The 56345-nt window shown below is 73.9% G+C and carries 50 protein-coding genes (1 of these 50 running past the window's edge); 17 read left to right on the top strand and 33 right to left on the bottom strand.

Going from position 1 to position 56345, the window contains the following annotated elements; all coding sequences use genetic code 11:
* From FH609_RS29445 to FH609_RS29425, 5 genes are all read right to left on the bottom strand, one after another.
* Positions 1–373 carry the 5' portion of a 3-oxoacid CoA-transferase subunit B gene (locus FH609_RS29445; protein ID WP_139674765.1) on the bottom strand. 278 nt of this gene lie to the left of the window's left edge, so the window shows 373 of its 651 coding nt (coding positions 1–373); it begins with the start codon at positions 371–373; its stop codon lies beyond the left edge, outside the window.
* A complete protein-coding gene (locus tag FH609_RS29440; RefSeq protein WP_139674768.1) occupies positions 373–1128 on the bottom strand; it encodes a CoA transferase subunit A in 756 nt (251 codons plus the stop codon). Before FH609_RS29440 ends, FH609_RS29445 begins: the two co-directional genes overlap by 1 nt.
* Positions 1129–1356: 228 nt before the next feature.
* Positions 1357–3000, bottom strand: a complete 1644-nt coding sequence (locus FH609_RS29435) for a bifunctional 3-(3-hydroxy-phenyl)propionate/3-hydroxycinnamic acid hydroxylase (protein WP_139674771.1) — start codon at positions 2998–3000, stop codon at positions 1357–1359.
* A 4-nt stretch (positions 3001–3004) separates the two neighbouring features.
* Positions 3005–3931, bottom strand: coding sequence for a VOC family protein (locus FH609_RS29430; protein WP_139674774.1), 927 nt, complete (start codon positions 3929–3931; stop codon positions 3005–3007).
* Positions 3932–3963: 32 nt separating this feature from the next.
* Positions 3964–4806: a fumarylacetoacetate hydrolase family protein gene (locus FH609_RS29425; RefSeq protein WP_139674778.1), complete on the bottom strand. Its 843-nt coding sequence runs from the start codon at positions 4804–4806 to the stop codon at positions 3964–3966.
* A 231-nt stretch (positions 4807–5037) separates the two neighbouring features.
* On the opposite strand from FH609_RS29425, the gene FH609_RS29420 reads away from it, so the two are divergent.
* Positions 5038–5772 carry a FadR/GntR family transcriptional regulator gene (locus FH609_RS29420; RefSeq protein WP_139674781.1) on the top strand — a complete coding sequence of 245 codons (735 nt, stop codon included), beginning with the start codon at positions 5038–5040 and terminating at the stop codon, positions 5770–5772.
* 91 nt (positions 5773–5863) lie between these two features.
* On the opposite strand, the gene FH609_RS29415 is transcribed toward FH609_RS29420, so the two are convergent.
* Complete coding sequence (locus tag FH609_RS29415) at positions 5864–8116, bottom strand: glycoside hydrolase family 97 protein (RefSeq protein WP_139674784.1); 2253 nt, start codon at positions 8114–8116, stop codon at positions 5864–5866.
* 139 nt (positions 8117–8255) lie between these two features.
* Positions 8256–8777: a GNAT family N-acetyltransferase gene (locus tag FH609_RS29410; RefSeq protein ID WP_139674787.1), complete on the bottom strand. Its 522-nt coding sequence runs from the start codon at positions 8775–8777 to the stop codon at positions 8256–8258.
* Positions 8778–9076: 299 nt separating this feature from the next.
* On the opposite strand from FH609_RS29410, the gene FH609_RS29405 reads away from it, so the two are divergent.
* Positions 9077–9475: a hypothetical protein gene (locus FH609_RS29405; protein WP_139674791.1), complete on the top strand. Its 399-nt coding sequence runs from the start codon at positions 9077–9079 to the stop codon at positions 9473–9475.
* A 293-nt stretch (positions 9476–9768) separates the two neighbouring features.
* On the opposite strand, the gene FH609_RS29400 is transcribed toward FH609_RS29405, so the two are convergent.
* Positions 9769–9987: a hypothetical protein gene (locus tag FH609_RS29400; RefSeq protein ID WP_139674794.1), complete on the bottom strand. Its 219-nt coding sequence runs from the start codon at positions 9985–9987 to the stop codon at positions 9769–9771.
* A 155-nt stretch (positions 9988–10142) separates the two neighbouring features.
* Between FH609_RS29400 and FH609_RS29395 the strand changes: the two genes are divergently transcribed.
* Entirely contained in the window at positions 10143–10997 is an 855-nt protein-coding gene (locus FH609_RS29395) for an aldo/keto reductase (RefSeq protein ID WP_139674797.1), read from the top strand.
* Positions 10998–11103: 106 nt separating this feature from the next.
* Positions 11104–11514 (top strand): cupin domain-containing protein, encoded by a 411-nt coding sequence (locus FH609_RS29390; protein ID WP_139674800.1) that lies wholly within the window; start codon positions 11104–11106, stop codon positions 11512–11514.
* A 152-nt stretch (positions 11515–11666) separates the two neighbouring features.
* On the opposite strand, the gene FH609_RS29385 is transcribed toward FH609_RS29390, so the two are convergent.
* Positions 11667–12689 carry a zinc-dependent alcohol dehydrogenase family protein gene (locus FH609_RS29385; protein ID WP_139674803.1) on the bottom strand — a complete coding sequence of 341 codons (1023 nt, stop codon included), beginning with the start codon at positions 12687–12689 and terminating at the stop codon, positions 11667–11669.
* A gap of 132 nt (positions 12690–12821) precedes the next feature.
* Between FH609_RS29385 and FH609_RS29380 the strand changes: the two genes are divergently transcribed.
* Positions 12822–13715, top strand: a complete 894-nt coding sequence (locus tag FH609_RS29380; protein WP_139674806.1) for a helix-turn-helix transcriptional regulator — start codon at positions 12822–12824, stop codon at positions 13713–13715.
* A 27-nt stretch (positions 13716–13742) separates the two neighbouring features.
* Here FH609_RS29380 and FH609_RS29375 read toward each other — a convergent pair whose 3' ends face one another.
* Positions 13743–14762: a zinc-dependent alcohol dehydrogenase family protein gene (locus FH609_RS29375; RefSeq protein WP_139674809.1), complete on the bottom strand. Its 1020-nt coding sequence runs from the start codon at positions 14760–14762 to the stop codon at positions 13743–13745.
* Positions 14763–15111: 349 nt separating this feature from the next.
* Between FH609_RS29375 and FH609_RS29370 the strand changes: the two genes are divergently transcribed.
* Entirely contained in the window at positions 15112–16881 is a 1770-nt protein-coding gene (locus FH609_RS29370) for a glycoside hydrolase family 13 protein (RefSeq protein WP_139674812.1), read from the top strand.
* Positions 16882–17118: 237 nt separating this feature from the next.
* Here FH609_RS29370 and FH609_RS29365 read toward each other — a convergent pair whose 3' ends face one another.
* The 4 genes from FH609_RS29365 to FH609_RS32015 form a co-directional block, all read right to left on the bottom strand.
* Positions 17119–17883 (bottom strand): SDR family NAD(P)-dependent oxidoreductase, encoded by a 765-nt coding sequence (locus FH609_RS29365; RefSeq protein WP_139674815.1) that lies wholly within the window; start codon positions 17881–17883, stop codon positions 17119–17121.
* Positions 17884–17965: 82 nt separating this feature from the next.
* Positions 17966–18622 carry an SDR family NAD(P)-dependent oxidoreductase gene (locus FH609_RS29360; protein ID WP_139674818.1) on the bottom strand — a complete coding sequence of 219 codons (657 nt, stop codon included), beginning with the start codon at positions 18620–18622 and terminating at the stop codon, positions 17966–17968.
* A 262-nt stretch (positions 18623–18884) separates the two neighbouring features.
* Positions 18885–19853, bottom strand: coding sequence for a pirin family protein (locus FH609_RS29355; protein WP_139674821.1), 969 nt, complete (start codon positions 19851–19853; stop codon positions 18885–18887).
* A 37-nt stretch (positions 19854–19890) separates the two neighbouring features.
* Positions 19891–21075, bottom strand: coding sequence for a helix-turn-helix domain-containing protein (locus tag FH609_RS32015; RefSeq protein WP_226962039.1), 1185 nt, complete (start codon positions 21073–21075; stop codon positions 19891–19893).
* Positions 21076–21363: 288 nt separating this feature from the next.
* Here FH609_RS32015 and FH609_RS29345 point away from each other — a divergent pair, with 288 nt between their 5' ends.
* The 4 genes from FH609_RS29345 to FH609_RS29330 all read left to right on the top strand — a co-directional run bounded on the left by FH609_RS29345 (position 21364) and on the right by FH609_RS29330 (position 27260).
* Positions 21364–22071 (top strand): hypothetical protein, encoded by a 708-nt coding sequence (locus FH609_RS29345; RefSeq protein ID WP_139674824.1) that lies wholly within the window; start codon positions 21364–21366, stop codon positions 22069–22071.
* A 208-nt stretch (positions 22072–22279) separates the two neighbouring features.
* Positions 22280–23356 (top strand): LacI family DNA-binding transcriptional regulator, encoded by a 1077-nt coding sequence (locus FH609_RS29340; protein WP_122181870.1) that lies wholly within the window; start codon positions 22280–22282, stop codon positions 23354–23356.
* Positions 23357–23411: 55 nt separating this feature from the next.
* Positions 23412–25094, top strand: a complete 1683-nt coding sequence (locus FH609_RS29335; protein WP_139674827.1) for a glycoside hydrolase family 13 protein — start codon at positions 23412–23414, stop codon at positions 25092–25094.
* A gap of 1410 nt (positions 25095–26504) precedes the next feature.
* The gene (locus FH609_RS29330) at positions 26505–27260 is read left to right on the top strand and encodes an N-acetyltransferase (protein ID WP_139674830.1); all 756 of its coding nucleotides are present in this window, start codon (positions 26505–26507) and stop codon (positions 27258–27260) included.
* A gap of 120 nt (positions 27261–27380) precedes the next feature.
* Here the strand turns inward: FH609_RS29330 and FH609_RS29325 are convergent, their stop codons facing one another.
* The 3 genes from FH609_RS29325 to FH609_RS29315 form a co-directional block, all read right to left on the bottom strand.
* Positions 27381–27749 carry a GntR family transcriptional regulator gene (locus tag FH609_RS29325; RefSeq protein ID WP_139674905.1) on the bottom strand — a complete coding sequence of 123 codons (369 nt, stop codon included), beginning with the start codon at positions 27747–27749 and terminating at the stop codon, positions 27381–27383.
* Positions 27750–27826: 77 nt separating this feature from the next.
* Entirely contained in the window at positions 27827–29278 is a 1452-nt protein-coding gene (locus FH609_RS29320; RefSeq protein ID WP_139674833.1) for a lysine N(6)-hydroxylase/L-ornithine N(5)-oxygenase family protein, read from the bottom strand.
* Positions 29275–30831 (bottom strand): pyridoxal phosphate-dependent decarboxylase family protein, encoded by a 1557-nt coding sequence (locus FH609_RS29315; protein WP_139674836.1) that lies wholly within the window; start codon positions 30829–30831, stop codon positions 29275–29277. The genes FH609_RS29320 and FH609_RS29315 overlap by 4 nt, the downstream gene beginning before the upstream one ends.
* A gap of 330 nt (positions 30832–31161) precedes the next feature.
* On the opposite strand from FH609_RS29315, the gene FH609_RS29310 reads away from it, so the two are divergent.
* A complete protein-coding gene (locus FH609_RS29310; protein WP_139674839.1) occupies positions 31162–31824 on the top strand; it encodes a pyridoxamine 5'-phosphate oxidase family protein in 663 nt (220 codons plus the stop codon).
* 7 nt (positions 31825–31831) lie between these two features.
* On the opposite strand, the gene FH609_RS29305 is transcribed toward FH609_RS29310, so the two are convergent.
* The 3 genes from FH609_RS29305 to FH609_RS29295 all read right to left on the bottom strand — a co-directional run bounded on the left by FH609_RS29305 (position 31832) and on the right by FH609_RS29295 (position 37481).
* Positions 31832–32761, bottom strand: a complete 930-nt coding sequence (locus tag FH609_RS29305; RefSeq protein ID WP_139674842.1) for an esterase/lipase family protein — start codon at positions 32759–32761, stop codon at positions 31832–31834.
* Positions 32762–32943: 182 nt separating this feature from the next.
* Positions 32944–33990, bottom strand: coding sequence for a hypothetical protein (locus FH609_RS29300; protein ID WP_226962038.1), 1047 nt, complete (start codon positions 33988–33990; stop codon positions 32944–32946).
* A complete protein-coding gene (locus tag FH609_RS29295; RefSeq protein ID WP_139674845.1) occupies positions 33987–37481 on the bottom strand; it encodes a DNA polymerase III subunit alpha in 3495 nt (1164 codons plus the stop codon). The genes FH609_RS29300 and FH609_RS29295 overlap by 4 nt, the downstream gene beginning before the upstream one ends.
* A gap of 326 nt (positions 37482–37807) precedes the next feature.
* Here FH609_RS29295 and FH609_RS29290 point away from each other — a divergent pair, with 326 nt between their 5' ends.
* Both FH609_RS29290 and FH609_RS29285 read left to right on the top strand, forming a co-directional pair.
* Complete coding sequence (locus tag FH609_RS29290; protein WP_226962037.1) at positions 37808–38482, top strand: HAD family hydrolase; 675 nt, start codon at positions 37808–37810, stop codon at positions 38480–38482.
* Between the two features lie 535 nt (positions 38483–39017).
* Positions 39018–39770, top strand: a complete 753-nt coding sequence (locus tag FH609_RS29285; RefSeq protein ID WP_139674848.1) for a metallophosphoesterase family protein — start codon at positions 39018–39020, stop codon at positions 39768–39770.
* A 45-nt stretch (positions 39771–39815) separates the two neighbouring features.
* Here the strand turns inward: FH609_RS29285 and FH609_RS29280 are convergent, their stop codons facing one another.
* Positions 39816–40742 carry a pentapeptide repeat-containing protein gene (locus tag FH609_RS29280; protein WP_226962036.1) on the bottom strand — a complete coding sequence of 309 codons (927 nt, stop codon included), beginning with the start codon at positions 40740–40742 and terminating at the stop codon, positions 39816–39818.
* Between the two features lie 106 nt (positions 40743–40848).
* Complete coding sequence (locus tag FH609_RS29275) at positions 40849–41697, bottom strand: phytanoyl-CoA dioxygenase family protein (protein ID WP_139674854.1); 849 nt, start codon at positions 41695–41697, stop codon at positions 40849–40851.
* 167 nt (positions 41698–41864) lie between these two features.
* Between FH609_RS29275 and FH609_RS29270 the strand changes: the two genes are divergently transcribed.
* Complete coding sequence (locus tag FH609_RS29270; RefSeq protein ID WP_139674857.1) at positions 41865–42815, top strand: helix-turn-helix domain-containing protein; 951 nt, start codon at positions 41865–41867, stop codon at positions 42813–42815.
* A gap of 740 nt (positions 42816–43555) precedes the next feature.
* Here the strand turns inward: FH609_RS29270 and FH609_RS29265 are convergent.
* Entirely contained in the window at positions 43556–44032 is a 477-nt protein-coding gene (locus FH609_RS29265) for an SRPBCC domain-containing protein (protein ID WP_139674860.1), read from the bottom strand.
* Between the two features lie 16 nt (positions 44033–44048).
* Here FH609_RS29265 and FH609_RS29260 point away from each other — a divergent pair, with 16 nt between their 5' ends.
* Positions 44049–44426 (top strand): ArsR/SmtB family transcription factor, encoded by a 378-nt coding sequence (locus tag FH609_RS29260; protein ID WP_139674863.1) that lies wholly within the window; start codon positions 44049–44051, stop codon positions 44424–44426.
* Here the strand turns inward: FH609_RS29260 and FH609_RS29255 are convergent.
* The 6 genes from FH609_RS29255 to FH609_RS29230 all read right to left on the bottom strand — a co-directional run bounded on the left by FH609_RS29255 (position 44414) and on the right by FH609_RS29230 (position 49288).
* Positions 44414–45178, bottom strand: coding sequence for an urease accessory protein UreD (locus FH609_RS29255; RefSeq protein ID WP_139674866.1), 765 nt, complete (start codon positions 45176–45178; stop codon positions 44414–44416). The genes FH609_RS29260 and FH609_RS29255 overlap by 13 nt on opposite strands.
* The gene (ureG, locus tag FH609_RS29250; protein WP_139674869.1) at positions 45175–45912 is read right to left on the bottom strand and encodes an urease accessory protein UreG; all 738 of its coding nucleotides are present in this window, start codon (positions 45910–45912) and stop codon (positions 45175–45177) included. The genes FH609_RS29255 and ureG overlap by 4 nt, the downstream gene beginning before the upstream one ends.
* Positions 45913–46062: 150 nt before the next feature.
* Positions 46063–46764: an urease accessory protein UreF gene (locus tag FH609_RS29245; RefSeq protein WP_226962043.1), complete on the bottom strand. Its 702-nt coding sequence runs from the start codon at positions 46762–46764 to the stop codon at positions 46063–46065.
* Between the two features lie 78 nt (positions 46765–46842).
* A complete protein-coding gene (locus FH609_RS29240) occupies positions 46843–48576 on the bottom strand; it encodes an urease subunit alpha (protein ID WP_139674872.1) in 1734 nt (577 codons plus the stop codon).
* Complete coding sequence (locus tag FH609_RS29235; RefSeq protein ID WP_139674875.1) at positions 48573–48929, bottom strand: urease subunit beta; 357 nt, start codon at positions 48927–48929, stop codon at positions 48573–48575. Before FH609_RS29235 ends, FH609_RS29240 begins: the two co-directional genes overlap by 4 nt.
* 56 nt (positions 48930–48985) lie before the next feature.
* On the bottom strand, positions 48986–49288 hold the full coding sequence (locus FH609_RS29230; protein WP_139674878.1) for an urease subunit gamma: 303 nt from the start codon (positions 49286–49288) through the stop codon (positions 48986–48988).
* Between the two features lie 294 nt (positions 49289–49582).
* Here FH609_RS29230 and FH609_RS29225 point away from each other — a divergent pair, with 294 nt between their 5' ends.
* On the top strand, positions 49583–50611 hold the full coding sequence (locus FH609_RS29225; protein WP_139674881.1) for an aspartate-semialdehyde dehydrogenase: 1029 nt from the start codon (positions 49583–49585) through the stop codon (positions 50609–50611).
* A gap of 96 nt (positions 50612–50707) precedes the next feature.
* Here FH609_RS29225 and FH609_RS32345 read toward each other — a convergent pair whose 3' ends face one another.
* From FH609_RS32345 to FH609_RS29205, 4 genes are all read right to left on the bottom strand, one after another.
* Entirely contained in the window at positions 50708–51049 is a 342-nt protein-coding gene (locus FH609_RS32345) for a chaplin (RefSeq protein WP_139674883.1), read from the bottom strand.
* 113 nt (positions 51050–51162) lie between these two features.
* Entirely contained in the window at positions 51163–52347 is a 1185-nt protein-coding gene (locus FH609_RS29215) for a DUF5685 family protein (protein WP_139674886.1), read from the bottom strand.
* 130 nt (positions 52348–52477) lie between these two features.
* Complete coding sequence (locus tag FH609_RS29210; RefSeq protein WP_139674889.1) at positions 52478–53551, bottom strand: S1 family peptidase; 1074 nt, start codon at positions 53549–53551, stop codon at positions 52478–52480.
* Between the two features lie 476 nt (positions 53552–54027).
* Positions 54028–54945 carry a S1 family peptidase gene (locus FH609_RS29205; RefSeq protein WP_139674892.1) on the bottom strand — a complete coding sequence of 306 codons (918 nt, stop codon included), beginning with the start codon at positions 54943–54945 and terminating at the stop codon, positions 54028–54030.
* 359 nt (positions 54946–55304) lie between these two features.
* On the opposite strand from FH609_RS29205, the gene FH609_RS29200 reads away from it, so the two are divergent.
* Entirely contained in the window at positions 55305–55748 is a 444-nt protein-coding gene (locus FH609_RS29200; protein WP_122399494.1) for a cell division protein SepF, read from the top strand.
* The last annotated feature ends 597 nt before the right edge of the window (positions 55749–56345 follow it).

Raw genomic sequence — 56345 nt, 5'->3', positions numbered from 1 at the left:
CCTTGACCATCTTGCCGGGGATCATCCAGTTGGCGAGGTCGCCGGCCGCCGAGACCTGCATGGCGCCGAGGATCGCGGTGTCGATGTGGCCGCCCCGGATCATGCCGAAGGAGAGCGCGGAGTCGAAGAACGCGGCGCCCGGCAGCACGGTGACCGTTTCCTTACCGGCATTGATGAGGTCGGGATCGACCGCGTCCTCGGACGGATAGGGGCCGGTGCCGAGGATGCCGTTCTCCGACTGGAGGATGACCTGGGTGCCCTCGGGCACGAAGGCGGGCACCAGCGTCGGCAGCCCGATGCCGAGGTTGACGTAGTCGCCGTCGGCGAGTTCGGCGGCCGCGCGGGCGGCCATCTCGTTCCTGGTCCAGGGCATCAGCCGGACACCGTCCTCTTCTCTATGTGCTTGTCGGCCGCCTGGGCCGGGTCGAGGGCCACGACGCGCTGGACGAAGACGCCCGGCAGGTGCACCGCGTCCGGGTCCAGGTCGCCGGGCTCGACGAGTTCCTCGACCTCGGCGATGGTCACGCGACCGGCCATGGCGGCCAGGGGGTTGAAGTTGCGGGCGGTCCTCTCGAAGACGAGGTTGCCGTGCCGGTCCCCGCGCGCGGCCCTGACCAGGGCGTAGTCGCAGGTGATGGACTCCTCCAGGACGAACTCGCGGTCGCCGAAGGAGCGGGTCTCCTTGGGCGGCGAGGCGAGGGCCACGCCGCCGTCGGGGCGGTGGCGCCAGGGGATGCCGCCGTCGGCGTGCGGGGTGCCGACGCCCGCCGGGGTGTAGAACGCGGGGATGCCGCAGCCGCCGGCGCGGAGGCGTTCGGAGAGGGTGCCCTGGGGGACGAGTTCGACGTCCAACTCGCCGGCGAGGTACTGGCGGGCGAACTCCTTGTTCTCGCCGACGTAGGAGGCGGTGACGCGGGCGATGCGGCCGGCGCCGAGCAGGATGCCCAGGCCGTGTTCGTCGGTTCCGCAGTTGTTGCTGACCACCCGCAGGGAGCGCGTGCCGTGCGCGTGCAGGGCCGCGATCAGGGTGCTCGGGATGCCGCACAGGCCGAAGCCGCCTACGGCCAGCGAGGCGCCGTCGGCGATGTCGGCCGTCGCGGCGGCGGCTGAGGGAAAGGTCTTGTCCATGCGCGTCCTTGAGGGTGCTCGGGGTGCTCGGGGGTCCTCGCGCTACCGCGCGCCGGCGCTCGCTGCCGCGCGCGGGCGCGCCGAGGGGCGTCCGGGCCGCGCGACGGCGGGTGCGCGGCCCGGACGCCGGGCGGTGCCCCGGCGGGTGGCGCCGGGGCACGACGGCGAACGGGCGAGGGGTCGCGCCCGGGCGCCGTGCTGCGGTGGCTGTGCGGTCGGCCGCGCCGCCTAGGGCGCGGCCGTGGCGGCCGGCTCGGCGGCCGGCGCCGGGTCGTCGGCCGGGGGCCGCAGCGACGCGCGCAACTGGCCGACCAGCGTGCGCAGTTCGGCCGCGTCGGCGGCGGCGCCGAAGAGGTAGAAGTCGGGGCGGACCACGGCGGCGACATGCCCGTGTGCGCGGAGGTGGGACAGGTAGCCGTCGGGCGCGTCGAGGTAGCCGTCGGGCGGCGCCTCGCCCGCGTACAGCGGCACCACCGTGGCGCCGATGGCGGCGAGGAAGGCGCGGTCGGCGGCGTCCAGCGCGTCCAGCGGCGCGGCCCCGTCCGTCAGCAGGGTGAACCCGCCGCCGGTCAGGTCGTCCAGCAGTGCGGTGCGGCCCCGATGGGTCACCTCGAACTGCGGGGTGAGGTGACCGACTTCGGGCGCCCGGCCGCCGTCGGGCGCCCGTTGGAGCACGCCGTCGCCCAGCACCGGCGGCGGGGTGGGCGGCAGCGCGTGGCGCGGGTCGGCGCCGGCGGCGATCATGCGGGCGTCGCGGGCGGCGGCCTCCTCCTCGTCGAGGACGCAGATGACCTGGCCCAGGGCCATGGACATGCCGATGGCGTGCTGCACGTGGTCGCGGCGCTCGGAGGTGTAGGTGTCCAACAGCGCGTCGTCGGCCCGTCCTTCGAGCACCAGGTCCAGCTTCCACGCCAGGTTGGCGGCGTCGCGCAGCCCGGAGCACATGCCCTGCCCGGCGAACGGCGGCATCAGGTGGGCCGCGTCGCCGGCGAGGAGCAGCCGGCCCTCGCGCCAGCGCTCCACCCAGCGGGCCTGGAACGTGTAGACCGCGTGCCGTTCGATCGTGGTGTTCTCCGGGGTGCGGCCCCAGGGCTCCAGCAGCCGCCAGGCCGCCTCCGGGGTCGCCAGCTCCTCGACGTCCTCGTGCGGCAGCCGCATGAACTCCCAGCGGCGCCGCCCAGGGCCGCCGGAGACGAGGGTGGTGGGCCGCTTCGGGTCGCACAGCTGCCAGTTCATCGGGGACCACTCGGTCCGCTCGTGGGGCCGGGTGTCCACGATCAGCCAGTCGTAGAAGAAGCCGAGGTCGGTGACGGGGGTGTCCATCCGGGAGCGGACGAAGCTGTTGGCCCCGTCGGCGCCGACCACATAGCGGGCGGTGACCTCGTCGGTTTCGCCGGTGGGGCGTTCGCCGTCGGTGCCGACGGTGGTCAGCCGCACCCGGTCGGCCTCGACGCGCAGGTCGGTGACCTCGCGGCCCCGGCGCACGGTGACCCCCGGCTGGCGTCCGACGGCCGCGATGAGCACGTCCTCCACCTCGGGCTGGCTGAAGAAGTTGGCGATGGGCCAGCCGGAGGGGCCGAGGCCCGCCCAGTCGATCCGCACCAGCGGCTGGCCGGCGGCGTTGCGCCACTCGTAGTGGTCGGGCACCGGGTCGGTGACCGCGCGCACCGCGTCGCCGACACCGGCGGACTGGAAGATCCGGCCGATCTCGTGGTCGAAGTGCGCGGCGCGGGGCAGCGGATAGGGGTCGGGCCACCGCTCCAGGGCGATCACGTCGTGCCCGGCCCGGCCCAGCAGCAGGGCCAGCGTCTGGCCGACGGGCCCGAAGCCGACGATCGCGACGTCGTGGGTGCGCGCGGAATCGTTGCTCACGGCGCTACCTCGACTCACTGTGGGTGCCGGTCATCAGGGCGGCCAGGTCCTCGGGCGCGAGGAACGAGGGCGGGGGCGGCGGGCCCCAGTTGAACAGGCCCTTGGCGCCCTCCAGGACCTCCGGGGTCCACAGCTGGTCGTCGACGACGCAGTCCATGTCGGAGTAGTACTCGCTGAAGTTGCCCGCCGGGTCCTTGAGGTACCAGAAGAAGTTGGAGCCGGCGTGGTGCCGGCCCAGGCCCCAGACGTGCCGCTCGGGGTGGTCCTCCAGCATCGCGAAGGCGCCCCTGCCGACCTCGTCGATGTCGTCGACCTGCCAGGACGAGTGGTGCAGGAACGTGACCGGCGCCGCCAGGACCAGGATGTTGTGGTGGTCGGTCGAGCAGCGCAGGAACGCCCCGTGGTCCTTGATGTAGTCGGACGCCCTGAAGCCGAGGCCGTCGCGGAAGAACGCGGTGGTGCCGTCCAGGTCGGTGGTGCCGACGACGGCGTGGCCCAGCTTGCGGGGGCGCACCCGGTCGGTGCGCAGCACGCCGGGCGCCCGCCCGCCGGTGCGGTCGTTCCGCCCCGGGCCGTTGTACTCGGTGGCGGGGACGGGCGGTTGGGTCAGCCGGGGGACGACCTCCAGGACGGCGCGCACGGCGGTGGCCCGGTCGTAGGCGGTCAGCGAGCGGACGTCGCCGGTGGCCTCGATGCCGAGCCGCTTGAGGCGGGAGGCGGCGGCGGCCAGGTCGTCGGGGGTGTCGACGCCGACGCGGACCTCGACCAGGCGGCGGGTCGGCGCGTGCACGATGCGCAGCTGCCGGCCGCCGTCCTGGGTGGCGAACCAGCCGTCGTCCTCGGGGGTGAGGCCGAAGTCGGTGTAGTAGGCGGCGGTCTCGGCGACCTGGGGGACCCCCATGGTGATGGAGGTCAGTCGGTGCAGTGCCATGGGGACTCCTTTGTCCGTCGAGGCCGGTGGCTTCAGGCGACGAAGGTCTGTCGCAGTTCGCCGATGCCCTCGACGGAGCTGACGAGTTCGTCGCCGGCCGCGAGGAAGCGCTGCGGGTCCCGGCCCAGGCCGACGCCGGCCGGGGTGCCGGTGAAGACGACGTCGCCCGGCAGCAGCGGCAGCACGGCGGAGAGGCGGGCGACCAGGGCGGGCACGGAGTGGATCAGGTCGCTCGTGCGGCCCTTCTGGACCTCCTCGCCGTTGATCGAGCAGGTCAGTTCGAGGTCGTCGGGGTTGGCGAACTCGTCGGGCGTGACCAGCCAGGGCCCGATCGGGGCGAAGCCGGGGAAGGACTTGCCGAGGCTGAACTGGGGGGCAGGGCCGGCGAGTTGGGTGATGCGCTCGGAGATGTCCTGGCCGACGGCGAGGCCGGCGACATGGTCCCAGGCGTCGGCCTCGGCGACGTTCTCGGCGTGGCGTCCGACGACGGCGACCAGCTCGATCTCCCAGTCGGTGTGGCCGTCCGCCGGCAGCCGCACCTCGGTGACGGGGCCGGTGATGCTGGTGGCGAACTTGGTGAAGACGGGCGGCAGTCCCTCGGGCACGGCGAAGCCGGACTCGGCGGCGTGGTCACGGTAGTTGAGGCCGACGGCCAGCACCTGACGCGGCGCGGGGGCCGGCGAGCCCAGGTCGGCCGGGTCGAACGCGGCGCCCTCCGGCAGTTCGGCGGCGTCGGCCCAGGCGCGGAACTCCTCCCATCGTGCGTAGACGGCCTGCGGGTCCGCGGAGAAGCGGCCGTCGCTTGCCTGAGCGACGTCCACGGCGCGGCCGTCGACGACGAGGGCCAGGCGGCCGGAGAGGTTGGCGATGCGCATAGGTGTCTCCCGGACGGGGAACGGGAGCGGAACGCCCGGGCCGGGGAACGGACCGGGTGGCCGCTCGACTGCCGAGGGAGTCGCGCGACGCGCCGCCAGCGACAACGGAGGTCTTGCTCCCCCATCGGCAATTCAGCATGATGATTACCTTGATGTTGCACGTGGTGCACTACAGCGTCAAGGGATGCGAGCATAATCACCATGATGAATATGACGGCTTGAGGAGACGATGTGAGTGTCACCCCCGACCGTGCCGCACGGCCGACGGCGTCGGGGCGCGCCGAGCGCGCCGCCGAGAAGGTCGCCGAGCTGGTCGAGAGCGTCCCACCTGGCTCCCGGCTGGGCACCAAGGAGGAGCTGAGGACGCTGTGCGGGGTCTCCGTCGGCACCTTCAACGAGGCGCTGCGCCTCCTCCAGGCGCGCGGCCTGGTCACCGTGAAGCCGGGCCCGGGCGGCGGGCTGTTCAGCGCCGAGCAGTCCCCGATGGTCCGGCTCGGCAACTCCGTGCTCGCGCTCGACACCCAGGCCAACGACGTCGCCGACGCGGTGCGCATCCGCGACGCCCTCGACCCGCTGCTGATCGAGGACGCCCTCTGGCACGCCTCCCCGGCCGACATCGCCGGGCTGCGCCGGCACATCGCCGCCATGGCCGAGGCCAAGGACGCGGCCGACCCCGTCGCGTTCGTGCACGCCAACTGGCGCCTGCACGCCGCCATCGCCGCGACCAGCCCCAACGCGCTGCTCAGCTCGCTCTACACGCATCTGCTCGACCTGATCGAGCGCCACACCCTGACGGTGCTGCCGGCCAGCGACCAGCCGCTGGGCGAGTACATCGCGCACCGGCACGAACTCCACCGCGACCTGGTGGACGCCCTCGACCGCAGGGACCGGGACGCGGCGCTGCGGCTGATCCACGAGCACAACACCACGCTCCAGGCCGCCGAAGCCCCCGCCGCCCACGGCTGACCCGCGCTCGCCGGGTGACGCCGCCGCGCCCGGGCGAACGGAAACGGCCCGGGGCGCTCCCCGGGCCGCTCCGTTCACCCGTTCCGTTGGCTCAGCCCAGGGACCAGCTCTGGTTGCCGGCGCCGTTGCAGGGCCAGATCACCAGCGGGGTGCCGTTCTCCGTGCCGGTGTCATAGGCGTCGAGGCAGGTGCCGGACGCCGCGTTGACCACCGGTCCCGACCCGTCGAGCGACCAGCGCTGGGTCGCCGCGCCGTCGCAGTCCTCGATCACCACGGCCGTCCCGTTCTCCGTGGCGCCGCCGGCGAGGTCCAGGCAGCTGTCGCCGTAGACCGTCAACTCGCCGTCCCCGGTGGGGGTCCAGACCTGGTTGGCGCCGCCGTTGCAGTCCCAGAGCGCGACCGGCGTCCCGGCGGCCTGCTCGCCGCCCGGCACGTCCGCGCACCGCCCGGAGGCCGCGCCGCGCAGCAGGCCGCCGGCGCTGCCGGCGCCGCAGGTCGAGGCGCCCTCGGTGGCGGGGCAGACGACGGTCGCGAACCCGCCGTTCTCCGCCACCGGGACGGACAGCGTGTCCGCGCTCGTGACCACGCTGGTCTCGGCGACCAGCCCGCCGTCGCCGTCCCGCACGGTCTCGACCAGCCACTCGCCGTCGCCAAGGAAGCCCAGCGGCGTCTCGAAGGTGGTCGCCGAGCCCGAACGGATGCCGCCCACATACCAGGTGTCGCCGCCACGCCGGGCGAGATAGGCGTCCTGTCCCGGCTGGCCGCCCAGCAGCCGGGTCTCGTCCCAGGCGGTGGGCAGCTGGTTGAGGATGCGCAGCGCCTCGGGACGCAGCTGGTAGGACTCGGGGTTGTCGGCCAGGTGCTGCCAGCCGGACTCGAAGACCAGCGCGGTGGCCAGCTCGTGGGCGTCGGTGGTGTCCCGGTTGGCGATGCTGAACGTGACCGGGGTGAAGTCCATGCTGGAGACCACGTTGCGGGTGAAGGGGAGGATGGTGTTGAGCGCGGCCCGGTTCTGCTGCTGCTCCGCCCCGAAGACCGCCTCCGAGGTCATCACGTGCGGCCAGGTGCGCTGCGTGCCGCGCAGGGTGCCGCTGCCGTGGAAGTTGATCATCAGCTCGTGCTCGGCGGTCTCGGCGAGGATGGCGTCGTACCACTGGAGCGTCGGCTGGACGAACTCGAAGGCGAAGTCCACCTTCAGGCCGGCGACGCCCCAACTCTTCACCAGCGGCAGCCACTCGGCGCGCTCCTCGGCGGTGTCGAGGTCGTCGGAGTGGAACCAGAGGATCACCTCCACGCCCCGCTCCCGCGCGTACTCCACCACCTCCGGGGTCCAACTCGCGTCCCAGCCCTCGTCGATGAGGACGTAGTCCCAGCCGTTGCGCTGGGCGAAGTCGACGTACTCGCGCTGCCGGTCGGGGTCGCTCGGGCTGGAGTGCTCGGTCAGCCAGGACCAGGCGACCGTGCCGGGCTCGATCCAGGAGGTGTCCTCGATCCGGGACGGCGGCGCCAGGTCGTCCACGAGGGTGGACGCGGTGACGGTCGCCAGGTCCCCGACGGCGGCGGTGCGCCAGGGGGTGGCCAGCGGCAGTTCGGCGGTGACCGGGGCGCCCTCCAGGGTGGTGGTGTAGGTGGCCGAGCCCTCCTCGTGGGTGAGGCGGGCGCCGGCGTACCGGCCGTCGAGGTCGGTCTCGGCGAGCAGCGCGTAGGTGCCGTCCACCTCGAAGAGCGCCGGCACCGCGTAGTCGCCGCTCGGCGCGGCGCCGGCCGTGGTGGGCAGCCATCTGCCCTGGTCCTCGGAGTGTTCGGGCACCAGCCAGGCGTCGGCCTCGGCCGGGGGGCTCCAGGTGGACGCCTCCCCGTTGACGGTCACCTGCCCCGAGCCCGGCAGCACATAGCGGTAGGCGGCCCCGGTGTCGGAGGCCCGCACGACGACGTCGAGCGCGGCCCCGTTCTCGCCGGTGAACGACAGCGTGGTCTCGGTGTAGGTGGTCTCCGGCCGCGCGTTCTTGCCGGTCGTCATGGCGTAGGACTCGGTGACGGTCCGGTCCTCGCGCTCGGCGAACGCCAGGTTCTGGGTCAGGTCGGCGTCGCCGGTCTCGATCCCGATGGGGGCCGGGGACAGGACGGTGGTGTCCCCGCTGGCGACCGAGAAGGTCAACGCACCCTCGTCCAGGGTGACTTCGGCGGAGACGCCGGACGGGCCGGCCGGCCCGCTGACGGTCCAGGTCTCCGGGGCAGCTCCGTGCGCGGGACTCAGCTGAAGGGCCCCGGCGGCCACGGCGATCACCAGTGCGGAACGCACCGTGAGCGCTCGGGCGGTGTGGGGGTTCTGCCTCTTCCTCATGGGCAACTCCCGTGTTGCGCAAGTTGTTTGGCAGTGTGTGTTCGTGGTCGCTTCCAGAGAAGCAAGCGAGGAAAGATAACGGAAGAGGACATGACAAAACCCGGAACACGGGTGTGGGCGCGGGACCGCCGCCGGCGCGTCAGCGGCGGAGTTCGTGCGCCAGCAGATCCATCAGCAGCCCGTCGTGCCAACCGCCGTCAGCCGAGCGCTCGTACTGGCGGAGGATGCCGACCGGCCGGAAGCCGACCCGGGTGTAGCAGCGGATGGCGGCGGTGTTGGCGGCCGCCGGGTCGATGATCAGGCGGTGGTGGCCGTGGTCGTCGACCAGATGGCGGGCGAGGGTGGCCACGGTGTCGGTGCCCAGGCCACGGCCGTGGACCGCCGGCGCGAGGAAGACGTCGATGCCGGCGTGCCGGTAGTCGGGGTCCGCCTCGGCGTACCACTGGGCCATGCCGACGACGCGGCCCTCGTGACGGACGGTCAGGGCGTGGGTCGCGGGGTCGGCCAGGTCCGCGGCGATCTCGGCGGCCAGGTCGTCCCCGCCGCGCCACCAGGCCCGCACCTCGGGGGTGGCCCTGATGGCGGCCAGCTCCGGGATGTCCGCATCGACGGTGGTCCGCAGCACGACCCGCGCGCCCCGCAGTTCGGTCGCGTGTGCCATGGGGGCACGGTAGCGGGCGACGCGGACGCCTGGGCGGCGGGCCCGCGCCCGAACGGGAGGGACCCCGCCGACCGGCGGGGCCGGCTGGAACGAACCCGCTGTTCAGCGCGTTCTTCCGCGCGGCTTCAAGGGGGTTGGCGGCAGCGGGGGGCGCAGACAGGCGTGGGCCGTGCGTGGGCCGCCGTGTCCTTCGTAGGCCCCTATCCGGGAGGCTCCTACCCGAGTTGACTGGGGCAGAGTTCACGGAAGACGGGGCGCCCTTCGCCGGAGGGGCGCATGTCCAGCAAAAGGAGGGGCGCATGTCGAGCAAGAGGCGGAACGGCGCGGAGCGACGTTCGAAGGAGGCTAGACGGCGACGCAACAAGCGGGTACAGCAGCGCAACAAGTGGAATGATCCCGATCGACGCGCCAGGAGAGCTGCGGCATCTGCCCGGATCCAGGAGTTGCTCGACGGACATGATGTGAGGAGTGATACCACCCGTGCGGTGATCTTAGAAGTCGCCTGGAAACTGGAAAACCGCGGTATAGCCGTGAGCGATGCAGTCATGCAGGAAGTAATCCGGGCGTACAACCACAAGGATGCGCTGAATCCAGGGACGACGGACATGTACCGCTACGTGAGGTACGAGCCGCCAACTCCAGACGAGGTCCTGCAAATAGCTGAACGACGGTTGCAGGGAAAAGCTGACGGCTACTGATCTCTTCGTAAGATCTCCGCATTCGAGACGCCGCCCTCGAACAACTCGACCACCCGAACACGGCGCGCCTCCGCCAACTGAGGCCGCGACAAGGGAGAAAGAGAAGAGCTGGCAGCCGAAGGAGAAGGTTGTCCCCCATCCCGAAGGCCTCCCAGCCACATGACCACCTGGGCCGAGGGCGTTGGCATGGTTGGTGTGGGGTCGCACAAGGCGGTTCGCCGTTGCCCGGCGCGGAACGAAGGCTGATGCGGGGGGGAGTCCGAAGGGCGGGGCGTGCTGGACGGCGTTGTGGGTCACTTCGCCCGGCTCACTGCCGCCAGCACTCCGCACGTTCGGACCGGTGGTGGGGGCCCGATCGTCGTCGTGGCGGCGATCTCGGTACAGAGCCGCAGCGCCTGGATCATGCAGCGCTCGGCCGGGCCGTGATCGGCGGAGTCGTAGGAGCACCAGCCCGCCATGGCAGCGGGCTTCGCCGCCGAGGTGAGGAGGAGCCGTTGTTGGCTGTCGGGCATCGCCCCGATCGGTCACCGCGACGGCGCGGCGATCCGCTCCACGCCAGACCGGACGATCTACACTCCCCCGGGCGGCAAGGAGTGACGCAGCGTGATGAACGCCCCGACGACGAGTACGGGGTCCGCTGAGAAGACCGAAGCGAAGAAGGAAGACCGTGCTCCTGAACGAGTCCTACACCCTCTCCAACGGCGTTCGGGTCCCCAGGCTGGGTCTGGGCACCTGGTTCATCGACGACGACAAGGCCGCCCAGGCCGTGCGGGACGCCGTCGCGATCGGGTACCGCAACATCGACACCGCGCAGGCCTACGGCAACGAGCGCGGGGTCGGTGAGGGGGTGCGCACCAGCGGGGTCGCCCGTGACGAGCTGTTCGTGTCCACCAAGCTGGCCGCCGAGATCAAGAACCACGACGACGCGGCCGCCGCGATCGACGGGTCGCTCGCGGCCCTGGGCCTGGATCACATCGACCTGATGCTCATTCACAGCCCGCAGCCCTGGGACGACTTCCGGGGCGGCGACTACGCCGAGGGCAACCGTGAGGCGTGGCGTGCGCTCGAGGACGCCCACCGGGCCGGCAAGCTCCGCGCCATCGGCGTCTCCAACTTCGAGCAGAAGGATCTGGAGAACATCCTCGACTCCTGCTCCGTCGCCCCGCACGTGAACCAGGTGCTCGCCCACACGGGCAACACCCCGTTCGACCTCATCGCCTACTGCGAGAGCAGGAACATCCTCGTGGAGGCCTACTCGCCCATCGCCCACGGAGCGATCCTGAACAACCCGGACCTCCAGGCGATGGCCGAACGGTACGCGGTGACCGTCCCACAGCTGTGCATCCGCTACACCCTGCAACTGGGCACCGTGTCGCTGCCGAAGACCGCCAACCCCGAGCACATGCGCAGCAACGCCGAGGTGGACTTCGTCATCTCCGACCAGGACATGTCCACGCTGCGGACCATGCGCGCCCAGGAGTACGGCGAGCACAGCGCCTTCCCCGTCTACAGCGGGAAGTAACGCGCCGAGGCCCCGGGGCGGGGACCGCGCATCGTCCGCCGTTGCCGCGAGGCAGTGCTTCTCACGCCCCCTCCAGCAAGCGTGGCCAGACCCTGAAGGAGCGAACGTGCGGATCACCCGAAGCTCGATCGACACCGCCAAGGGGCCGGCCGACTGGTTCACCGGCGACGTCTACATCGACGCGGTCGCCGCGGCCCCGCCCCCCTCGCGGGTCAGTGCCGCCCTGGTGCACTTCATGCCCGGTGCACGGACCCACTGGCACCGCCACCCGCTGGGGCAGACCGTCTTCGTCACCGAGGGGACCGGCCTGTGCCAGCGCCGTGGCGGACCGGTCGAAGTGATCCGGCCCGGCGACCGCGTCCTGTTCGAGGCCGACGAGGAGCACTGGCACGGCGCCACGCCGAACCGGCTGATGGTCCATCTGGCCATCAACGAGAGCGACGCCGACCACGACGTCGTGCACTGGTTGACCCCCGTCACCGACGAGGAGTACACCGCAGCCCCGACCGATGGCTGACACCCGGCCCAGACACCTGAAGCACGCCCTGCTCACCACCGTGCCGGGTGGCGCGACGTCGCCGTCGGCCGAGCGCCATCCCGGCGACGGCGCTTCCTCGCCGGCCACCGCTCCCCCGGGGATGCGCCGTGGTTCCCTCGGGGGCGAGGGGTTCAGAGCGTGAGCAGGACCTTGGTGGCGCGGCGTTCGTCCATCGCCCGGTACCCCTCGGCGGCCCGGTCGAGGGGGAGGGTGAGGTCGAAGACGAGGCCGGGGTCGATCTGGTGGGTCATGATCAGGTCGATCAGTTCGGGGAGTAAGCGGCGGACCGGGGCGGGGCCGCCGAGCAGGTTGACGGTGGCGAAGAAGAGTTCCAGTCCGTCGAGTTCGACGCCATGAGCGACGCCGACGTAGCCGACGTGTCCTCCGGGACGGGTGGCGCGGATGGCCTGGAGCATCGACTCCTGGGTGCCGACGGCCTCGATGGTCGAGTGGGCGCCGTGGCCGTCGGTGAGTTCCCTGATCCGGGCCACCCCGGCGTCGCCGCGTTCGGTCACGATGTCGGTGGCGCCGAAGCGCTTCGCGAGCGCCTGCCGGTCGGCGTGCCGGGACATCGCGACGACCCGCTCGGCGCCGAGCCGCCGGGCGGCGAGGACGCCGAGGAGGCCGACCGCGCCGTCGCCGACCACGGCGACCGTCTTACCCGGCCCGGCCTGGGCCGCCACGGCGGCGAACCAGCCGGTGCCCAGCACGTCGGAGGCGGCCAACAGGCCCCGGATCTGCTCGGGCGTCGGCTCACCGGGCACCCTGACGAGGGTGCCGTCCGCGAGGGGGATGCGGGCGTACTCGGCCTGGGTTCCGATCGCGCCCATCATCACCTGGTGGACGCAGCGGGACTGGTAGCCGGCCCGGCAGATCTCGCAGGCGTTGTCGGAGGCGACAAAGGACCCGACGACGAGGTCCCCGACCCGAACGGTTCGCACGTCCTGTCCGACCTGCTCGACGACGCCGACGTACTCGTGACCCATCCGCGTGGGCCCGTTGACCTCCTCGGCGCCACGGTAGGGCCACAGGTCGGAGCCGCAGACGCAGGTCGCGGTGACCCGGATGACCGCGTCCGACGGCTCGACGATCTCCGGCATCTCGACGTTCTCGACCCGGACGTCCCCCGGGGCGTGCAGCACGACGGCGCGCATGGCCTTCTCCCCCATCGATCTCTCGCGTACCCGCCAACGACACCACGCCGCCCTCGGGTGAGGGAGTCCCGGTCGATGGGGGTACCCGGAGGGACTCCCGCACGGTCGGGGGCCTCGCCTACCGTGGACGGCATGGACAACCGAGCGGAGGTGCGTGCGTTCCTCACGACGCGACGTGCCCGGGTGACACCCGAGCAGGTCGGGCTCCCCGCCGGCACGAACCGGCGGGTGGCCGGCCTGCGTCGCAGCGAGGTCGCCACCCTCGCCGGCGTGAGCGTGGAGTACTACACCCGGCTGGAGCGCGGCGCGCTCAGCGGCGCCTCGCCGGAGGTGCTCGACAGCCTGGCCCGCGCCCTCCGGCTCGACGACGCCGAGCGCGCGCACCTCTTCGATCTCGCCCACGCGGCCACCCCCGTCGCCCGGCCACCGAAGCGGCGCAACCCCAGGAGTTGGGCCCCGCACCCGAGTCTGGGATGGACGCTCGACGCGATCACGGCGGGACCGGCGTTCGTCCGCAACGGGCGCATGGACATCCTGGCGGCGAACGCGCTGGCCAGGGCGTTCTACCGGGACGTCTACGAGATGCCGGGGCAGCCGCCGAACATCGCGCGCTACACGTTCCTGGACGAACGCGCCCCCGCGTTCTACCCGGACTGGGAACTCTTCGCCGACGTGACGGTCGCCATCCTGCGCACCGAGGCGGCCCGCGACCCGCACGACAAGGGACTGCACGACCTCGTCGGCGAGATGTGCACGCGCAGCGACGCGTTCCGCACCCGCTGGGGCGCGCACAACGTGCGGCACCACGGCACCGGGTTCAAGACGTTCCACCACCCCGTGGTGGGCGAGATGGTCCTCGCCTACCAGGGACTGGAGATGGCGGCCGAGCCCGGTCTGACCCTCACGATCTACACCGCCGAGCCCGGCTCGCCCTCCGCCGAGCGGATGCGGCTGCTCGCCTCGTGGGCCGCCAGCGAGCACCCCGGCGACCACGACGAGGCGCCCGCCGCTCCGCCGGAGCGCTGAGCCCGGTCCTCGGAGGGTCGAACCCTGTCAGACGGTGAGCAGGGTCTTGATGGCGCGGCGTTCGTCCATCGCCCGGTAGCCCTCGGCCGCCCGGTCCAGCGGGAGGGTCAGGTCGAAGACCCGGCCCGGGTCGATCTCGCGGTCCCAGATCAGCCGCACCAGTTCGGGCAGGAAGCGGCGCACGGGAGCCGGGCCGCCGTGCAGGTGCACCCCGGAGAAGAAGAGTTCCTCGCCGGGGAGGGAGACCCCGTGCCCGACGCCGACGAAACCGACGTGCCCGCCGGGCCGGGTGGAACGGATGGCCTGCGTCATCGACTGCTGGGTGCCCACCGCCTCGACCACGGAGTGGGCCCCGAGCCCGTCGGTGAGTTCCTTGACGCGGGCCACGCCCTCGTCGCCACGCTCCTCGACGATGTCCGTGGCGCCGAACTCGCGCGCCAGAGCCTGACGGTCGGCGTGCCGGCTCATCGCGACGACCCGCTCGGCGCCCAGCCGCCGGGCGGCCAGGACCGCCAGCAGCCCGACCGCCCCGTCGCCCACCACGGCGACGGTCCTACCCGGCCCGGCCTCGGCCGCCACGGCCCCGAACCAGCCGGTGCCCAGCACGTCGGAGGCGGCCAGCAGCGACGGGATCAGTTCCTCGTCCGGCATCTTCGGGGTGGCCACCAGGGTCCCGTCGGCCAACGGGATGCGGGCCAGCGGCGCCTGGGTGCCGATCGAGCCCATCAGCACGCGGTTCACGCAGTGCGACTGGTAGCCGGCCCGGCAGATCTCACAGGTGTTGTCCGAGGCCCAGAAGGACCCGACCACGAAGTCGCCGACCCCGACCGTCCGCACCTCGGGCCCGATGTCCTCGACAACCCCGACGTACTCGTGCCCCATGGGGGCGTCGCGCACCTCCTCCACGCCCCGGTACGGCCACAGGTCGGACCCGCACACGCAGGTCGCCACCACGCGGAGGACCGCGTCCGTCGGCTCGACGATCGAGGGCTCCGCCCGCTCCTCGACCCGGATGTCCCCGGGGGCGTGCAACACCACTCCGCGCATGGGCGCCTTCCCTGCTTCCTCCGCCGGCCCGCCTGCGGCCCGGCACGGTTTCCCAGCTCGTGCGCCTCACTCTCCCCGACGACGGCACACGTCCCCGGGAGCCGGCGCCTCGCGTCCCCGCCGTCACCCGTTGGGCCCGGGGCGCCGGTCCACGTGCCCGGCACGGCTGTCGACCGACCGGACCAGCGGCCGCGCCACGAGAGGGGTCCTGGGGGTACCACCACCCGGCGGGGCTCCCTCGGTGCGGCCATGCTCTGGTGGACTGGGCGGGTCGGCGGCCCGCACGCGTGGTCGCGGAGACGACCGCGAGGCCGCCGACCGCAGCCACGATCCCGAAGGAGAGGGCCCGATGAACGGCGAGGTCACAGACCGACAGCACGCCGCGCCCCACACGCGGGGCGACTCCTGGTGGCAGCGGGCGGTCGTCTACCAGGTGTATCCGCGCTCGTTCCAGGACTCCGACGGCGACGGCGTCGGGGACATCCACGGCATCCTCCAACGGGTGGACCACCTCGCCGAGTTGGGCGTGGACGTGGTCTGGCTGTCGCCGATCTACCGCAGCCCGCAGGACGACAACGGCTACGACATCAGCGACTACCAGGACATCGACCCGACGTTCGGCACTCTGGGGGACCTCGACGAGCTGCTGGCCGCTCTCCACGCGCGCGGGATGAAGCTCGTGATGGACCTCGTCGTCAACCACACCAGCGACGAGCACCCCTGGTTCGTCGAGTCCCGCTCCTCGCCCGACAACCCGAAGCGGGACTGGTACTGGTGGCGGCCCGCCCGTCCCGGGATGGAGCCGGGCACGCCCGGCGCCGAGCCGACGAACTGGGCCTCGTTCTTCTCCGGCCCGGCCTGGGAGTACGACCCGGCGACCGACGCGTACTACCTGCACCTGTTCAGCCGGAAGCAACCCGACCTGAACTGGGAGAACCCGAAGGTCCGGCAGGCCGTGTACGCGATGATGCGGTGGTGGCTCGACCGGGGCGTCGACGGCTTCCGGATGGACGTCATCAACCTCGTCTCCAAGGACGTCCGCGCGGACGGCTCCCTCCTCGACGTGCCCGTGGAGGAGGGACCCTACGGCGACCCGGGGGTGGCCACCGCCAACGGTCCCCGGCTCCACGAGTTCCTCCAGGAGATGCACCGTGAGGTGTTCGAGGGCCGCCGCGACGGGCTGCTGTTGGTCGGCGAGACGCCCGGGGCCACCGTCGAGGACGGCAAGCTCCTCACCGACCCCGCCCGGGGCGAACTCGACATGGTGTTCACCTTCGAGCACGTCTCCCTCGACCACGGCCCCGGCGGACGCTTCGACCTCGTCCCGCTCGACCTGCGCGACCTGAAGGCGACACTCGGCCGCTGGCAGGCCGGCCTCAACGACACCGGCTGGAACGCCCTGTACTGGAACAACCACGACCAGCCCAGGGTCGTCTCCCGCTACGGGAACGACCGGGAGTACCGGCGCGAGTCGGCCGCCACGCTCGCCATCGTCCTGCACCTGCACCGGGGCACGCCCTACCTCTACCAGGGCGAGGAACTCGGCATGACCAACGCCCACTTCACCGCCCTCGACCAGTACCGCGACATCGAGTCACTCCGCTACGCCGCCGCCGAGAGCGAACGCGGACGGCTCTCCGAGGAACAGCTCCTGGCCCAACTGGCCGCCGGCAGCCGCGACAACGCCCGCACCCCGATGCAGTGGGACGACAGCCCCCAGGCCGGCTTCACCACCGGCGAGCCGTGGATCGCCGTCAACCCCAACCACGACACCATCAACGCCGCCGCGGCCCTGGCCGACCCCCACTCCGTCCTCCACGTCTACCGACGCCTCATCGCCCTGCGCCACCAGGACCCGGTCGTCCAACGCGGCCACTTCCGCCTCCTGCTCCCCGAGGACCCACACCTCTACGCCTTCACCCGCACCCTGGACGACGAGCAGCTCCTCGTACTCGGCAACTTCTCCGACGCGGACCGGACGGCCGACATCGGGCCGGGCTGGGACGACGCCATCCCGGTCATCGGCAGCCACCCGGAACCGTCGACCCCGGCCCACGGCGGCCGGGTCACGCTCCGCCCCTGGGAATCCGTCGTGCTGCGCCGAACCCTCACCCGTTGACCCCCGGCGCGGCGCTCCGCCGCGCCTCTGGACGCCGGATACACCGCCCAGCAGCACGCGGACGTCCTCGGGCGCGTACGGGACGGTGATGTCCCAGCCGTCGTACTTCTCCGCGAACGCCCCGACCACCCACGCCGGCAAGCCGTCACGGTGGATACGGGTGGTGCCCCTGGGCGACCACGCGACGACGACCGTCCTCCGACGCCAGGGTGACGGCGGACGGCACCCGTTCACCGCTCATCCGGGGTCCCGGTCCGACCGGGACGCCGAGGGCAGGGGGATGCCGGTGAACGCCCCGAGCGCGTCGAGGAGTTGGTCCTGGAACGCCGGGTCGACGGCGGCGGGATGCGGGTGTCGCGGCGCCCCGTGGTGCCAGTACCCGCCGGTGCGCGGCTCGATGTCCGCCGCGTCGGCGGTGGCGAGCCAGACCTGGGTGCGATGCCCCTCCCGAAGGCTGTCGGGCGCGCCCGGGCCGCCCATCCGGGTGGGCACCCAGCCGGGGTCGACGGCGTGCACGAGGTCGTGGGGGCGGAGCCGGGCGAGCGCCATCGCGAGCGCGGTGACCTGGAGCTTGGAGTCGTCATAGGGACGGCGGCCGGCCTCGGGACGGGAGAAGTCCAGGGCCTCAGGACCGGTGGAGCCGCCCCGGTGCAACGAGCTGCTCAGCACGACGGTGCGCCGGGGCGGGGTCATCAGCGCGGCCAGCGCATAGGGGGCGACGACGTTGACGGCGAACACCGAGGGCCCGCCGATGACGCCCGCGTTGTGGATCACCGCGTCGAACCGGCCGATCCCGTCGGCCCGTTCGGCGAGACGGACGACCTGCTCCAGGCGGGAGAGATCGGCGTACACCACCTCCCGCGCCGTGCCCCGGAGGTCCAGGTCCGCCAGCCGCTCGGGAGCGCGGGCGTGCAGGACCACGTCGTGCCCGGCCTCCCCCAGCTCACGGACGGTGGCCAGCCCCAGCCCGGTCGACGCGCCGGTGACGAGAACGAGTGCCATCAGCCGTGTCCTCCGCTCCGACATGCCCCCATGGGAATCGGCACCGCCCCGGCGGCGGTGCCGGCGACGGGTCCTGCCGTCCTCATCCGCCGACGGTGGTGCGGTAGGGACCGCGCTCGGCGTGGATGGTCCACAGCCGCCCCGCGAGCGCGTCCGGGGCGAAGAGGGGATCGCCGCCACCGATGGCGCCGGGGACAACGAGCTGCCCGACGTGGATGTTCTCCGACGCCAGGGCGTCGTGGAGCATCGCCCCGTACGCCGACTCGGCGGCGAACGCGGTCGAGGTGCCCGCGACCGCGCCGTTCGGCGTCACGGCGCTGGCGCCGTTGACCAGCAGGATGGTCCCGCGCCCCGACTCCCGCATCCCGGGCAGCACCCGGGCGATCGCCGAGGCCGGCCCGAGAACGGAGAACTCCACCGCAGCGGCCAGATCCTCCACGCTCGTCTCCGACACCGGGCGCAGGAACGCGGCGCTGGGCACCGGACTGTACTGGAGCACCTCGACGGGCCCCAGTTCCGTCGCGGCGGAGTCCAACGCGCCGGCCAGCGCGCCCCGGTCGCGGACGTCCGCCACATAGCCACGCGCCCGAACGCCGTCGGCCACCAGGTCGGAGACCAGCCGGTCGAGCCGGTCCCGACCGCGCGCGACCAGCGCGACGGAGAAACCCTCACGCCCGAACCGCCGGGCAACGGCGGCGCCGAGCCCCGGCCCGGCCCCGATGATCGCGATCGTCGTCATGACGTTCCTCTCTCCGGTCCGACGCCGACCCTAGGCTGCCCCTTCCGACCTCGGAAGTCCCTACGAGTACCCCTCCCAGCGGGGACTCCCACCCGGAAGGTGTCCCCGGGTTCGACGGACGCCGACCATCCCCGTGGAAAGGCTTCGCCCACCGATGCGCCCCACCCAGCTCGCCAGCGCGGCCTCGCTGACTTCCTCGACATGCTGCCGCTCAGCCTCACTCCCGAGGAGTCGCCCGTCATGGATCGAACAAGACCGCCGGTCAGCGTGTTCTCCCGCGCGGTTTCAGGGGAGTTGGCGGCAGCGGGGGCGCGGACAGGCGTGGTCCTTCGTAGCCCTCGACGGTGCCGAAGCGTTGGCCGTCGGCCCAGTCCCTGCGGGCCGTCTCGATCTCCTCCTGGGTGCGGCCGATGAAGTTCCACCACATGACCAGCTGTTCCTCGAACGGGAGGCCGCCCAGCAGCAGGACCGAGGCGGGGTCGTCGGCGCGGAGCGGGAGTTCGGTGCGGCCCTCGCCGAGGTAGAGCAGGGAGCCGGGGGCGAGGCGGACCCCGTCGACCTCGGACTCGCCCTCGATGGTCAGCACCGCGTACTCGAAGTCCTCCTCCAGCGGCAGCCGGGCGTCGGTGCCGGCGGCCAGGGTGAGGTCGGCGCCGACCAGCGGGCTGTAGGTGGTGCCGGGCGAGGCCGCGCCGTCCAGGGTGCCGAGGATCACGGTGGCGTCGAGCCCGCCGCCGCCGGTGACCCGGGGCAGTTCGGCGTGGTACTCGAAGGCGGGGGCGACATGGCGGTGTGGGTCGGGCAGCGCCACCCACAGCTGGGCGCCGTGCAGGATCGGCGCGTCGCGGTGCGGGCGGGGCGACTCCTCGGAGTGGGCGATGGCCCGGCCCGAGGTCATCAGGCCCAGCTCGCGCGGGCGGATGGTGGCCAGCGAGCCGACGCTGTCCCGGTGCACCACCTCGCCGGCGTGCAGCCAACTGACCGTCTGGAGCCCGATGTGCGGATGCGGCGGCACCCGCATCCCCGGGGTGTCGGTGATGTCATCCGGTCCGTAGTGGTCAACGAAGCACCAGGCGCCGATCATTCGACGTCCCAGGGTGGGCAGAAGTCGTCGGACGACGGTGGACTCGCCGAGCGGCACCCGGCGGCCCTCCTGGAGTTCCCGCACCGGCCCGGTGTGGCGGGCCGCGCCGCAGAGGGTGGGGGCCGGCCGCTGGTCAAGGTTGCTCATGGGTCGATCCTGCCCCACTTCTACCGACCATTTTCGGTCAGCCGCGCGACCAGCCGCCCAACTCCTCCTGGTGCTGCCACGCCTCCCCCGCACCCCCGCCGCTGGTGCGGAACGGCACTCCCCCGTCGTCCAGCCGCAGCGTGCCGCGCTCGCCGCCGCTGCTCCACTCCAGTTCGACGAACCAGTCGCAGTCGCAGGCGGCCGCCCGCGCCTCGATGCGGAGCGCCAGTGGCTCCCGCGCGGTGACCGCGAACGGGAGCCGGGGCGCGGTGAGTTCGCGTTCGCTCATGGCGTCGTAGCCGTCCCTGGGCGTGGGTTGGGGCCGCTCGGCGTCCAGGTCCACCTCGAAGGCGGCGGGCGTGAGGGCGCCGCCGCAGCCCATGGACATGTCGTACGCCGACCACGCGAGCGGCCGGCGGCGCTCCGTCACCCGCACATGCATCGCCTCGACGACGACCGGCTGCTCGCCGGTGGCCGTGACGGTGGCCTCCAGGATGGTTGCGTCCCCGTGCACCGCGCCCAGTCGGGCCGCCCACTCCTCGGCGTCCTGGGCCACCGGCGGGGGCGGAACGGCGTCGGGGGCGCGGTCGACCAGGTAGCGGTGGGCGCAGCCCTCGGCCCAGACGTGCGAACGGACGGAGTACTCCAGCGGCCCCGGCCCGGCCGCATCCGGCGGGGCGGGCTCGTCGCCGGGGCTCCCGGCGTCCCGGGCGGCCTGGTTCGCCTGGGCGGCGGCCGAACCGCCGCCGGAGGGGCGGGCGTTCCACACCCCCCAGCCGCCCAGCGTGCCGACCAGCAGCAGCACGAGGACCAGCGACCAGGGGCGCCGGCGCCGGGAGCGGCCCGCAGGCGGGGCGGCCGCCGGGGCGGCCGCCGCGGGCTCGGGGGCCGCCGCCTCCGGAGCCGTCGGCTCGGCCCGGGCCGCCGCCTCGGCGGCCCGGGGCTCGGCGGCCGGCCGGCTTCTGGCGTCGTCGGCCGACAGCCAGAGCCGGTGCAGCGCGAGCAGTTCGTCGGGCCGCGCGCCGCAGGCGCTGGCCAGCCGCTCGACCGGCGCGTACTCGGCCGGCACCACCGCGCCCGAGCAGTAGCGGTGCAGCGTCGAGGTGCTGGTGTGCAGGCGCTTGGCCAGCGCGCCGAAACTCAGCCCCGAGCGCTCCTTGAGCGCGCCCAGCCGGGCCGCCAACTCCTCGGCCGGCCGGTTGTCCCTGCTCGACTCCCCCACGACTCCCCCGCGTGTGTTCCCCGTTGATCGCCCTTGATCACCGGTGCCCGTTGAGCGTCCCCGCCCGAACGTGGCGCGCGCCGTTCCACGACCCGTCCGGCGTCCCGTTCCGCGTTCCAGGGGCTCACGTTCTTCGACGTCAGCGGGGCCCCGGCCGTTCCACCGTCCCAGATGGCGCCGCCGCGCTTGCCGCCGCCCCCCGGCCCCGCCGAGCCTGCCGGAGAAGCGACACCCACGGGAACGAACAACCGAACCACCAACGGAACGACAGACGAGGGGGATGGGCCGATGCGGCACACACGAGGGACCACGCGGGGAACCGTGCGCGGGCTGGCGATCGCGGCCGGCGCGGCGCTCGGGGCCGGCGCGCTGGCGGTGACCACGCTCAGCGGAACGGCCACCGCCGACCAGCCGGCCACGGCGAACGGGGCCGGGGCGAGCGCGACGGGCACGAGCGGTGTGACGGAAGCCGCCGCGATACCGGCGGACGCGTTCCTCACCGGCGACGAGCTGCCCGAGCACCCGGACGGCTGGTACAGCGAGGGGCCGGTCGATGGCCTGCCCGAGGTGCCGGTCTTCTGCTACGACCCGCTGCTGCCCGAGGAGAACGTCGCCCACGTCACCCACTGGACGGAGCTGGACACCACCGCCGTCCAGGTGGTGATGGACCTCGGCAGCGAGGGCGCGGCCGCCGGGCTGGTCGAGGTGCTGGACGAGGCGAGCACCAACTGCGCCTCCGAGTGGCTGTGGCAGCACCCGGGCGCCACCGCGTCCTGGGACGACTTCGGGGGCGTGGCGGGCGCGGACTACGCGCGGGTCGTCGGCGTGCACACCGCCCCACCGGAGTCCGCCCACGATGTCAACCTCTTCGCGGTGATCAGGGAAGGGAGCCTCGTCACGGTGGTTCGCTGGGGCCAGATGGGCACACTGTCACAGGCGCCGGTGGCCGAGTTCCTGGCCACCGCCGAGGCCGCGCTGGCCCGGCTGGAGGGGTAGGCACGATCCGCCGCGCCGCGCTGTTGTCGTGTGCTGTTCTCATGCACACGTTTACAGCGCGGTGTTGCGGTGTTTTGTCGGGTCATCAGGCGTCAACCTGACGCTCTCTGCCCCGAGTTGGCCGAAAGCACAAGATCTTTTCATGTAAGCGATTGCATTACCTCCGGGGTCGGCAGTACGTTCGGCTCACTGCCGTGATCGGAGGGTTATGGCCGCGAGCATCATGGATGTCGCCCGGCGCGCGGAGGTGTCGACCGCGACCGTCTCCCGCGCCCTGCGCGGGCTGCCGAACGTGTCGGCCGCGACCCGCGAGCGCGTGCTGCGCGCGGCGGAGGAGCTGTCGTACTCGGTCTCCCCGCACGCCTCCTCGCTGGCCTCCGGCCGGACGGGAACGGTCGGCGTGGTCGTGCCGTTCGTCAACCGCTGGTTCTACAGCCAGGTGTTGGCCGGCATCGACTCGGTGCTGCGCGCCCACGACCTCGATCTGCTGCTGTACAACCTCGGCGACGAGCGGGTGCACGAGCGGTTCTTCACCAGGATGCCGCTGCGCCGCAGGGTGGACGCCCTGATCGTGCTCAACCTCCCGCTCTCCACCGCCGAGAGCGAGGCGCTGGCGTCGATGGAGGTGCCGATCGCCGTGCTCGGCACCCGCGTTCCGGGCTGTTGGCACGTCTCCATCGACAACGCGGAGGGCGCGAGCACCGCCGTCCGCCACCTGATCAACCTGGGGCACCGCAGGATCGGTATGATCACCGCCGCCCCCGGAGATCCTCGGGGGTTCACCACCCCGATCGTTCGCCAGCACGCCTACCGCACGGTGCTCGCGCAGGCCGGGATTGCCTACGACCCGGATCTGGAAGTGCCGGGTCATCTGAGTATCGACGAGGGTGCGTCAGCGATGGCACAGCTGCTGAGCCTGCCGGAGCCGCCGACGGCGGTCTTCGCCGAGTCGGACCAGATGGCCTTCGGCGCCCTGCGGACGTTGGGCCGCATGGGGCTGACCGCCCCCGACGATGTCTCGGTCATCGGGTTTGACGACCACGAGACGGCCGAGCTGCTCGATCTCACCACGATCGCGCAACCCGTAGCCCACCAGGGAGAGTTGCTCGCCCGCCAGATACTGGACGCCCTGTCCGGCGGGGACGAGGAGCCCACCCGGGTGGTGGTGCCGACCCGGCTGGTCGTCCGGGGCACCACCGGCGCGGCTCGGGAACATCCGCCCCGATATCACTCCACACCTCGGCCGGGACCTGAACCGGACCAGCACAGCACCACCGCGCGGTGAGCCGCCGCCGACCGCGCATCTCCCAGGGTCAACTCGCAAGAGGAATGGAAGATACGTGCCCCGCACCCGCATTGACCAGAAGTCGGCCGCGCCCTGGTGGGCCGACGCCGTCATCTACCAGGTCTACATCAGAAGCTTCGCCGACGGGAACGGCGACGGGATCGGCGACATCGCCGGTCTGCGTGCCCGTCTGCCCTACCTCCAGGAACTGGGGGTTGACGCGCTGTGGATCAACCCCTGGTACCCGTCCCCGATGGCCGACGGCGGCTACGACGTCGCCGACTACCGCGCGATCGAGCCGGCGTTCGGCACCCTCGCCGAGGCGGAGGAGCTGATCGCCGAGGCGCACACCTTCGGGATGCGCGTCGTGCTGGACATCGTGCCCAACCACACCTCCGACCAACACCGTTGGTTCCGGGAGGCGTTGACGGCCGCGCCCGGCTCCCCCGAGCGGGAGCGCTATGTCTTCAGGGACGGCCGCGGAACGGACGGCGACCAGCCACCCAACGACTGGCGCAGCCGGTTCGGCGGCCCGGCCTGGACCAGGATCGCCGAGCCGGACGGCAGCCCGGGCCAGTGGTACCTGCACCTGTTCGCCTCGCAACAGCCCGACCTGAACTGGGCCAACCGGGAGGTGCGGGACGAGTTCGAGTCGATCCTGCGCTTCTGGTTCGACCGGGGCGTGGACGGCTTCCGGATCGACGTGGCGCACGGCCTCGTCAAGGACCCGGCGCTGCCCGACCTGGACATCCCGGCCGACGCGCTCTTCGAGCACGAGCGGCACCGGGAGGACCACCCGCACTGGGACCAGGACGGGGTGCACGAGATCTACCAGGAGTGGCGCAAGATCGCGGACTCCTACGCGGGCGACCGGGTCTTCGTCGCCGAGGCCCATGTGCGCGAGGACCGGCTGGCCCGGTACCTGCGGCCCGACGAGCTGCACACCGCGTTCAACTTCCCCTATCTGAAGTGCTCCTGGGAGCCCAAGGCGATGCGGGAGGTGATCGACCGTGGCGTGACCTCGCTCGCGGAGGTCGGCGCGCCGCCGACCTGGGTGCTCTCCAACCACGACGTGCCCCGGCACGTGACCCGCTACGGCCGGCACGACACCAGCACCCACGAGCACGACACGGCCGGCGGCGGGACCGACCTGGAACTGGGCACCCGCAGGGCGCGCGCGGCGGCGCTGCTGACCCTGGCCCTGCCGGGCGGCGCCTACGTCTACCAGGGTGAGGAGTTGGGCCTCTGGGAGGTCGAGGACCTGCCGGAGGAGGTGCTGGCCGACCCGACGTGGGAACGTTCGGGCCACACCGTGCGCGGCCGCGACGGCTGCCGGGTGCCGCTGCCGTGGTCCGGGCTCGACGGCCCGTTCGGCTTCGGGCCCAAGGGCACCAAGCCGTGGCTGCCGCAGCCGGCCGAGTGGAAGAGCCTGACGGCGCAGTCCCAGTCGGGCATCCCCTGGTCGATGCTGGAGCTGTACCGCTCGGCGCTGCGGCTGCGCCGCGAGCAGCCGGGCTTCGGCGCGGGGACGCTGCGCTGGCTGACCACGCCGGAGGGGGTCCTCGCGTTCGAACGCTCGCCGGTGCTGCGCTGCGCGGTCAACTTCTCGGGTGAGCCGTACCCGTTGCCGAAGAACTGGGGCGTGCTGCTGGCCAGCGAACGCCTCACGAACGGGCATCTGCCGCCGGACACGACCGTCTGGCTCTGGGGCGGCGGCGCCCTGGCCGGGCGGGCCTAGCGGAGGCCGGGGCCCGGCCCTGGCCGGGCGGGCTCAGCAGAGGCCGGGGCCCAGCCCTGGCCGGGCGGGCTCAGCAGAGGCCGAGGCCCGGGGGCCCCGGCCGAGACCCGGCCGGAGGGCCGGGGGTGCCCCGGCCGGGTGGGGCCCTCCGGACGGGGTGCCTTGGCCGGGGCCGGGGCCCGGCCCTGGCCGGGTGGGCGGCCTCCGGACGAGGTTGCCCTGGCCAGGCGGGCTCTGGCCGGAAGCCCCGGCCGGGAGACTGGGGCTGGGCCGGCTCTGGCCAGAGCCCTGGCCGGCGGGCTCTGGCCGGGTGGGCGGCCCTCCGGACGGGGTGCCCTGGCCGAGCGGGCTCTGGCCGGAAGCCCCGGCCGGGCGGCCGAGGTTGGGCCCGCCCTCCGGGCGTGGTTGGACCGGCCCTGGCCGGGTGAGCGGCCCTCCGGACGGGCCTGGCAGGGAGCCCTGGCCGGGCGGCCGAGGTTGGGTGGGCGGCCCGGACGGGCCTGGCCGGGTGGGGCTGACAGGGCCGGAGGTGGAGTTTTCAGCCTGGCGAGCGGCCCTGCCGGAGGCGAGGCCCGGGCTCCGGGCTCCGGGCTCCGGGTTGAGGGCGACCGGACCAGCTTCGGGCCGGGCCGGGTTGCGGCAGAAGGCCCGGCACCGGCTGGCCGTCGCCGAACGGGCGGCGGCCCTCCGGGCGGGCCCGGATAGGTCCGTCTCGTTCGGATCTTCGCGGGGGCACGGCTCTGCGAGCCGGGGCCGTTGAACGAAGCGTTCAACTCTCGCCGGGCAACTAGAAAAAAGTCCCCGACCCCCTCCCCGGAAGTCGACGGCGCGCGGACTACCAAGACGGCAGGCGATGTTCGCGCGGCAGCGTGGTCGTTAACCGAACACCCCACCCACCGCCCGCCCCACCCGAACAACCAGCACCGGTCCCGTGAGACGCCCGACGATCGGTCACGTCCAAGACGGGCGACATGCCGGGGCAGGCCGGCGAAGCCGGTGCGCGCCACGCACGCCCCCACCCACCAAACGACCCCCGAACAAGCCGCAGTCCCGCGCCCGGAAGGCACGGTCGCCATCACCCACCACCCCCAGCGGCAACAAACCCCACCTCCCGGAAGCCGCGCCCCCCCCTCCCAGCCAGCCTCCTGCCGGCATTCGTTACGCCCGCACCCGGCCGACCGTGCGCCACATAGGCCCGGCGTAGTAGCCCGCGCCAGAACCCCCACCACACCCCAGAGTCTCGTCGACCAACAAACGACCAGTCGGGCTGACCCGCACCGGCCACCGGCCCGCAGACAAACCCCGCACCCAACACACCACCCGCACCCACCCCACCCCGTTCACCCATCCCCCCGGCCGCGCGGCAAAACCAGGTGTTCGTCGCGCGCCGACACCCCTACCGTCCGGGGCATGGATCTACGCATCGTGACGGTCGCCGAGCGACCCGACCTGAAGTCGTCCTTCGGGAACGCGGAGAGCGAGCCCTGGCCCGCGTTCATGGATGAGGACCCCATGGCCCTGCTGTACTACAGCGACGTCAGGACCGCGCACCCGGAGTACGCGTTCGTCGCCTACGACGCCGAGGCGCCGGACCAGGCGGTCGCCCGCGCGTTCTGCGTGCCGTTCGCCTGGGACGGCGACCCGGCGCGCGGCGAGCTTCCCGAGGACGGCTGGGACGGGGTGATCTGGCGTTCGGCGCGGGACCGGCAGCTCGGCCGGCCACGGAACCTCGTCTCGGCGCTGGAGATCACCATTGCCACGCACCTCCAGGGCACCGGCCTGTCCGGCCGGATGCTCGCGGCGATGCGGGAGAACGCCGCCCGCCTCGGGTTCGACCAACTGGTCGCGCCGGTGCGGCCGAACCGCAAGCATCTGGTTCCCGACCTGCCGATCGACGCGTACGCGGCGCTGGTCCGCGAGGACGGTCTGCCGCAGGACCCGTGGCTGCGCGTGCACGTCCGGGCCGGCGGCCGGATCGTCGGCACCTGCAAACGCGCGATGGTCATCCCCGGCACGCTGGCGGAGTGGCGTTCCTGGACCGGTCTGCCGTTCGACACGTCGGGGCCGGTCGTGGTGCCGGGCGCGCTGGTGCCGGTCCAGTGCAGCGTCGAGCAGGACATCGCGGTCTATGTGGAGCCGGGCGTGTGGGTGCACCACCCGCTGTGAGCCCCCCGGACCCGAACCCGCAGAACCCGCACCCGAACCCCGCACCCGAACCCGCAGAACCCGCCCCGCGCCGGCCCGCCCCGCCGGCGCGCGCAGCGCGCACGGCGCTCCGCAGAAGAACTACTCCGCGTAGGCCGCGCGCACCGCGTCCCTCGCCGCCGCCACGGCGGCGTCCGCGTCGAGGCCGAGCCGCTTCGCCCGCCGGGCGAACGCCTCGGCTGCGGCCGCCGCCTCCCGGGCGGCGGCCGTCCGCGCGGACGCCACAAACGTGCCCTGCCGGCCCCTGGTCTCCACGACGCCGTCGGCCTCCAGCGTCCGGTACGCCTTGGCCACCGTGTTCACCGCGACGCCCAACTCGGCGGCCAGCGCCCGCACGGTGGGCAGCCGGTAGCCGACGGGCAGCCGGCCTCCCCTGGCCTGCTCGGCCACCTGGAGGCACAGCTGCTCGTAGGGCGGCACGGTGGAGTCGGGGTCGATGCGCACTGTCATCCCGTTCATCGGCCCGATTGTGCCCCACGGGTCCCCGCCCGGCGCTTCGCCGGACGGGTTCCGGTGTGCCGGTCGGCTCAGCCGCCGGCCGGTGGAGTCGCGGGCGGAGTCGCGGGCGGCCCCGCCGGCGAACCCGGCGAACCCGGCGAGCCGAACGTCTGGAACGCGGTGCTGCGCGGGATGCGGAAGACGTCCCGGCCGGCGACCGCGTTGAGGATCAACGCGCTGCGGTAGGCGCCGATGCCCAGGTCGGGGGCGGCGGCGCCGTGCGTGTGCAGTTCGGCGTTCTGGACGAAGAGCCCGCCGGTGACCTCGGGAACGGTCGCCACCCGGTGGCCCTCGGAGACGTCGTAACGGCCGTGCTCGTCCCAGGCGATGAGTTTCTCGACGGGCGCCAGGCAGTCCGGGCGGCGGGCCGCGTAGCCGGTGGCGGCGATCACCGCGTCGGTGGCGAGGACGGCCTCCCGTTCGGTGTCGGCGTGCCAGGTCGTCAGGCGGATCGCACCGCCGTCGGCGGAGGCCGTGCCGCCGTCGGCGGAGGCCGTGCCGCCGTCGGCGGAGGCCGTGCCGCCGTCGGCGAGATCGGCGCCGCGCACGGCGGTCGCCGGCAGCAGGGTCACCGGGGGCCGGTCGCCGTCGAGGAGGTGGTCGTACAGCTCCTGGTGGATGAGGTCGATGGTCTCGGTGTCGATGCCCTTGTAGAGCTGCCACTGGGAGGCGATCAGCCGGTCCCTGGTCGCCGGCGGCAGGGCGTTGAAGTACCGCATGTAGGCGGGGGTGGTGTACTCCAGGACCAGCTTGGAGTAGTCGAGCGGGGCGAAGCCCCAGGAGCGGGTGAGCCAGTTGAGCGCCCAGCCCGCGTCGCGCTGGCGGCGCAGCAGGTCGAGGAAGACCTCGGCGCCGGACTGCCCGGAGCCGACCACGGTGACGGAACGGGCGCCGGCCTCGGCGACGGCGTCGATCCGGTGCAGGAACTCGCCGGAGTGGAAGACTCGTTGGCCGGACGCCTCACCGGCGAGGCGGCGCAGCGGCTCGGGGAGGGCCGGTTCGGTGCCGACGCCCAGCACGAGGTGGCGGGCGCGCCGGGTGCTGACCGTTCCGGTGGCGACCTCGCGCAGCGTCAACACCCAGCGTTCGGCGGCCTCGTCCCAGGTCACCTCGGTGACGTCGACGCCGAAGTGGCAGCCGGGCAGCCGGGCGGCGGCCCAGGCGCAGTAGTCGGCGTACTCGCGGCGCGGGACGTGGAAGCGCTCGGCTATGTAGAAGGGGTACATCCGGTCGTGTTCGACCAGGTAGTTGAGGAACGACCAGCGGCTGGTGGGCCGGATCAGCGAGACCAGGTCGGCGAGGAAGCCGACCTGGAGCGAGGCCCAGTCGAACATCAGGCCCGGGTGCCAGTCGTAGCGCTCGCGGCGGTCGAAGGCGGCGAAGCGCAGCTCGGGCACCTCGTCGGCGAGCGCGGTCAGGGCGAGGTTGAACGGGCCGATGCCCACGGCCGCCAGGTCGAGGTCGAGGTCCGGCTCGGTCACGGGAGTTCCTCCGTCTCCACGGCGCGGCCGGCCACCTCGACGGCGGTCAGCAGCTCCTGGATGTCGTCCCGCGTGGCCTGCGGGTTGAGCAGGGTGAGTTTCAGCCGGACGCGGCCCCCGGTCGCGTCCTCGGCGACGTCGTCGGTGCGGCCGATCAGGGCGCGGCCCTGGAGCAGCAGCCGGCGGCGCAGGGCGCCGTTGATCGCGTCGGCGCGGGCGGCGTCGGCCGGTCCTTCGCCGGTGCCGCCGGCCGGGATGTAGCGGAAGACGACGGTGGTCAGCACGGGCGTTGCCGTCAGGCGCAGGCGCGGGCGGGCGGCGATCGCGTCGGCGGCGAAGGTGGCCAGGTCGTGGCAGGCCTCCAGCATCGCGCCGACGCCGCGCTGGCCCAACGCCAGGAAGGTGGCGACGACTTTGAGCGCGTCGGCCCTGCGGGTGGTGGCCAGGGAGTGGCCGAGCAGCCCGTCGTAGCCGGCGGCGCCGTCGTCGTCGGGGTTGAGGTAGGCGACGCGCAGCCCGGTGCTGGCGGTCAGGTCGGCGCCGTCGCGGACGAGGAGCACGCTGGCGGCGGCCGGCTGCCAGGCCGTCTTGTGCAGGTCGATGGTGATCGAGTCGGCGGCCTCGATGCCGGCGAGCAGCGGGCGCAGCCGGTCGGAGAAGAGGGCGCCGCCGCCGTAGGCGGCGTCCACGTGCAGCCGCATCCCGTGGCGTTCGGCGACGGCGGCGAGTTCGGGCAGCGGGTCGATCGAGCCGTAGTCGGTGGTGCCGGCGGTGGCGACGACGGCGATGGGGAGTTCCTCGTCGGTCTTCTCGGCGAGCGCGCGCTCCAGGGCGTCGGCGGTCATCCGGCGGTGTTCGTCGGCCGGCACGGGGCGGACCGCGTCCTCGCCGAGGCCGAGCACGGCGCAGGCCCGGGCCACCGAGAAGTGCGCCAACTCCGAGCAGTAGACGATCGGTTTGGTGGCAAGTCCGGTCAGTCCCTCGCCCCTGATGTCGCGTTGGGCGCGCAGCGCGGTGTCCCTGGCGATGAGCAGCGCCTGGAGGTTGGACGCGGTGCCGCCGGGGGTGAGCACGCCGTCGGCGCGCGGGCCGTAGCCGGCGAGCGCGGTGAGCGCGCGCACCAGACGGCTCTCCAGCTCGACGGCGATGGGGCCGCTGTCCCAGGTGTCGACGGAGGCGTTGAACGCGGAGGCCAGCACGTCGGTCGCGGTGGCGACGCCCAGCGCGGGGGGTTGGAGGTGGGCGGCTGCCCTGGGGTCGGCGAGGTCGACGGTGTAGCTGGCGTAGGCCCTGGCCAGCGCGAGCACGGCGTCCCGGCCGCCGCCCTCGCGGGGCAGCGGGCCCTCGGGGAGCTGGGCGTCCACCACATGGGCCAGTTCGACGGGGGTGAGCGGGGGCAGCGGGCCGCCTCTGCGGCGGAGGGCTTTGGCTGCCTCGCTGGTCAACTCGCCGACCAGGCGGCCGACCTCGACGATTCCCTCGGGGTCGGCTGCCAGCAGGTCGGGCTCCAGCAGCGGGGTGGGCGCGGGCACGGTTGGTACGTGGCCGGACATGCTCATGAGTGGGTGACGTCCCTTGTCTCGGGTGTCGCGGCTGTTGTGTGTGTGGGGTGCGTGGGGTGTGCGCGGCTGAGCGGCCGCCCGGTGCGCCGGGCGGCGGTTGGGTGAACGACGGTGCCGAGGGCCGCCGTTGAGGAATCGACCCGACACGACGACCCCCGACAATTTAGGTTAGGCACACCTAACTTTGTCAACCGAGCCGTCCCACGACCCGAGACGGCGCCCGCCCGCGCGCCGCCGTCGGCGGCCGTCCCGGTGACCGGTTTGTCAGTGGGCGGGCGTAGGGTCACCGACAGGGGTGGAGCCGTCGGAAGGAGCGGGGCGATGGACACCGGGGAGCTGTCGGAGCTGGCCCGAGAGGCCGAGGAGATACACGAGGTCACCAGCGAGGAGGAGTTGACCGCGCTGGTCGGCGAGCCCGCCTCGTACACCAGGGAGAAGGTGCGCACGGCGCTGCACCCGCTGGACCGTCAGTGGTTGGCGCACTCCCCGCTCTGCCTGATCGCCACCTCGGACGCCGAGGGTCGGCTCGACGTCTCGCCCAAGGGCGATCCGGCCGGCATCGCCCTGGTGTTGGACGACCACACGCTCGCCATCCCGGACCGCCCGGGGAACCGCCGGGTGGACGGCTTCCGCAACATCCTGCGCAACCCGCACGTCGGGCTGATCTTCCTGCTGCCGGGCCGGGGCGACACGCTGCGGGTCAACGGCCGCGCCAGGATCGTGAGTCGGGCGCCGTTCCTGGACCGGATGGTGGTCCGGGGGAACCGCCCGAGGCTGGCGCTGCTGGTGGAGATCGAGGAGGTCTTCCACCACTGCGCCAAGGCGTTCCTGCGCTCCCGCGCCTGGGAGCCGGAGACCTGGCGGCCGGACGCGCTGCCGGCCAGGGCCCGGCTCGCCAAGGCGCTGGACCGTCCCGACGAGTCGCTGGAGGCGCTGGAGGAGCACTACGGCCCCGCCTACGCGCAGCGGCTCTACGGCGAGTAACCGTCCGTCAGGAGAAGATGTGCCGGCAGTCGGTGGGTTCGGCCGTGGCCGGGTCCAGGGCGTTGGCCACCTCGTGGAAGGCCATCCGGTCGGTGAGCCCGATCGTGGCGTGCTCGGAGACGTTCAGCGGGCAGAGGTCCTGGAGCAGCACGTTCCGCACGCCCGGCTCGTCGATGAACTGGCTCTGGTAGGGGGTGACCACCTCGTCGTAGCGGGTGGCGATCACGGTGTAGTCCACGCCGGGGACGGTGTAGCCGTCCGCGTTCAGCTCGGTGAGGAAGTCCGAGCCGACGACCTGTTGGGTGAGCGCCGGGGAGAACCCGTCGATGGCGTCGGCGAGTCCGGGGAAGACGTCGAGCAGCCTGGTGAGGCCGAGCAGCGTGGTGCCGTTGGTGCTGGGCGCGATGGCGACCAGGGCGCCCACCTTGTCGGCGGCGCCCGGGTGGTTCTTCAGGTAGTGGCGGGGCATCATCCCGCCCTGCGAGTGGCCGACGAGGTCCACCTCGGCGGCGCCGGTGGTGGCCAGCACCTCGTCGACGAAGGCGGCCAGCTGGGCGGAGGACTCCTCGATGGGCCCGAGGCCGTGGAAGACGGGCAGCCCGGGGAGCTGGCCGTAGTCGAACGAGTAGACGCAGTAGCCGCGTTCGACCAGATAGGGCGCGAGGCCCAGCCAGTTCACGGTGGCGTTGGCCCCGGTCCCGTGGACCAGCACCACGGGGCGCGGGTGCTCGGAGACGCAGTCGGCCCGGTTCCAACCGCCGCCGGGAGCGGCGGCGTTGGCGGCGGCGGGAGCGGCGGCGTTGGCGGCGGCGTTGGCGGCGGCGTTGGCGGCGGCGTTGGCGGCGCCGCCCGGCAGGGCGAGCAGCGGCAGGGCCAACAGGCCGGCGAACAGGGCGAGTCGGGGCTTCTTCGACGGTCCGGACTTCGCGAGGGGCATGGCGGCTCTCCTCACCCGAGGGTGGTGGATGTGGCCCGAGTCACAGTGACGGGCTCATGCCAAGTTACGGGCGGGTAACCCCGCGCGCCCACACCGCCGACGGTGAAGAAATGTCCACGGCTCGTCCATGGCTCGTCCACGGAACGCCCCTTGACGCCCGCTCGGCGTGCGCCCGCGCCCGGTCAGGCGGCCCGCCCCGGCCGGCCGGCGCGGCCCGCCGGGCCCACGGCCCCGGCGCCGAACCGGCGCCGGGCCCGGTCGGCCGCCTGCTCCGCGCGGCGGCGCCGCTCGTCGGCCGGGTCGAGGGAGAGCTGGCGGGTGGCGCGGTCGGCGGCGGCCAGCCCCTCGGCGCGCAGCGCGACCGCGCGCACCCGGGCGCGCTGGAGGCCGAGCGCGTTGTGCAGCGTGTCGGCCAGGGCGAGCAACGCCGGGGTGTGCGCGGTCGGTTCGGCCAGCTCGCGGCGGCGGGTGGTGGTGGCGTGGTCGGCGTAGCGGACGGTGAGGGTCAGCGCGCGGGCGGTCTGGCCGGCGCCGCGCAGCCGGTAGCCCAGCTCGTCGGCGAGGCTCAGCAGCGCGCGGTGGCGCCATGCCGCGTCGAGTTCGTCGTGGCCGAAGCGGTGCTCGACCGCCAGCGTCGGCTCGGGCGCGCCGGGGACGACGGGCGTGGGGTCCTCGCCCCTGGCCAGCGCGCGCAGCCGGCGGGCCTGGCCGGCGCCGAGGACCCGTTGCAGGGTGGCCGGCGGCGCGGCGGCCAGCCGGCCCACCGCGCCCAGGCCGTATCCGGCCAACGAACGCGCGGTCGCCGCGCCGACCCCGGGCAGCGCGTCGACCGGCAGTTCGGCGAGGAACTCCGCGATCCCCTCGGGGTCCTCGGGCACCACCCACACCCCGGGCCCGTCCCGGCCGACCAGGGCCAGCCGGGCCAGCAGCGGGTTGCCGGCCACGCCGACGGCGCAGTCCACGCCGTGCCGGGCCAGGGCCCGCACCCGGACCAGCCCGGCCAGCCGCTCGGCGTCGGCCTCGAAGTACCGCAGCGCGCCCCGGACATCGGCGAGCGCGGCGTCCGGGGGCAGCGAGCGGACCACGGGGGTGAGGTCCTCCAGCAGCCGGACCAACTCGTGGTGGCCCTCGCCCCGGCGATCGGACAGGCCAAGGAAACGGACGTGGAGCACGGCCCGTTCGCTCATCCCGCGTCCCCGTTCGCTCATCCCACGCTCTTGTTCGGTCATCCGGCGCTCCCCGGGCTGGCGTGCCAGAGCTTGCGCGGCGCCTTGGGCGACTCGCCGGCGGGCCGCAGGTCGGCCCAGGGGTGCAGGTCGTGGCCGCCGGGCTGCTCGACGCGCCGGGTCACGGCGCCCGGCGCCGGCCCGGCGTCGCCGGCCGGCGCGTCCTCGCCGGCCGGCGCGTCCTCGCTGGCCGGCGCGTCCTCGGCGGCAGCGGCGGCGGCCGCCTCCTCGGTGTGGGCGAGGTGCTCGGCGACCGCCGACAGGCCGCCGGCGGCGCGGAGTTCGACGAGGTCGCCGAGGTCCCAGGCGATCTGGCCGACCACGCTGAGGGTGCGCGGGCCGCGCCGCTGGACGGTGCCGCGCACCAGCAGCAGCCAGGAGTGGAAGACGGTGTGCGCGCTGGCGGCGTGGCTGTCCTCGAAGAAGGCGAGGTCGACCAGCCCGTTGGTGTCGTCCAGGGTCACGAAGATCACCCGCCGCCCCGAGCGGATCGGCGGCGTCTGGGTGGCGACCTTGGCGCCGGCCACCAGCACCGTCGCGCCGTGCTCGACCTCGCGCAGCCGGCGGGCGTCGATGACCCCCAACTCGTCCAGAAACGCGCGGTGATCGGTCAACAGATGCCGTTGGGTCTCCATCCCGAGCACGCCGAGTTCGGCCTCAAGCCGCTCGTCCCGGTCCAGGTCGGGCAGGCCGGCGGGCGAGGCGTGGGCGCCCCCCTCGTCCAGCGGCAGCTGGCGCGCGCCGGGCGCACGCCCCCGGCGCTGCCGGTGCAACTCGGCCAGGTGCAGCAGCAGATCGCGCCGGTTCTCGCCGAAGGAGTCCAACGCGCCCACGGTGGCGAGCCGTTCGGCCACCGGGCGGCTGGGCGCGGCCCGGTTGACCAGGTCGGTCAGCGAGGCGTACGGGCGGCCGGCCGCGATCCTGGCCGCCTCGTCCTCGGAGATGCCCTTCACCTCGCCCAGCGCCAACCGGACGCCCCAGCACCCGGATTCAGACTCCAGTTCGATTCGATAGGCCGCGTCGGACCGGTTCACGTCCAGCGGCAGCACCGGCACCCCGCGCCGCCTGGCGTCCGCCAACAGCAGCCGCTTGGGGTACATCCCGGGGTCGTGGGTGAGCAACCCGGCGTAGAACGCGGCCGGATGGTGGGCCTTCAGCCAGGCCGACTGGTAGGTCGGCACGGCGAAGGCCACCGCGTGCGCCTTGCAGAAGCCGTAGGCCCCGAACGCCTCGACGCTCTCCCAGGCCCGCGCGATCACCTCGGGCGGGTAGCCGCGCCGCTCGGCCAGCTCGGCGAACCAGACCCGCACCCGCCTCCGGCGCTCCGCGTCGGACAGCGCCCGCCTGGCCTCGTCGGCCATCCCGGCGTCGCAGCCGGTCAGGGTCGCGATCACCCCGATGATCTGCTCGTGGAAGACCACCACGCCATGGGTCTCCCGCAGCACCGGCTCCAGGTCGGGGTGGACGTAACGGACCGCGCGCCGGCCGTGCTTGGCGTCGATGAACGGGTTGACCATGTCGGCCGAGACGGGACCCGGCCGGAAAAGCGATATGTCGACCACCAGGTCGTGGAAGTCCACGGGTTGCAGCCGGCCCAGCAGGTCCCGTTGGCCGGGCGACTCGATCTGGAAGCAGCCCAGGGTCTCGGTGGAGCGGATCAGCCGGTAGGTCTCCGGGTCGCCCTCGGGCACCCGGTCCAGGTCGATCCGCTCGCCGGTGGCCCGTTCGGTCTCGGCCACCGCGTGCGCCATCGCCGACTGCATCCGCACGCCCAGCACGTCCAGCTTGAGCAGCCCGAGGTCCTCCACGTCCTCCTTGTCGAACTGCGACATCGCGAAGCCCTCGCCGCTGGTGGGCACCACGGGCGTGCGGGCGCGCAGCGAGGCGTCGGAGAGCAGCACCCCGCACGGGTGCATGGCTACCCCGCGCGGCAGGCCGTCCAGCGCCTCGACCAGCTCCCACATCCGGGGGCCGTAGGCGTCGGCGTCCACCCCGCGCAGCTCGGGCAGCTCCGCCAGCGCGGCGCGCGCGTCGCCGGCCCTGATGTGCGGGAACGCCTTGGCCAGCCGGTCCACCTCGGCCGGCTCGATGCCCAGCGCCAGGCCGACGTCCCGCACCGCGTGCCGCACCCGGTAGGTCTCCGGCATGGCGACCGTCGCCACCCGGTCCTCGCCGAAGCGGTCGAAGATCGCCCGGTACGCCTCCAGCCGGCGGGCCGACTCGACGTCCACGTCGATGTCGGGCAGCACCGGGCGGCGCGGGGAGAGGAACCGCTCCATCAGCAGCCCGTGTTCCACCGGGTCGGCCGCCGCGATGCCCAGCAGGTGATTGACCAGCGAGCCGGCGCCCGAGCCCCGGGCGGTGACCCGGATGCCCAGCGCGCGGATGTCCGCCACCACCTGGGCGACGGTCAGGAAGTACGAGGCGAAGCCCAGCCGTTCGATGATCGCCAGCTCCGTCTCCAGCCGCGCCCAGCGGTCGCGGTCCCGCGCGTGCCCCCTGAGCACCATCGCGCCGGCGCAGCGGGAGCGCAACACCCGGGCCGCGGTGCGCCGTTCGGCGCCGACCAGGGCGGGCTCGGGGAAGTGCACGCTGCCCAGGCCCAGGTCGTCCTCGGGGTCGACCCGGCAGGAGAGCGCGGTCTCGGCGGTGTGCTCCAGCAGCCGCCGGGCGGCCTTCGGGCCGTAGCCGGCGTCCCGGACGACGCGTTCGGCCGCGCGCTCCATCGCGGCCGGGTCCTTCAGCCAGCGCTCGCCGTTGTCCAGGGTGCCGCGCGGGTCGATGGGCACCAGCCGGCGGGCGGAGTCCAGCACGTCGGCCACCGGGCCCTGCCCCTCGTCGGCGTAGCGGACGGCGTTGCCGAGGACCGGGGTGATCCCGGTCTCGACGGCCAGGCCCAGGGTGCGGGCGGCGGTGCGCGCCGGGCCGCTGGCGACGACCTCCAGGCGCAGCGCCGGGCCGAACAGCTCCCGCCAGGGCGCCAGCAGCCGCACCGCCCGGTCGGGGCGGCCGGCGGTCAGCGCCCGGCCGGGCTCGGACTCCGGGCCCAACAGCGCGACGACGCCCCGACCGCCGCCGGCGGCCAGCTCGGACCAGGGCAGCAGCGGGCGTTCGCCGCCGACCGCGTGGGCGGCGGAGACCAGCCGACACAGCTCGGCCCAGCCGGCCGCGCCGTCCCTGGCCAGCAGCACCACCCGGGGCGCGGACTCGTCGGTGAACGCGCCCCCGCGCACGGGGGTGCGCCGACGTTGCGTGGTGGTGCGTTCGCGCTCCTCGGGCGGGCCGACGGCCAACTCGACGCCGTAGACCGGGCGCACCCCGGCCCTGGCGCAGCCCTTGGCGAACCGGACGGCGCCGGCCAGGGTGTCCCGGTCGGTGAGCGCCACGGCCTCCATCCCTCGTTCACCGGCCCGTTCGGCGAGCCGCTCGGGGTGCGAGGCGCCGTAGCGGAGGGAGAACCCGGAGGCCACATGGAGATGCGTGAACCCCGCCATCGCCCGCACCTCCTTCGCGCACCCGACCCCCCTGTCCGCCGCTGTTCCGGTCCACCATAAACCAGCCATCGAACGCGTGTGCGATTGGCGTCCGCCGCAGGTCATCGGGGGTTTTCACGATCTTGGCTGGCCGAAAGCCGACCTGGAGCGGGCGGCCGGCAACGGCCTTGGGCGAGCACCGAGTTAGCCCTCCCGGGCGGCGCGCGGGGCGCTCCCCGGGCGGGCGCGGGGGACGTGGCCCGGGGGGCGCGGGGGACGTGGCCCGGGGAGCGCCCGGAGACCTCCCCGCGCCCCTCGGCGCGCGCCCGGCGCGTTAGGCTGCCCGAGTGGCGACTCCCCCCGTGTCCCGGTCCCCCTTCGACCTGGTGATCTTCGACTGTGACGGCGTGCTCGTGGACAGCGAGCCGCTGGCGCTCAGGGTCTGCCTCGACCTGGGCGCGGAGCTGGGCTGGCCGCTGACCGAGGACGAGGTGATCGACCGCTTCCTGGGCCGCTCCGAGCGCGCGGTCGAGCAGCAGATCGCCGAACGGCTCGGCGCGGAGCTGGCCGCCCGCTGGGGCGAGGAGTACCGCATCCGGCTGTCCCACGCGATCGACACCGAACTCACCGAGGTGGACGGCGTCTCCGAGGCCCTGGCCGCGCTGCCCGTTCCACTGTTCTGCATCGCCTCCAGCGGCAGCCACGACAAGATGCGCCGCACCCTGGGCCGCACCGGCCTGCGCGAACGGTTCGGGGACGACCGGATCTTCAGCGCCAGCGAGGTGGCCAGGGGCAAGCCGGAGCCCGACCTCTTCCTGTACGCGGCGGACCGCATGGGCGTGGCCCCGGCCCGCTGCGCGGTGGTCGAGGACAGCCAGTACGGGGTGCGCGCCGCCCGCGCCGCCGGGATGCGTGCCTTCGGCTACGCGGGCGGCCTCACCCCGGCCGACTGGCTCGCCGGCCCCGGCACCACCGTCTTCGACGACATGCGCAAGCTGCCGGCACTGCTGGAGAACGCGTGACGCCTGCCGGCGGCTGACTCGGCCTGACGGCTTTGGTGGTTCGGTCCGGTGGGCCGAACCACCAAAGCCGTCAGGGTTCCCACCCGGCGAACGGGCCGGCCGTCGGAGCCTGCTGGGCTGCCGGAACGGCCCATCGACGCGGGGACGTTGGAACGCCGGGCGCCTGGCCGGCGAGGGACCGGCCTTCGAGACCGGACCGTTCCGGCGAAGGCATCGGCCGGCAAGGCCACGCCGGGACGCGGGAACGCCGGGCGCCGGTGCATCGAGCGATGCGTCGTCCTCGTCGGCCCGGGCCGGCAAAGGCGGGCCGGTGGGGGCGCCAGGCCGGCCGGCAAGACTCGGCCCGGCCGCCGAGACCGGACAGGCCGCTCACCGGCAGGTCGTTCGCTGCCAAGCCGCCGAGGCCGTTCCGCCCAAGGACCAGCCAGGCAGAACCGGCCCGGCCCGGCCCGTTGGCCGGCAAGGCCGTTCTGCTGAGGGCGAGTTCGCGTGGCGGGTGGTAGCCCGTCGCGTGGTGGGCGGGCAGGGTCGGGGCATGAACGCCGACGCACGGATCGCCGTGCTCTCCGACGTCCACGGGGTGCTGCCCGCGCTGCGGGCCGTGCTCGACGAGCCCGCCGTGCGGGACGCCGACCGGATCGTGCTCACCGGCGACCTGGCCGCCGGCCCCCAGCCGGTCGCCACCCTGGACGCGCTGGCCGCCCTGGGGGAACGGGCCGTGTGGGTGCGGGGCAACGCCGACCGCGCCATGGCCGAGGCCGGCGCCACGCGCGAGGCCGGGCCCGGCTCCTGGGCCGCGCGTCAACTCCGCGCGGACCAGGTCGCGTTGCTGGCCGGCCTGCCGACCACCGCCACCCTGGAACTGCCGGGCCTCGGGCGGGTGCTGTTCTGCCACGGCACCCCGCGCTCGGACGAGGAGGTGGTCCTGGTCGACTCCCCCACCGCGCACTGGGCCCGGGCGCTGGCCGGCGTGGACCCCGAGGTCTCCACGGTGGTCTGCGGCAACACCCACATGCCGTTCGTCCGGCTGGTCGGCGGCCGGCTGGTGGTCAACCCGGGCAGCGTCGGGATGCCCTACGGCCGCCCGGGCGCGCACTGGGCGCTGCTGGGACCGGGCGACGCGGTGTCGCTGCGGCACACCGCGTTCGACGTGGACGCGGCCTGCGCGGAGATCGCCGCCTCGGGCCACCCCGACGCCGCGACCTGGGCGGAGACCTATGTCCGTTCCCCGCACACCGCCGAGGAGGCGCTGGAGGTCTTCACCGCGCTGGCCGCCGACCAGCGGTGACCGACCGGGATCGACCCGGACCGGCGATGACCGACAGGAAGAGGGTCAACGCCCGGACGGACGACGCCCGTTGCCGCGCCTCCGTGCCCGACGGCCGCCACCGGCACCGCCACCGGCACCGGCACCGGCAGCGGTGGGCCAGTGGGCCGGGCGGGTCAGCCGCTCGGGAACGGTCGTCCCGCCGTCGCCGCGCGCGGCGTTCAGCTGGGCCTGGGTGACGAAGAGCGCGCCGGCCAACCGGGCGCCCCGCAGGTCGGCCCCGCGCAGGTCGGCGCCGATCAGGTCCGCGCCCCGCAGATCGGCCCCGCCGAGATCGGCCGCGATCAGTAGCGCGCCCCGCAGGTTGGCCCCCCGCAGGTCGGCGCCGAGCAGCCGGGCGCCCGCCAGGTCGGCGCCCCTGCGGTAGCGGCGCGCGGCCGGCAGCCCGGCCCTGACGCGCTCGCTCACCGCGAGCAGCAGCTCGTTGACCCCGGCGCGGTGCGCCGCCACGTCCAGCGCGAGCAGCTCGTCGGCCCCGGCGTCGACCAACCGCTCCGTCTCGGCCAACGCCGCTGCCAGCCGCTCGCCCAGCGGGCGGGCGGCGGGCAGCGCGGTGGCCTGGGTCAGGTACCACAGCAGCTCGTGGAGTTGACGCTGCACGGGGAAGACGTCGAACATCCGCCGCGCCGTCGCGGGGTCCCCGCGCCAGTCCGCGCCCTCGAAGGTGACCTGGGAGATCCGTTGACCCGCGCCGAAGCAGTCGAAGACGGCGCAGCCGACGTAGCCCGCCTCCCTCAGCCCGGCGTGGATGCCGCAGCGGGAGTCGGCGCCGAGGTGGCCGCAGGGCGTGCCGGCCGGCTTGCTCCGCGCGAAGTCGGCCGAGGCGGCGAACGGCAGCGCCACGCAGCACAGCCCGTGGCAGTCGGCGCAGTCGCCGACCAGCGCGAGCCGCCGGCGCGCGCCGGCGGTCACGGGTGGGGTGTCTGGGGACAACGCGCGCCCCTCCTCGTGCGACTCAGCCGGCTCGTGCGCCCCCATTCTCCCAGGCCGTCACGCAGGCCCGTCCCCCAGGCCCGTTCGATGCGGCCGGCCGGCCGGTTCAGTGCGGCCCGGCCGGGGCCTCGAACTCCGTCCCGCAGGGCCCGGCGCCCTCGCTCTCCGGGAGCCGCACCCGGTCGCCGCTCATCGTCAGCGTCGGGTACCAGTTGCCGATCCGCTCCGCCGAGCGGCCCACGTAGTGGCAGATGAACGAGCGGCGGAACCGGTCGGCCGTGCGGTTGGGCTGCGAGCCGTGCACCAGGCTGCCGTTGAAGAACAGCACGTCGCCCGGCGCCATGTCGACCGGCACGGTGGCCAGCCCGGGCGGCGGGGGAACGTACTCCCGGACAAAGGACAGCGTCGGATCGGCCTCTTCCGGACAGAAGAGGTCCATCTCATGCGTTCCGGGGACTACTTCCAGACCGCCGTTGTCGCGGTCGATCAGGTCGCAGGCGATCCAGGCCGCCACGCAGGTGCCGGGCTCGACCCGGAGGTAGAAGTTGTCCTGGTGCAGCGCCTGCCCCCGGGCGCCCGGCGGCTTGAAGTAGAACATGCTCTGCGCGGCCAGCGGCTCCTCGCCCAGCAGCCCCTCCAGCACCACGCGCAGCCGCGCGTCCAGCAGCCAGCGCAGCGCCAGTCGGCTGATCTGGTGCGGGTGCATCACCCGGGGCAGGCGGGTCAGCGGGTCGTCGGGCTCGCCGGGCGCCGGCTCCCTCGGCTCGAAGTGGCCGGGCAACGGGCCGCCCGCGCCGATCGCCATGAACTCCGCCCGCAGCTCCTCGATCTCATCCGGCCCGAAGAGGCCGCGCAGCACCAGGAATCCCTCCTCCCGGAAGCGCCGCCGCTCGGCCTCCGGCAGGCCGCCCCCGGCGCCGGCCGTAGTCGTCTTGGTGGTCTCGGCTGTCGTCATCTGTCCGCTCCCAGTACGTCCGCGATGGTTCGTCCAACGTCCGCGATCGGTCGTCGCCGTCGTTCGCTGTTCGCCGTCGTTCTCTGTTCGTTCGGGTCGCTGTCTGGTTGAGTCATCTGGTGATTGGTGTTCTGTTTCGACGCTAGGTCCGACCGCCGGTCTGGAGGATGCCCGTGAACGCCGGGGACCTGCCCGAGGCTGCTGCTCCCCCGCCGGGCCTGCTGACCGTGGGCCGCTTCGACGAACGGCCCGGCTATGCGGTGCGCCGCCCGCGCGGGGCCGACAGCTGGCTGTTCACCTGGACCGTCGCCGGCGGCGGACTGCTGTGCCAGGGGCCCGACGCGGCGACCGCGGGGCCCGGCGACCTGGTCGCCCTCGGCCCCCGCGCCCCGCACCGCTACGAGGTGGCCGAAGGCGCGGAACGGTGGGCGTTCTGGTGGGTGCACTGCCAGGCCAGGCCGGCCTGGGCCAGCTGGCTGCGGCCGTTCCGTTCGCCCGGCGGCGGGCTCTACGCGGTGCGCGGCGTGCCGGAGTTCGCGCGGGAACGGATCGCCGCCGCGTTCGCGCGGATGGCGGCCGACGCCCGTTGGTCGGGCGAGGCGCCGGGGCCGGCCGCCCCGCCGGCCGACGGCTCGGCGCCGGTGGCGGTCGCCCATGGCTCGGCCGCCAGGGAGTTGGCGCTGGGGGCGCTGGAGGAGATCGTGGTGTTGGCCGCCTCGACGGCGCGCGCCCCCGGCGCGACGGCGGCGGGGGGCGCCGGCGTCGATCCCCGGGTGCGCCGGGTGGCGGCGCTGATCGCCGCCGACCCGGGCGCCCCGCACACCGTCGCCTCGCTCGCCGCCCGGGTGGCGCTGTCGCCCTCCCGGCTGGCCCACCTCTTCACCGAGCAGCTGGGCCAGCCGCCGATGCGCGCGCTGCGCGAGGCGCGGCTGCGGCAGGCCGCCCGGCTGCTGGAGGCGACCGACCTCTCGGTGGCCAGGGTCGCCGCCTCGGCCGGCTTCGCCAGCCCGTTCCACTTCAGCCGCCTGTTCCGGGAACGCTATGGGCTGCCGCCCGGCGCCTACCGCGACGGCCTCCGGCCAACGGAGGCGCCGCCGCGCCCCGACGGAAGCACGTAGCCAAGCGGCGGCCCGGGCCCGCCCCGGCAGACCCCGGGCGCGGACGGCCCCCGCTCCCCGGCGGGACTGACGGCGGACAGGTCCCCATCCCGGCGGACCCCGGGCACGAACGCCCCCCGCTCCCCAGCAGGACTGACGGCGGACAGGTCCCCGCCCCGGCGGACCCCGGGCACGAACGCCCCCCGCTCCTCCCCGGCGGACTCCGGGCGCGGACGGCCGCCGCTCCCCGGCAGCGTTGAGCACAAACGAGTGCCCATCCCGGCGGGTCCGGACAGGGACGCGCCCGTCCCAGCGAGCCCGGACAGGGACGGGCCCGTCCCGGCGAGCCCGGGCACAGACGGTTCGCGTTCCGGCCGGCCCGGATGGAGACGGCCCCGTTCCGGCCGGGCCTCGGCGCGGATGGGCCCTGTTCCGACGGGCCCCGGCACCGGTCCGGTCCAGCCCGCCGCCACGCGCCAGCGCCCCACGCGAGCTGGCAGTGCCGGCGCCCCTCCCGCCGAACGAGCCGGCAGGCCCGCCCTTCGGCTGGCCGACGGCCGGCACCCACCACCCCGCACCAGCGGACAGCCCCGCGCAAGGAGCCAACGCGCACGAACGGGCCGACTCCAGCGAGCGGCCAAGTCCGTCCGGCAGGCCGGCGGCGCCTCCCCCGCCACCCCACCGCCCCGCGCCAGCAGCCAGCGGCGGGCCGCCGGGACCGCCCCTCCCGCCGCCCCGCGCCAGCGGGGCGGCGCACGCGACTACCGGTAGAAGCCCTCGCGGAGATTGATCCCGTGCTCGACCCACACCTTGAGCGCCGCGAGCATCCCCGTCCAGCCCTCGCAGTTCCCGAAGGCGGCCTTCGCCCCCTCGGGCGTGGGCTGCCACGAGGTCTCGGTGATCGTCACCAGGGTTCGCCGTCCGGAGTCGATCGGCTCGAACTCGAAGACGACGCGGGTGACGCCCCGCTCCCCCGTGGTGGCCTCCCCCGCCCACTCGATGACCAGCCGCCGAGGCGGGTCCGCCTCGGTGACGGTGACCGGAAACGCGCCAGGGAAGTCGGCGAAGTCCCAGGTCACGTCCGCGCCCGGGGCCAGGCGGCCCCGGGCGCCGCCGGTGGTGAAGTAGCGCGACAGTTGCTCCGGGTCGGCGACGGCCTCGTAGACCCCCTCGGGCGGCCGCGCGACGCGCCCGGAGACGGTGAAGGACAGTTCGGTCAGCGATGCACTCTCAGTCATGTTGTAAATTTACAACATGACTGCCCCCGCCGCCGAGGACGCCGACGACGACCGCGTGTTCAAGGCCCTCGCCTCGCCGGTGCGGCGCCGAATGCTCGACGCGCTCAAGTCGGCCACCCGCACCACCGGAGAGCTGTGCGCGCTCCTGCCCGAACTGGACCGCACCACCGTGCTCCAGCATCTGCGCGTGCTGGAGCAGGCCGGCCTGGTCACGGGCCGGCGCCTGGGCAGGGAACGGCATCTGTCGCTGGCGCCGCTGCCCATCAAGCGCATCCACGACCGCTGGATCAGCGGCTATATGACCGCCGCCGTCAACCTGCTCGACGAACTCGACCGCCACGACCAGGACGGCCAGGACCCCCAGGACGGCCAGGGCGGCCGTCACCAGGAGTAGGAGCCCCCGGTCCCGGCCGCCGCCAGCAGTCGGTGGAGTTCCAGGGCGTCGGGCGCGACGGCGCTGGTCAGGGTGGCCGGGCCGGCCAGCGGCACGGTGACCGCGCCCGCCCCGAGCCGCTGCGGCTCGGCGGGCGCCTTGGCCAACTCCGGGTCAACGCACAGCAGTTGCCCCACCGCCCGGTGTCCGCCCAGCACCGCGCCGCCGTCCCAGCCAGGCGCCCAGTCGCCGCAGCGCAGCTCCTGGTCGAGCAGCGGCCGCCCGTCGCGGTGGACGGTCAACCGGCTGGCCAGCCGCCCCGGCTCCTCGCCGTCCCGGCCCAGCACCAGGATCTCGCGCAGCGCCAGCCGGGCGGTCGGCGCCAGTTCGACGCGGGTGTGCTGGCGCAGCGCGCTGCCGGCGGCCGAGATCAACGGTTCCGGCGCCCAGTCCAGGGTGGCCTCGTCGGCGACCCGCAGCGTCACCCGGTACTCGGCCGGCTCCGGAACCCGGCCCGGCAGGGCAAGCGTCGCGGCGGCCGAGGTGATCCGCAGCGCGGCGCCGGCCAGCACGTCGACGGTCAGCTCCAGGCGGTCGCCGGTCAGCGGCGCGCTCATCGCCCCGACGAGCGTGACCTGCGCGAACGCCGGGTCGGCCGAGCGGGTGCGGCGCAGCGCCAGCGGCCCCTCGCCGCGCAGCACCGGCAGCGCCCCGCCGGGCGCGGCGACGACGGCGGCCCGCGCGGCGACCGAGGGCCGGCCGCCGCCCGTCACACCCCCGCCCCCGCCGCCGGCGTTTCCGCCGCCTGCGTTTCCGCCGACTCCGCGCGCCAGGCGGCGAGTTGGGCCAGCACCCAGTCGGCGACCGGGGCCACCCCCGCCGGGTCCTTCAGCGAGGTGAAGACCACGGGCAGTTCGCCGCGTTGGGCCTCGGCGTCCCTGGCCATCGCGGCCAGGTCGGAGCCGACGTGCGGCGCGAGGTCGGTCTTGTTGACCACCAGCAGGTCGGCGCCGGTGATGCCGGGGCCGCCCTTGCGCGGGATGTCGTCGCCGGCCGCCACGTCGATCACGAAGATCTGCGCGTCCACCAGGCCCCGGGAGAACGTCGCGGTGAGGTTGTCCCCGCCGGACTCCACCAGCACCAGGTCCAGCGGGCCGGTGCGGTCCTCCAGCTCCTCGACCGCCTCCAGGTTGGCGGAGATGTCGTCCCTGATGGCGGTGTGCGGGCAGGCGCCGGTCTCCACGGCGCTGATCCGCTCGGCCGGCAGCACGGCGTTCCGCAGCAGGAAGTCGGCGTCCTCGCGGGTGTAGATGTCGTTGGTGACCACGGCGATGGCCAGCCGTTCGCGCAGCGCCCGGCAGAGCGCGGCGACGGTGGCCGTCTTGCCGGAGCCGACCGGGCCGCCCAGCCCCACGCGCAGCGCCCGCCGGCTCCCGTCGGGGCGGCGCGCCCGGGCGGCCGAGTAGGTGTGGCGGTGCGGAAAGCTCTCGGGATGGTCGAGGTGCACGGCGTTCTCCCAGGATCAACGGCGGTCAGCCAACGGTCGGGAACGGTCAACGGTCCGGGACGGTCAACGAGGTGGCGGGAACGGTCAACGGGCGGTCGTGAGCGGGCGGTTCGGGTCGTGGTGCCGGCGGTCAGGGTCAGGTCGGGGTGGTCAGGAGGCGAAGAGCCGGACCGGCCAGGCCGCGTGCTCCTCGGCCGCGATCTCCAGCAGCGGCGCGGCCCCGGCCGGCAGCGCCACTTCGCCTCGCTCCGGCCAGGCGTCGGCCGCCGCCACCGCGCGGTCGGCGACGCGTTCCGTCTCGGGCGCGAGCCGGGCCAGCACCGCCGTCGCCTCGAACGGGTCGAGGCCCAGCAGCCGCACCACGGCCGAGGCCGGCGCGCTGACCGCGTCATAGCCGGCGGCCAGCGCGACATCGCGCGGGCCGAGCCCGGCCACCCGGCCGACCGCGCCGAGCACCACCGGCTGGTGCGCGCCGCCCGGCACCGCCTCCGCCAGCGCGGTCAGCGCGGGGTCCGGCCAGGTGGCCCGGGCGGCGCGCAGCAGTTGGCGGCCGAGCCGCCGCGCCACCGCGCGCAGCGCCGGCGACGGCGTGCGCGCGTCGGCCGCCGCGTCCAGCGCGGCCGGGTCGGCCCCGGCCGCCGCCGTCGCGGCGAGCGCGGCGGCGACCAGCCCCGCCGTGTGCAGCCGCCCCCGGCAGAACGCCGCCAGGGAGGCGGGCCCGGTGATCCGCCCGGCGCGCACCGCCGCCTCCGCGCCGCCCGAGTGGGCGTGCGCGCCGGCGGGAAACCGCCCGTCGGCCAACAGCAGCAGCGCCCCAGGCGTGCCGCCACCGCCCCGACCCGCCCCGCTCAGCTCAGCCCCGCCCCGCCCCGCCCCGCTCAGCTCAGCCCCGCTCAGCTCCGACGACACGACCGATCTCCTCCCCGCGCCCTAGAAGAGGAAGTACCGCTGGGCCATGGGCAGTTCGGCCGCCGGCGCGGGCTCGACCGGCTCGCCGTCCACGGTGACGGTGAAGGTGTCCGGGTCGACCGTGACGGACGGCAGGGCGTCGTTGAGCCGCATGTCCGCCTTGGTGGTGGCGCGGGTGTCGCCGATCGCGACCAGCGGCTTGGCCACCCCGAGCCGCTCGGCCAGCCGCCGGTCCAGGCCGTCCTCCAGGGCGAGCGGGGTGACGAAGGTGACCGAGTTCCCGGCCGGGGCGCGGCCCAGCGCGCCGAACATCGGCCGGGCCAGCTCCGGCTGCGGGGTGGGGATGGAGGCGTTGGCGTCGCCCATCCGCGCGTGGGCGATCTGGCCGCCCTTGAGCACCAGCAGCGGCTTGACGCCGAAGAACGCGGGCTCCCAGAGCACCAGGTCGGCGAGCTTGCCCGGCTCGACCGAGCCGATCTCGTCGGCCATGCCCTGGGCGACGGCCGGGTTGATCGTGTACTTGGCGACATAGCGACGGGCCCTGAGGTTGTCGGCCGCGCCGTCGCCGGGCAGCGCGCCGCGCCGCCGCTTCATGGCGTGCGCGGTCTGCCAGGTGCGGAGCACCACCTCGCCGACCCGGCCCATGGCCTGCGAGTCGGAGGAGATGATCGAGATCGCGCCCAGGTCGTGCAGCACGTCCTCGGCGGCGATGGTGGACGGCCTGATCCGCGACTCGGCGAAGGCCAGGTCCTCGGGCACCGAGGGGTTGAGGTGGTGGCAGACCATCAGCATGTCGAGGTGTTCCTCGACGGTGTTCACGGTGTGCGGCCGGGTCGGGTTGGTCGAGCTGGGCAGCACGTGCGGCTCGGAGACCACGGTGATGATGTCGGGCGCGTGCCCGCCGCCCGCGCCCTCGGTGTGGTAGGCGTGGATGGTCCGGCCGGCGATGGCGGCCAGGGTGTCGCCGACGAAGCCGGCCTCGTTGAGGGTGTCGGTGTGGATGGCCAGCTGGGCCCCGGTCTCCTCGCAGACGGTGAGGCAGGCGTCGATCACGGCGGGGGTCGCGCCCCAGTCCTCGTGGATCTTGAACCCGACGGCGCCGCCCCGCAGTTGGGCGCGCATCGCCTCGGCGGATACGGTGTTCCCCTTGCCGAGCAGGCCGATGTTGACGGGCAGGTCGTCGAGCGCGGCCAGCATCCGCTCCAGGTGCCAGGAGCCGGGGGTGACGGTGGTGGCCCTGGTGCCCTCGGCCGGGCCCGTGCCGCCGCCGACCAGGGTGGTGATGCCGGAGGCCAGCGCCTCGTCGACGATGCCGGGGGCGATGAAGTGGACATGCGCGTCGATGCCGCCGGCGGTGAGGATGCGACCATTGCCGGCGATCACCTCCGTCTCGGGGCCGATGACCAGCGCGGGGTGGACCCCGTTCATGGTGTCGGGGTTGCCGGCCTTGCCGAGCGCGGCGATCCGGCCGTCCCTGATCCCGACGTCGGCCTTGACGATCCCGGTGTGGTCCAGCACCACGACCCCGGTGATCACGGTGTCCGGGGTGCCCTCGGCCCGGGTGGCCCGGGACTGGCCCATGGACTCGCGGATCACCTTGCCGCCGCCGAAGACCGCCTCGTCGCCGGCCAGTCCGGGCCCGCCGCTGAGGTCGCGTTCGATCTCGATCAGCAGATCGGTGTCGGCCAGTCGCACCCGGTCGCCGGTGGTCGGCCCATAGAGGTCCGCGTAACGCTGTCTGCTCAGCTCGGTCATGAACGGTCACCCGCGCCGCCCGGTCGCGCACCCTCCGCGCCCGCCCCGTCCAGCGCCCCGCCGGCCGCGCCGCGCAGCCCGGGCACCACCCGGCGCCCGGCCAGCGGCACCAGCTCGACCTCGACCGGGATGCCCGGCTCGAAGCGCACGGCGGTGCCGGCCGCGATCGCCAGCCGCCTCCCCCAGGCCGCCGAACGGTCGAACGCCAGCCCGGGGTTGGCCTCGGCGAAGTGGTAGTGCGAGCCGACCTGCACCGGGCGGTCCGCGCCGTTGCGCACCACCAGCCGGGTGCGCGGGGCGCCCTCGTTCAACGGCACCGGCGTCTCGGCGAAGAGGATCTCTCCAGGGATCACGGCGGTCGGGCCTTCCTTCGTGGGGTCGTGCGGGGCCTTCGGGGTGGTCGGGGTGGTCAGGAGATCGGCTCGTGGACGGTGACGAGCTTGGTCCCGTCCGGGAAGGTCGCCTCGACCTGCACGTCGTGGATCATCTCGGGGACCCCGTCCATCACCTCGGCACGGCTCAGCACCCGCCGCCCGGAGTCCATCAGCTCGGCCACGGACCGCCCGTCCCTGGCGCCCTCCAGGACGTGGGCGGTGATCAACGCGACCGACTCCGGGTGGTTGAGCCGCAGCCCCCGGGCACGGCGGCGTTCCGCCACGTCGGCGGCCACATGGATCAGCAGCCGTTCCTGTTCGTGCGGGGTCAGTTGCACGCCTCCACCTCTCCACCTCGCGCGTCCGACGAGGCTGCCGACGCGTCCGTCCACGGGCCGGGTGGCGCCCGGCTGTTGGAGGCTAGACGCGGCGCGTTACGGCGGCGTTACTTCCATTCAGAAGTAACCGGAGGTGACCGGAGGTGTTCCGCCCCGCCACCCCGAGTGTGACCAGCGTCAAAGAACTGGCCGGCAGGGTTTCGAGCGGGCAGGGTAGGAGGCGGGGGACGGGACACGAGCACCAGCCCTGGCCCCAGGACCCCAGGCACCGAGGCACACGAGGTAAGGAGCCCCATGAAGATCGGGATCGTTGGCGCGACCGGACAGGTCGGCGGCGTGATGCGCGCGATTCTCGCCGAGCGGAAGTTCCCGGTGGATCAGCTGCGGCTCTTCGCCTCGGCCCGGTCGGCCGGGCGCGCCCTCCCGTGGGGCGACGGCGAGGTCACCGTGGAGGACGCGGCGGCGGCCGACTACTCCGGGCTCGACATCGTGCTCTTCTCGGCGGGCAAGACCACCTCGAAGGCGCTGGCCGAACGGGTCGCCGCCGCCGGCGCCGTGGTGATCGACAACTCCTCGGCCTGGCGGATGGACCCCGAGGTCCCGCTGGTGGTCTCCGAGGTCAACCCGCACGCGATCGCCGACCGTCCCAAGGGCATCATCGCCAACCCCAACTGCACCACCATGGCGGCCATGCCGGTGCTCAGGCCGCTGCACCGCGAGGCGGAGCTGGTGGCGCTGGTGGCCAGCACCTACCAGGCGGTCTCCGGCAGCGGGCTGGCCGGCGTCGCCGAGCTGCACGCCCAGGCGAAGGCCGCGCTGGCCCAGGACGCCACCGCGCTGACCTTCGACGGCACCGGCGTCGACTTCCCCGCCCCCGAGCAGTATGTGCGGCCCATCGCGTTCAACGTGCTGCCGATGGCCGGCTCGATCGTGGACGACGGCCTCGACGAGACCGACGAGGAGCAGAAGCTCCGCAACGAGACCCGCAAGATCCTGGAGATCCCCGGCCTGCCGGTCTCCGGCACCTGCGTGCGGGTGCCGGTCTTCACCGGGCACTCGCTCCAGCTCAACGCCCGCTTCGCGCGGCCCATCACCCCCCGCAAGGCGGTCGAGCTGCTGGCCGAGGCCGACGGCGTGGCGCTCTCCGACATCCCGACCCCGCTCCAGGCCGCCGGCCGCGACGTGTCGTTCGTCGGCCGCGTCCGCCGGGACGAGACCGTGGAGAACGGCCTCTCGCTCTTCGTCTCCGGCGACAACCTCCGCAAGGGCGCCGCGCTCAACGCGGTGCAGATCGCCGAGCTGGTCGCCGCCGAACGCGGCTGAGGCGGGGCCGCGCCACGACGGCAGGAAAACGGCGGTGGCCCGTCCCCGGAGTTCCGGGGGCGGGCCACCGCGTGTTGCGCTCGGGCGGTCGTCGGGTCAGTCGTTGACGCAGACGTTGCCCAGGGCCGGGTTGAGCAGGCCGATGACGTTGACCGTGTTGCCGCAGACGTTCACCGGGATGTGGATCGGAACCTGGATGTTGTTCCCGGACAGCACGCCAGGCGAGCCGGCGGCGAAGCCGATGGCACCGGCACCGAAGTCGGCGTCGCCGTGGTGCTTGCCCTTGCCCTTGTCGTGCTTGTCGCCCTTGTCGCCGTGGTCACCGTGGTCGGTGAGCGGACGGTGCGCGGGCTGGTCGGAGGCGGCCGCGGCCGAGCCGGCTCCGAGAACGACGGTGCAGGCAACGGCGGTCACGGCCGCAGCGGTGCGAAGACGCATGGGGGTACCCCTCAGTGAGGAAGAACTGAACGGGAAGATCTCACCGCGTACCCCCGCCCCGACCTGGGCATTGCTCCACTCGGAGGCGTGTCACGCGCCGCGTGCCGCCCCGGTCAGCAGTCGCACCCGCAGTCGCAGTCGCACCCGCCGCAGCAGCCGTCCTCGCTGCCGCAGTTGCAGCACTCACAGCAGTTGCAACAGTCGCAGCAGTCCCCGAACTTGTGGCACCAGCCCTCCCTCGGCTCGCCGTCCCAGGCGTCCTGGTAGCTCTCCCGGCAGCAGAGCTGGCAGGTGCAGAGCAGCCCGGCCCACACCGCGCAGCCGGCGATCAGGCCGCGCCGCTTCCCGTGGTCGTCCGGGGGGCGGGGCCGGCCCCAGTTCGGGTCGCCGACGCCCGGCGGGCGGGTGCCGGGCCCAGGACCGCCGGGCAGATGGGCGCAGGACGCGCCGAAGCTGCGGTCCACGGCCCGCTCCAGCTCGTGGACCAGCAGCGCGTGCGCCAGCCGGCCGTCGGTGAACGCGCAGTCGTCCAGGGCGAGTCGGACCCCGCGCACCGCGTCGTCGCACAGCCGGCGCACCTCGGCGGCCGAGGTGTCGGTGACGTCGATCGGGTTCCACAGCCCGGCCGCGCGGTCGGCCGCCAGGTCGTCGACCGCGTCCAGCAGATGGGCGAGCCGGCCGAAGAGCCGCCCGGCCTCGGCCAGCGGCGCCGCGTTCTCCGGGCGGCCGGCGAGCCGGGCGGTGTGCGCGAAGACGGCGGAGGTGGCGGTCTCGGTCGGCTCGGTGACGGTCAGCAGCGGGCTGCCGGGCGCGGTGCGTTCCTCGATCGACTGCTGCCGCTCCACGGCGGCGACCAACAGCCCGGTGTCGAAGCCGACGCCGGCCCCGCCCCTGGCGCCGGCCGCGTCCCAGCCCCTGGCCACCCGGGTGGCGGCGGTGGCCAGGGAGCGGCGGCGCAGCGGGCCGTCGCCGTCGAGCACATGGTCCCTGATCTTGGCCGAGGCCAGCACCAGGGAGACGGCGGCGGCCAGTTGGGCGCCGGCGCCGTTCGCCACCGTGGCGGTGCGCATCCCGCGCAACGGGCAGGGCCCGGCGGTGCGCCGGGCGGGCGGCGCGGCGCCCTCCAACTGGGCGTCGTGCAGCACGGAGATCAGCAGCCCGTCGTAGTTGGTGGCGAGCCGGGCCGACTGGCCGTGCGTGCCGCGCAGCGCGAGGCAGAGGCCGCACAGATGGGCCATCCACTCGTCGCGCAGCCGCCGCGACAGCCGGTGCTGACAGGGTCTGATGATCCCGAACACGCGCACTCCCCTGGGGTGTTGCCCCGCTCCGCTTCCCGAGACGGCCTCTCCGTGCCGCGCACGGAAGACGCACGAACCCCCGGTCGCGGTTGCGGCCGGGGGTCGTGGGATGTGCGATGCCGGCTGCCCGTTACGGGAGGCTGGCGCCGACGGCGGCCAGCGCGTCGGTGACCGGGTAGAAGAAGGTCACCCCGCCGGAGGAGCAGTTGCCGCTGCCGCCGGAGGTCAGGCCCACCGCGTCACTGCCGGAGAACAGCGAGCCGCCGGAGTCGCCGGGCTCGGCGCAGACCGTGGTCTCGATGGTGCCGTAGACCGTGCCCTGCGGGTAGCTGACCGCGACGTCGACGCCGGTCACCTCGCCGCCGTGCAGGCCGGTGGTGCTGCCGGAGCGCTCGACCGACTGGCCGACGACGGCCTCGGCCGCGCCGCTGATCGACTGCGTGGTGCCGTCGTAGCGGTTGACCTCGCTGGCGCCGCTGCTGCCGCTGTACTCCACCAGCGCGTAGTCGGCGCCCGGGAACTCGCCGGCGGTCATGGTGCCGATCGGCGAGCCGCCGGAGGAGGCGGCCCAGCTGCTGCCGACGCTGCCGCAGTGACCGGCGGTGAGGAACGCGGTGCCGCCGTTGACGTTGAAGCCCGCCGAGCAGCGCGCGCCCGAGCTGTAGATGGCGTCTCCGCCGGCGACATACGGCTGGAACTCGCCGCCCACGGTCTCCAGGCTGGCCAGGTCGCCCAACTCGGCGACGCCGGCCTCGATTTCGGCCAGCTCGGCCTCGGTCACCGAGGAGTCCACCTTGACCTTGACCGCGTTGCTCAGCGGATCGACGGACCAGGAGGTGCCCGGCACGGCGAACGTGTCGACCTCGGCCATCACCTCGTTGAGGGTCTCCAGGCTGTGCTCCACGACCCGAGCCTCGGCCCCGGCCTCCTCCACGAGCGCCGCCGCGCTCTCGTCGAGGACGTTGACCACGAGGGTCCCGGACTCGGAGTCGTAGTAGCTGCCGGCGGCGGCGGTGTCGCCCAGCTCCTCGACCAGGGTGTTCGCGAGCGTTCCGGCCTCGGACGAGGACAGCACACTCGGGACCGCGGCTTCGTCCGCCGGGCTGGCGCTCGCTTGAGCGACGGCGAACGAGCCGGCGAGCAGGGCCGCCACACCGGTGGCGGCGACCGTGATGCGCCGGGTTGACGTGCGTCGATGTGTCACGCTTTTTCCTCCTGTGGGGGTTGGAGCCTTCGCTCCGGAGAGAGCACGGACCTGGCCGAACCCTGTTGGTCCGTCACGTCCATGCCAAGCGGTACTGGCGAGTATTCCCAGCGCGCCCAGGACCACACAAGAACAAGTTCTTGCCCCGACCAGATCATCACACTGGTGCGGGTAATGCGCGTAAACCGTCCAGAACACTCCGGATTTTCCCCCTGAGAGGCGCACAGTCGGGGCGACAGGGGGCGTCCATACCGGCGCGCACGGTGGTGCGCCCCCACACGTGCGCCGGACTAGACCTGTCCGGAAATCGCCCCTCGGGGCGACCAAGTACCTCCCCGTGGCCACCATTTAGCAAGCACGTAACAAAGAGGCGTTCACACGCGCCCCCCGAACACACCACTGCCCCCACCCGGTTCGGGTGGGGGCAGTGACCGTGAGGTTTCCCCGTCGGGTCGGCGACGGGAACGGCGGGCGCGCTACAGGATGGTCGCCCCGTAGTCGTTCAGCGCCTCGACGACCGGCTGGAAGAACGTGGTGCCGCCGGAGGAGCAGTTGCCGCTGCCGCCGGAGGTCAGGCCGATCGCGGTGTTGCCGGAGAAGAGCGGGCCGCCGCTGTCACCGGGCTCGGCGCAGACGTTGGTCTGGATCAGCCCGGAGACGATGTCGCCACCGCCGTAGTTCACCGTGGCGTTGAGCCCGGTCACCGTGCCGCCGGTCACGCCGGTGGTGCTGCCGCTGCGGGTCACCGACAGGCCGATGGTGGCGTTGGCCGCGCCGGTGATGTCCCGGGTCGTGCCGTTGTAGAGGTTCACCACGCCCGGGCGCGGGACGGACGCGTTGTCGTAGCGCACCAGCCCGTAGTCGTCGCCGGGGAAGCTGGCGTCGATGCTCGGACCGATATAGGTGGTCAGGCTGGAGTTGGTGTACCAGTCCGGGTACCCCTCGGTGCAGTGACCGGCGGTCAGGAAGTACGCGGCCCCGCCGATCGAGACGTTGAAGCCGGCGGAGCAACGCCAGCCGGCGTCGGCGTAGATCGCGTCGCCGCCCGCCAGGAAGCGCTGGATCTTACCCTCGGTGCGCTCGATGGTGATGGCGTCCGCCACGTCACCGGCGCGCTCGGTGATCTCCTGGATCTCCGCGTCGGAGACGGTCTCGTCGACCGTGACGCGCAGGGTGTTGGACTTCTCGTCCACCAGCCAGGCGGTGCCGGCCACGTCGGCGGCGAGCACGGCGTCGCTGGCGGTGGAGAGTTCCGAGGCGGAGAAGGTCCGCGCCTCGTCCGCCTGGGCCGCGCCCGGCAGGGCGAAGGCGGCGGCGGCGAGCAGCCCCGTGGCGGCGGCGATCAGCCCGAGCCGGGAGCTGCGTCTGTGGGGGTTGGTGCGCTTCAAACTCACGTGTTTCCTCCAGTCAAGGAACGGATGGCCCGCTGGGTGTCGGGCCGTGAGGCGTGGCCGGGATCATGAAATGCCATGACCCTGACAAGCGCTGGATGAATCTTCTTCACCGCCAACCCCGTTGTCGAGAACGCCTTTCGGCCACGCCCCCCGGCCGCTCACCCGTTTGGCCGCCCCGACTGGACTTACTCTCCGTCAGCCCCCGCTCACGGCAACGTCGCTGATGAGGCCGTACGTCGAATGCACCAGAACCGTCACGAAACTCATAACAGCCAGGTATCCACATGGCACCACAACCGCATCATGGACGACGATGGACCAGCGGACGGGTAGAGGCCGCGTCAGGAGAGGAGGCGACCATGGGATCGGTACGGAAGGCCAGCGCCTGGCTGGGCCTCGTCGACGACAGCGAGATGCGCTACTACGACGACGAGTACGCCGAGGGCCCCGAGCCCGGGGACAGCGCCGCGCCGTGGACCACCGACCCGCGCCTGCGGGTCGCGGCCCAGGCGGCCGAGGAACAGGGCAGCCGGATCGCGATGGTCACTCCCGAGAACTTCCGGGACGCCCGCCGCATCGGCGAGCTGTTCCGGGACGGCATCCCCGTGGTGATCAACCTGACCTCGCTGGAGACGGCCGACGCCAAGCGCGTCGTCGACTTCGCCGCCGGGCTCAACTTCGGCCTGCGCGGCAGCATCAAGCGGGTCGCCAACCGAGTCTTCCTGCTCACCCCGGCCACCTACCAGGTGGTCTCGGGTGAGACCCGGCCGGAGGACAACGACGGGTTCTTCAACCAGAGCTGAGCCCCTTGCCGGGGAGGGGAGCGGAGCCCCGGGCCCTGGGGGCCCGGGGCGTTCGCGCTGCCGCGCGGGGGCGCGGCGCTTGCGGGGGCGCGCGGCGCGCGCGGGCCTGGGGCCCGCGACGCTTGCCGGGGCGGGGTGGGGTTGTTCATGGGCCTGCGGCCCATGGTCCGGGGCTCGGGCCCGGGCGGTCGTTTGGCCTGCGGCCGGCGACGCGGGCCGGGCCGGGCCGGGCCGGGCCGGGCCCTGGACCCCACCGCCCAGGCGGGGCGGGGCAGTTCACGGGCCGGAGGCCCGCGACACTCAGGGAGAGCGAGCAGGGCGGAGACGTTCCCCGCCTGCGGCCAACGACATGGGCGGGGTGATCCCGGGGCCCACCGCCCGGCCGAGGCAAGGCAGTTCATGGGTGATACCGGGGCCCACCGCCCCCGCCCGAGCAGGGCAGTTCACGGGCCGGAGGTCCGCGACACTCGGGGAGAGCGAGCAGGGCGGAGACGTTCCCCGCCTGCGGCCAACGACATGGGCGGGGTGATCCCGGGGCCCACCGCCCGGCCGAGGCAAGGCAGTTCATGGGTGATACCGGGGCCCACCGCCCCCGCC

The sequence above is a fragment of the Streptomyces sp. 3MP-14 genome, assembly GCF_006334905.2.
Classification (GTDB): domain Bacteria; phylum Actinomycetota; class Actinomycetes; order Streptomycetales; family Streptomycetaceae; genus Streptomyces; species Streptomyces triticirhizae.
The sequence above is the reverse complement of the archived record's forward strand: the minus strand, read 5'-3'. Positions and strand labels throughout refer to the sequence as shown.

Excerpts from the sequence above, each read along its gene's own strand:
- FH609_RS29430 (WP_139674774.1), bottom strand. The coding sequence starts at position 3,931 with ATGGCACTGCACCGACTGACCTCCATCACCATGGGGGTCCCCCAGGTC.
- FH609_RS29365 (WP_139674815.1), bottom strand. The coding sequence starts at position 17,883 with ATGGCACTCGTTCTCGTCACCGGCGCGTCGACCGGGCTGGGGCTGGCC.
- FH609_RS29400 (WP_139674794.1), bottom strand. The coding sequence starts at position 9,987 with ATGCCCGACAGCCAACAACGGCTCCTCCTCACCTCGGCGGCGAAGCCC.
- FH609_RS29440 (WP_139674768.1), bottom strand. The coding sequence starts at position 1,128 with ATGGACAAGACCTTTCCCTCAGCCGCCGCCGCGACGGCCGACATCGCC.
- FH609_RS29380 (WP_139674806.1), top strand. The coding sequence starts at position 12,822 with ATGGACAACCGAGCGGAGGTGCGTGCGTTCCTCACGACGCGACGTGCC.
- FH609_RS29295 (WP_139674845.1), bottom strand. The coding sequence starts at position 37,481 with ATGGCGGGGTTCACGCATCTCCATGTGGCCTCCGGGTTCTCCCTCCGC.
- FH609_RS29240 (WP_139674872.1), bottom strand. The coding sequence starts at position 48,576 with ATGACCGAGCTGAGCAGACAGCGTTACGCGGACCTCTATGGGCCGACC.
- FH609_RS29275 (WP_139674854.1), bottom strand. The coding sequence starts at position 41,697 with ATGACGACAGCCGAGACCACCAAGACGACTACGGCCGGCGCCGGGGGC.
- FH609_RS29260 (WP_139674863.1), top strand. The coding sequence starts at position 44,049 with ATGACTGCCCCCGCCGCCGAGGACGCCGACGACGACCGCGTGTTCAAG.
- FH609_RS32345 (WP_139674883.1), bottom strand. The coding sequence starts at position 51,049 with ATGCGTCTTCGCACCGCTGCGGCCGTGACCGCCGTTGCCTGCACCGTC.
- FH609_RS29375 (WP_139674809.1), bottom strand. The coding sequence starts at position 14,762 with ATGCGCGGAGTGGTGTTGCACGCCCCCGGGGACATCCGGGTCGAGGAG.
- FH609_RS29315 (WP_139674836.1), bottom strand. The coding sequence starts at position 30,831 with ATGTCCGGCCACGTACCAACCGTGCCCGCGCCCACCCCGCTGCTGGAG.
- FH609_RS29360 (WP_139674818.1), bottom strand. The coding sequence starts at position 18,622 with ATGACGACGATCGCGATCATCGGGGCCGGGCCGGGGCTCGGCGCCGCC.
- FH609_RS29225 (WP_139674881.1), top strand. The coding sequence starts at position 49,583 with ATGAAGATCGGGATCGTTGGCGCGACCGGACAGGTCGGCGGCGTGATG.
- FH609_RS29325 (WP_139674905.1), bottom strand. The coding sequence starts at position 27,749 with ATGACAGTGCGCATCGACCCCGACTCCACCGTGCCGCCCTACGAGCAG.
- FH609_RS29310 (WP_139674839.1), top strand. The coding sequence starts at position 31,162 with ATGGACACCGGGGAGCTGTCGGAGCTGGCCCGAGAGGCCGAGGAGATA.
- FH609_RS29270 (WP_139674857.1), top strand. The coding sequence starts at position 41,865 with ATGCCCGTGAACGCCGGGGACCTGCCCGAGGCTGCTGCTCCCCCGCCG.
- FH609_RS29410 (WP_139674787.1), bottom strand. The coding sequence starts at position 8,777 with ATGGCACACGCGACCGAACTGCGGGGCGCGCGGGTCGTGCTGCGGACC.
- FH609_RS29300 (WP_226962038.1), bottom strand. The coding sequence starts at position 33,990 with ATGACCGAACAAGAGCGTGGGATGAGCGAACGGGGACGCGGGATGAGC.
- FH609_RS29385 (WP_139674803.1), bottom strand. The coding sequence starts at position 12,689 with ATGCGCGCCGTCGTGCTGCACGCCCCGGGGGACGTCCGGGTCGAGAAC.
- FH609_RS29425 (WP_139674778.1), bottom strand. The coding sequence starts at position 4,806 with ATGCGCATCGCCAACCTCTCCGGCCGCCTGGCCCTCGTCGTCGACGGC.
- FH609_RS29355 (WP_139674821.1), bottom strand. The coding sequence starts at position 19,853 with ATGAGCAACCTTGACCAGCGGCCGGCCCCCACCCTCTGCGGCGCGGCC.
- FH609_RS29345 (WP_139674824.1), top strand. The coding sequence starts at position 21,364 with ATGCGGCACACACGAGGGACCACGCGGGGAACCGTGCGCGGGCTGGCG.
- FH609_RS29415 (WP_139674784.1), bottom strand. The coding sequence starts at position 8,116 with ATGAGGAAGAGGCAGAACCCCCACACCGCCCGAGCGCTCACGGTGCGT.
- FH609_RS29370 (WP_139674812.1), top strand. The coding sequence starts at position 15,112 with ATGAACGGCGAGGTCACAGACCGACAGCACGCCGCGCCCCACACGCGG.
- FH609_RS29200 (WP_122399494.1), top strand. The coding sequence starts at position 55,305 with ATGGGATCGGTACGGAAGGCCAGCGCCTGGCTGGGCCTCGTCGACGAC.
- FH609_RS29405 (WP_139674791.1), top strand. The coding sequence starts at position 9,077 with ATGTCGAGCAAGAGGCGGAACGGCGCGGAGCGACGTTCGAAGGAGGCT.
- FH609_RS29330 (WP_139674830.1), top strand. The coding sequence starts at position 26,505 with ATGGATCTACGCATCGTGACGGTCGCCGAGCGACCCGACCTGAAGTCG.
- FH609_RS29285 (WP_139674848.1), top strand. The coding sequence starts at position 39,018 with ATGAACGCCGACGCACGGATCGCCGTGCTCTCCGACGTCCACGGGGTG.
- FH609_RS29340 (WP_122181870.1), top strand. The coding sequence starts at position 22,280 with ATGGCCGCGAGCATCATGGATGTCGCCCGGCGCGCGGAGGTGTCGACC.
- FH609_RS29305 (WP_139674842.1), bottom strand. The coding sequence starts at position 32,761 with ATGCCCCTCGCGAAGTCCGGACCGTCGAAGAAGCCCCGACTCGCCCTG.
- FH609_RS29265 (WP_139674860.1), bottom strand. The coding sequence starts at position 44,032 with ATGACTGAGAGTGCATCGCTGACCGAACTGTCCTTCACCGTCTCCGGG.